We start from the raw sequence: 56148 nt of genomic DNA on the forward strand, positions 1-56148 counted from the left end.
GCAGGAGGCGAGCAAGAAGTTCGACGCCGTCGACCGCCAGCATCCCTATTCAGAATGGGCCCGCAAATCGATGGTGATGGGCGCTTTCGCCGACTATCGCCAGGGCAATTACGATGAGGCGATCGGCTCGGCCAAGCGCTATCTCACGCTTTACCCGTCGACCGATGACGCCGCCTATGCGCAGTACATCATCGGCTTGAGCTACTACCGTCAGATCAAGGACGTGACGCAGGACCAGAAGGAAGCGCGTCAGACCGTCCAGACGATGCAGGATCTGGTCACGCGCTGGCCGACATCGGAATATGTCGACGACGCCAAGGAAAAGATCCGCTTCGCCAACGATCAGCTGGCCGGTAAGGAAATGCAGATCGGCCGCTACTATCTCGAGCGGCGTGAATACATCGCCGCCGTCAAGCGCTTCCGCACCGTGGTCGAGAACTATTCTAACACCCGCCATGTCGAGGAGGCGCTCGCCCGCCTGACCGAAAGCTATTACGCGATGGGTCTGACCTCGGAGGCGCAGACCGCCGCCGCCGTGCTCGGCACCAATTACCCTGACAGTTCATGGTACAAGGATTCATACAAGCTCTTGCAGAGCAATGGGCTTGCACCGCGCGAAAATGCCGGGTCGTGGATATCCAAGGCCGGAAAGATGATCACCGGCGCCTGATCCCAAGCAGACGTTGCAGGCTTCACCAACGCGCCGTCTGCCTGGTTTTGTTGCTTGTCGCGGGTTTTAGCCGCAAAACCGCACGACACTTTTGCGGAACCTGCCTGGAGCACTCGGATCGAAGCGTGCGCTTTTTCGGATTGATCCGGTGCTCAAACAAAAAGATAGTGCGGCGCTGCGACTCCAAACCGTCGCGTGCCGTTCTAGATTTGGGTTCTGATGCTTTCCAGACTGTCGATCCGCGATATCGTCCTGATCGAGAAGCTGGATATCGACTTCCAGCCGGGTCTTTCGGTGCTGACCGGCGAAACCGGTGCCGGAAAATCCATCCTGCTCGATGCCTTGTCGCTGGCGCTCGGAGCGCGCGGCGATGCTTCGCTGGTGCGCCATGGCGCGGCGCAGGGGCAGGTCATCGCCGTCTTCGACGTGCCGCGTAACCATCCGGCGCGTACGCTGCTTGCCGACAATGCGATCGAGGATGACGGCGACATCATCCTGCGCCGCCTGCAGACGGCGGACGGCCGCACCCGCGTCTTCGTCAACGATCAGCCTTCAAGCGTCACCCTGATGCGCGATGTCGGGCGCGCGCTGGTCGAGATCCACGGCCAGCATGACGAGCGCGCGCTGGTCGATCCCGGAGCGCACCGCGAGGTGCTCGATGCTTTCGGTGGCCATCTCGGCGCCGTCCGCTCGACCGGCGAGGCATGGCGGCACTGGCGCGCCTGCGAGCAGGAGCTGTCGCGACACCGCGCCAAGGTGGCGGCGGCGGCGCGCGAGGCTGATTATTTGCGCGCGGCGGTGGCGGAACTGACGAAGCTCGATCCGCAGCCGGGCGAGGAGACCGATCTCGCCGAACTGCGGGCGTCGATGATGCGAGCGGAGAAGATCGCTTCCGAAATCCATGATGCGCAGGATGTGCTATCCGGCCCGTCCTCGCCCTTGCCGCAACTGGCCAGCCTGCTGCGGCGGCTGCAGCGCAAGGTGACGGAGGCGCCCGGCCTGCTCGACGATGTCGTCAAATCGCTCGATGAGGCGATGCTGTCGCTCGACGCGGCGCAATCGGGCGTCGAGGCAGCATTGCGCGCCACCGAATATGATCCGCAACGGCTGGAGAAAGCGGAGGAGCGGCTGTTTTCGCTGCGTGCGGCCTCGCGCAAGCACAGCGTCGCCGTCGACGATTTGGCGCAGCTGCGCGACACGATGTCGGCCGATCTCGCCGATCTCGATGCCGGCGAGGAGCGCCTGCACGGGTTGGAAAAGCAGGCCACTGCCGCGCGCGAGACCTATGACATTGCCGCCGCGCAGCTGTCCTCGCTTCGTCATGCGGCGGCGGTCGGCCTGACCAAGGCGGTGATGGCGGAATTGCCGGCTCTGAAGCTCGAACGCGCCGCCTTTATCGTGGAAATGAAGAGCGAGGTCGAAAGCCGCATGGAAGAGGGGATCGATCAGATCGAATTCTGGGTGCGGACCAATCCAGGCACGCGGCCCGGGCCGATGATGAAAGTGGCCTCCGGCGGGGAGCTTTCGCGCTTCCTTCTGGCGCTGAAGGTGGCGCTGGCTGACCGCGGCTCGGCACCGACGCTGGTGTTCGACGAAATCGACACCGGTGTGGGCGGCGCTGTCGCCGACGCTATCGGCCAGCGGCTGGCGCGGCTGTCGAAGCGCGTGCAGGTGCTGTCGGTGACGCACGCACCACAGGTGGCGGCGCGCGCGGCGACGCATTTCCTGATCTCCAAATCCGGCACCACCGACCGTGTCGCCACAGGCATTGCCGAAATGGATCGGCCGGCGCGGCAGGAAGAGATCGCACGCATGCTGGCCGGCGCCACCATCACCGACGAGGCGCGCGCCGCCGCGGAGCGGCTGCTGCGTGAGAATACCGCCGTTTCCTGATGGCGCTGCTTCCCGATCGGGGGTGCCTCTAACTGGTGAAATTCGACACACGAACAGAGTCAGCATATGGCTCCATCCTGCTGTTTCGGCGTGGTTTTGTCAGAATTCAGCTCCCTTCCATCCGAATCCTGATCTATTGTCCCGGGCCAACAGCAGCCAGGTGCAAAACCATGTCCGAAAAACCAGTCGATGCCCTGACCGAAAGCGAGGCCGAAGCTGAGCTGAAGCGCCTCGCGGAAGAGATCGCCGAGCACGATCGGCGCTACCATACCGAAGACGCGCCAGTTATCACCGATGCAGAATATGATGCGCTGGCACGGCGCAACCTTGCCATCGAGGAGCGCTTTCCAGCGCTGGTTCGCGAGGACTCGCCATCGCTGAGGGTTGGTGCAGCACCCGCGGAAGGCTTTACCAAGGTGCGCCACGCCGTGCCGATGCTCAGCCTTGCCAAGGCCTATACCGACGATGACGTCACGGATTTCATCGAACGCGGGCGGCGGTTCTTCGATCGCGACAAGGAGCTCGACATCGCCTTCACCGCCGAACCGAAGATCGACGGGCTGTCGGCTTCGCTGCGCTACGAGAACGGTGTGTTCGTGCAGGGCGCGACGCGTGGCAACGGCGCCGTCGGCGAAGACATCACCGCCAATTTGAAGACTATCGCCGACATCCCTGCGAAGTTGAAAGGCTCGGGCTGGCCCGAAACCATCGAGATCCGCGGCGAGGTTTATATGACCTATGCGGAATTCGAGGCGCTGAAGCAACGCTCGGCAGCGGCCGGCGGCCAGGACTATGTCAATCCGCGCAATACGGCGGCCGGGTCGCTGCGCCAGAAGGATCCGTCCGTCACCGCCAGCCGCAACCTCAAATTCTTCGCCTATGCCTGGGGCTACACCTCGGCGGATCCCGCTCCGACCCAATATGATTCGGTACAGAAATTCGCCGAGTGGGGGTTCAAGATCAGTCCGCTGATGGTGCGGGCGAAATCGGCCGAGGAGTTGATCGCGCATTATCATCGGATCGAGGAGCAGCGCTCGGCGCTCGGCTACGATATCGACGGTGTCGTCTACAAGGTCGACCAGCTGGAATTGCAACGCCGATGGGGCTTCGTCACCGGCGAACCGCGCTGGGCGGTCGCGCATAAATTTCCGGCCGAACAGGCGATGACGACCGTGCAGAAGATCGACATCCAGGTCGGCCGTACCGGTACGCTGGCGCCGGTTGCGCGGCTGGCGCCGGTCACTGTCGGCGGCGTCGTGGTCGAGAACGTCACGCTGCACAATGAGGACTACATCAAGGGCCTGGACAGCACCGGCGAGCCGATCCGAGATGGCATCGATGTGCGCATCGGCGATACGGTCGTGATCCAGCGGGCAGGCGATGTCATTCCGCAGATCGTCAGCGTCGTCATCGACAAGCGGCCTGCTGATGCGGTGCCTTACGAGTTCCCTCACACTTGCCCGATCTGCGGCTCGCCGGCGACGCGCGAGATCAACGAAAAGACCGGCAAGGAAGATTCCCGCCGGCGCTGCACCGGCGAACTGATCTGCCCGGCGCAGGCGGTGGAGGGATTGCGCCACTTCGTGTCACGCGGCGCCCTGGACATCGAAGGGCTCGGCGCGGAAAACATAGACACGTTCTTCAATGCGGGATTGATCAAGACCGCCGCCGATATCTTCACGCTCAGGGACCGCCGTCCGGCTGTCACCAGGGCGCTGGCCGAGCGCCGTGAGGAGCAGGCAAGGCAGCGCGAGGCCGCATCGGGCAAGACACGCAAGAATGTGCGCAGCGTCGAGGATCGCAACTATGAGGGCCTCGACAAGCTGTTCGCCGCCATCGATTCGCGCCGCGAGCCGGAGCTGGACCGCTTCATCTTCGCGCTCGGCATCCGCCATATCGGTGAAACGACGGCCGCCGTGCTTGCCCGCACCTTCTCGACCATCGAGGAGCTGATCCGCGTCGGCAAGGAGACAGCGGCAGCGGAGAATCCACATACAGTTTTCCCCTCGGTCAACGGCATCGGCGATACCGTGATCGATGCTTTGCGCGACTTCTTCGGCAATGAGCGCAATGACGACGTGCTTGACGCGTTGCTCCGCCAAGTCAAGCCGAAGCCGTATATCGTCAACGTCTCGGCCGACAGCGAGGTCGCCGGCAAGACGGTCGTGTTCACGGGCTCGCTGGAGAAGATGACACGCTCCGAAGCCAAGGCGATGGCGGAGCGCCTCGGCGCCAAGGTCGCGGGCTCGGTTTCGGCGAAGACCGATCTTGTCGTGGCCGGGCCAGGTGCCGGCTCCAAGCTGAAGCTCGCCAGCGAACTCGGCATCGAGGTGATCGACGAGGATGCCTGGCTGGTGCGGATCGGCAAGGCATGACCGGACCGTTCAGCGGCTTCGGCCCCAAAGCCATTCCGTTCCTCAAGGCGCTGGATTTCCACCAGAGCCGCGAGTGGTTCCTGGAGAATCGCGACCTCTTCGAAAAGGATTTGCGCGATCCATTCGGTGATCTCGTCGAGACGCTGACCGCGCGCTTCGCGGAGGCAGGTCTCGGCCTGCGCGGCGACCGCAAGAAGTCGCTGTTCCGGATCAATCGCGACGTGCGTTTCGCTAGGGATAAGCGGCCCTACAACAGGCATTTGTCGGCCATCCTGTCGCCCGACGGCACCAAGATGGAGCAGGGCGTGTTCTACGTGCATATCGGGCTTGAGCGCTGCTTTGCCGACATTGCCTGGTGGCAGCCGGAGCCTGCGCTGCTGCTGGCGATGCGCAAAGCCGTCGCGACGAAGCCGGACAAGTTTCGCGCCCTGGTGGCGGCGCTGAAGAAGAACCGGCTTGAACTCGAGACCGAAGGCCGTATGAAGCGTACGCCACGCGGCTTCGAGGAAATCAGCGATCCCGATCTGGTCGCCGCCATCCGCCACCGGCATTTCTATGTCCAGCATGTCATCGATCCGGCCGGAATCCATACGGCTGATCTGGTCGATGAACTCGTCGATTTCACCTTGCGCGCCAAGCCGCTGCTCGACTGGGGCAGGGCGATTGAGGGCAAGATCCCGAAGGAATAAGCGTCTAACTCAGCCGATCCAGCGATCATTTCCGCTGATCGTTTGGCTCAAGCGAATTCGTGTGACACGGCGAGGCGCGCCACCTACATACCGCGCTTCCCTTGTTGTTGTGCATGTCGTTATCCCTGCTACGCACTTTTGGGCGACATGTATCAGGAGTGGTTGATGGCGACGGACGCAATTTCGGAGAGCAGCGAAAGAAGCGATTTCTGGCAGGGCGTGCGGCTGTCGATGCCTGTCGTGGTGGCGTCGGCGCCGTTTGCGGTGCTGTTCGGTGCGCTCGCCGTCGACAATGGTTTCTCGGTCCTGGAAGCCTTCCTGATGAGCGCGCTGGTCTATGGCGGCGCCAGCCAGATGGTCGGCATCCAGCTGTTCGGCCAGCATGTGGCGCCGTGGCTGATCGTGCTGTCGATCTTCGCCGTCAATTTCCGCCACGTGCTCTATTCCGCAGGCATCGGCCGGCGCATCGCGCACTGGCCTGTCACCCAGCAGGCACTTGGTTATTTCATCCTCACCGATCCGCAATTCGCGGTAGCCGAAGCGCGGGCGCAATCGGGCCAGACAGTCGGCTTTGCCTGGTATCTGGGGCTTGGCTTGCCGGTCTATCTGTTCTGGATCGTCGAAAGCGCGCTTGGCGCGCTGTTCGGCAAGCTGATCCCCGACACGCATGCGCTCGGCATCGATTTCCTGCTGCCGATCTATTTCCTCGGTCTCGTGCTGGGCTTTCGCAAGCGGCCGCTGTGGCTGCCGGTGGTCGTCGCCAGCGCCGCCGCCTCGATCATCGCCTACAAGACGGTGGGCTCGCCTTGGCATGTCTCGATTGGCGCTGTTGCCGGTGTGCTGCTGGCGGTCATCCTGCCTCCCCATCACAGCGGCGTAAAGGCACGGCCATGAGCACGACCTTCTGGATCATCATCGCCGGCGCAATCGCGACCTATCTGACGCGCATCGGCGGGCATCTGGTCATCTCCCGCTTCGAAACCATCCATCCGCGCGTCGAGGCCGGTCTCAACGCCGTGCCGGCGGCGGTGCTGACGACGCTGGTGGCGCCGGAACTGTTGAATGCCGGGCCGGCGGAATGGGCGGCTCTGGTGGTCACCGCGGTCGTCTCGCTGCGCGGTGGGTTGATGGCGATGTTTCTGGCGGGTGCGGCAGTGCTGATTTTGGCGCGGCAGTTCGTGGGGTAAAATTCTAAGCGCGAATCGGTTTGGACGTTAGCGCCGCCTTTATTGCCCTGCCGGGCACTTCTCCCCGTAAACGGCCGGGCTGTCACGTATGGATTCTTGCGAAGAAGAACCCCCACCCTAACCCTCCCCACAAGGGGGAGGGAACGCTGCCGCGTGCCTTTAATTCTTCTTGGCGCCGAAAAGACAGGCGATTCTCCTGGGTCAGCGCCAACGGAAGTCTCCCTCCCCCTTGTGGGGAGGGGTTAGGGGTGGGGGTCCGTGCCGGGCAGCCATCTCAAGAATTCCATACGCGATAGTCCTGCCGTAAACGGGAGAAAGAAGCTCACCTCAAATCTTCGCGTCGTGCGGCAGCGGCGCTGTCGCCTTCTCCAGCCAGGCCAGCGTTTCGCCGTCGAGCATCGGGCCGATCTCGGTCAGCACGCGCGCATGGTACGTGTCCAGCCAGTGCAACTCGTCGCGCGTCAGGAGGTCCGACTGCACCAGTCTTGTGTCGATCGGCGCCAGCGTCAGCGTCTCGAAGCCGTGCATGGCGATATCGCCGCCCTCGATCTCTTGCGCCGACGTCACCAGGATCAGGTTCTCGATGCGGATGCCGTAGGCGCCTTCCTTGTAGTAGCCCGGCTCGTTGGACAGCATCATGCCTTCGAGCAGCTTTTCGGTGCCGGTGCGGGCGATACGCTGCGGCCCTTCATGCACGGCCAGATACGAGCCGACGCCATGGCCGGTGCCGTGGGCGAAGTCGCAACCGTGCTTCCACAGCGCCATGCGCGCGACGGCATCGATCTCGGAGCCGCGCGTGCCGGCGGGAAAGCGCAAGGTGGAAATGCCGATCATGCCTTTCAGCACCAGGGTGAAGCGTTCGCGCATCTCCTGCGTCGGCTGGCCGATCGGCACGGTGCGCGTGATGTCGGTGGTGCCGTCCTGATACTGCGCACCGGAATCGAGCAGGAACAGCTCGCCGGCCTGCAGCTTACGGCTGGTGGCGCGCGACACGCGGTAATGCATGATGGCACCGTTCGGGCCGGCGCCCGAAATGGTGTCGAAGGAGACATCGCGCAACGGCATCTGGGTCTCTTCGCCGGTCTGCCGGCGCTGTTCCTCCAGCCGGGTGACCACCGATATCTCGTCGAGCGATCCGGGTTTTTGCCGCTCCAGCCAGCACAGAAGCTTCGCCACGGCGGCACCGTCACGCCGATGCGCGGCGCGCGAGCCGTTGATTTCGGCCTGGTTCTTGGTGGCGCGCGGGATGCGGGCGGGGTCGGCTGCGGCGATCACGGTGCCGCCATTGGCCTCGACCAGCATGCGCAGCCTGTCGGCCGCCAGCACCGGATCGAGCGCGATTTTCGCGCCACTCTTGGCAAGTGCCGCAATCGCCGCTTCGAATTCGCCGGGCTCATGCGGCTCGGCGAGCTGGGTGAGGTAGGCCGCGACCTGGCGCGAGAACTTGCGCTTATCCATGAAAAGCTGGTGCGACCCATCGGCGGCGAGGATGGCGAAGCCGAGCGCCAGCGGCGTGTGCGGCACGTCGCCGCCACGGATGTTGAAGGCCCAGGCGATGGAGGAGGGGTCGGTCAGCACCGCATGGGTGGCACCATCCTTGGCGATCGCCGCCGCCAGCCGCGCCAGCTTGTCCTTGGCAAGCTCGCCGGCAAAGCCGATCGGGTGAAGCTCGACGGGAGCCACCGGCGCCTCGGGCTGATCCTTCCAGATAATGTCGATCGGGTTCTTGTCGAGCGGCACCAGCACAGCGCCCGATCTGTCGGCCGAAGCCTGCAGCGCCTTGACCTCGCTGATCGTGTGCAGCCATGGATCAAAGCCGAGCCGTGCGCCCTTGCCAAGATTGTCTTTCAGCCAGACGGCCGGGGGATTGTCGACCAGGCTTTCGATCGAAAAGACGTCGAGATCGACCTCGCTGCGCACCTGCAGCGTGTAGCGCCCGTCGACAAAGACGAAGGCGCGGTCGCGCAGGACGATGGCGACACCGGCCGAGCCGCTGAAGCCAGTCAGCCATTTCAGCCGCGCCGAGCGGTCGGCGACATATTCGCCCTGATGCTCGTCGGCACGCGGCACGATGAAGCCGTCCAGCCCGTTGGCTTCAAGCCATTGGCGCAGCAACGCCACACGCGGTTTACCGACGGCCGGGTCGCCGGCGGAATCGAAGGTCTGGAACATTGTGGGCCTCCTGCGGTCAGCGCAACCGTAGCGTACGGTCGCGGAAATCGGAATCGATTTCCGGCTGGGCGCAACCTGCTACAGCATCGCTTGGCTGACAATCGGCGGAACTTGGTCCAAGCTCGGTCGTTGCCGGCCTGCATGCCTCAATGCTTCAGATGGATCGTCACCCAGCCTTCGCGGTGCAAGGTGCGCACGTGGCGAAAATTCTGGCCGACATAGGCCGATATGACGGCGTCGCGCTGACGCTCGAGGATGCCTGACAGCACGACCGAGCCGCCAAGTGCGATGTGACCAGCCATTTGCGGCGCCAGCCGCATCAGCGGCCGCGCCAATATGTTGGCGACGATCAGATCGAAGGGCGCGCGCTTGCCGAAGATCGGATGGTGAAAGCCAGGCGCGGTTGCTGTTTCCACCAGTGCCTTGACGTGGTTGAGCCGCGCATTGGCGGCAGCCACCCGCACCGCCACCGGATCGATGTCGGTGGCCAGCACAGGAATATGCGCCAGCTTGGCGACGGCGATCGCCAGCACCGCGCTGCCGGTGCCGAGGTCGAGCGCATTGCGCGGATGCTCGCGCCGAACCACTCTTTCCAGCATTTCCAGGCAGCCGGCGGTGGTGCCGTGGTGGCCGGTGCCGAAGGCGAGGCCGGCCTCGATCTCGATGGCGAGCTCGCCGCTGTGGCGTTTCCTGCGGTCATGCGCGCCGTGGACGAAGAAACGGCCGGCACGCACCGGCTTCAGCTCTTCCAGCGAATGCGCCACCCAGTCGATGTCGGGCAGGGCCTCGCGCTTGATCGGCTTCGACAAAGCAAGCCCGGCAAGGATGTCCTTCAAACGGGTCTCGACCGCATCGACGTCGCCATCGGCATAGAGCGACACTTCGTGGATGTCCTTGTCCTCGTCGACCTCCAGGACGGCGATCGGCAGCCCTTCTTCCTCGAAGGCTGCCTCAAGCGCCGCAAAAATGCTGACGGACTCGGTCTTTCCGGTGGTGAAGTAAAGGCGCGTCTGGGTCATGAAATGGTAATCAGCCTTTCGCCGCCAGCCGCTTCAGCTTGGCGATGGCCGTATCGGCGCTTTCGCCGTAGGCGATGGTGCCGGCAAAGTCGCCATTGGCGTTGAGCAGCAGCACCGAGGCGGTGTGGTCCATCGTGTAGTCGCCGTCGCCGGTGTCGACCTTCTTCCAGTAGATGCCGAACGACTTGGCCATGGCATGGACCTTGTCCGGAGCGCCCGTGATGCCGACGATACGGTCGGAGAAATTGCTGACATAGGCGTTCATCACTTCCGGCGTGTCGCGCTCGGGATCGACCGAGACGAAATAGGCGTGCAGGTTCTTGCCGTCGTCGCCGAGCGTCTTCAGCCAGCCGGCCAGTTCGAACAGCGTGGTCGGGCAGACCTCGGGGCAATGGGTGAAGCCGAAGAAGACGACGCTGGGCTGCCCCCTGAAGGCGGCTTCGGTGATCGGCGTGCCTTTCTGGTCGACCAGGGTGAAGGCGGCCCCGAACGGTTCGCCGCCATAGTGGCCGCGGTACCAGTCGAAGGTCAGCCAGCCGATGCCGGCCGCCATCAGGACGAGAATGCCGACCAGGATAGAACGCATCATCATCAAAAGTCCGTCTGCAGAAATCGCCGCGCCGGCTCAATGCCGCGCCTGTGCGACAGTCTTAGCGGTTCGGCCTCGCACAGGCAAAGTGCCGCGTTGCCGCAACCGCGGCGGTGTCGACCTATCTGCTTGCAAAGCCGGGCTGCTCGCCCCACCTGTGACCGGCAACTCGAACCGCAGGAGGCTAGTTTGCGACGACTGGTTGGGCGACGACTGATTGGGCACGGACTGATTGGGCGGAAACTGATCGGCGGCGCCTTGGCCGCCTGCGTTGTCCTTGGCGCCGGTGCCGCGGTCGCCGAGGAAGTCGGCAAGGTCGGCGTCGACTGGCTCGGCAACGACATCATCGTCGAGGCGATCAAGGATCCGAAAGTGGAGGGCGTGACCTGCCATGTCTCCTATTTCGATCGCGGCATCATCGATCGCCTGCACAAGGGCAACTGGTTCGAGGATCCGTCCGATTCCTCGATCTCCTGCCGCCAGACCGGTCCGATCACCATCGGTGACATCGACATGAGCGAGGGCGGCGAGGAAGTGTTCAAGCAAGGCATCAGCCTGATCTGGAAGAAACAGGTGGTGAACCGCATCTACGACAAGGCCAACGAGACGCTGATCTATCTCTCGCATTCGCGCCAGGTGCAGAACGGCTCGGCCAAAATGTCGGTCACCACCGTGCCGCTCTACGGTCAGAACGTGGTGTGGAGCAAAGGCAAGCCGTAACAGGCTGCCGACCTTCGGACGATTGGTCCCGCTTGCGGGACCAATCGCTCGGGGGTAAAGCCGCCGGCATGGACCGTACTGAAAGTCTTGTGCCGAAGGATTCCGAGCCGCGCATTCATCCGACCGCGGAACTGAAGGCGTGCAAGCTCGGCCGCTATGCCTCGATCGGCGAGCGGGTGGTGCTGCGCGAGGTGAATGTCGGCGACTTCTCCTATTTTGAACGCCACTGCGAAGCGATCTACACGACGATCGGCAAATTCTGCTCTATCGCCGCCAACAGCCGCATCAATGCGCTGGAGCATCCCATAGAGCGGCTGACCCAGCACAAGCTCAGCTACCGGCCGAACGAGTATTTTCGTTGGCTGGGCGTCGATGCCGCCTTCCGCGAGCGGCGGCAGGCGAAAGTGGTGACCATCGGCCATGATGTCTGGATCGGCCACGGCGCGGTGATCATGCCTGGGGTCGCCGTCGGCAACGGTGCCGTCATCGGCGCCAACGCCGTGGTGACGCGTGACGTGCCGTCCTATGCGATCGTCGCCGGCGTGCCGACGAAGGCTCTCCGGCCACGCTTCGCTCCGGATATCGCGGCGCGGATCGAAGCTCTCGCCTGGTGGGACTGGCCGGTCGAAAAGCTGGCCAGAGCGGTTCCCGACATGCAGGCAATGCCGATCGAAGCGTTCCTCGATCGCTGGGAAAACGACGCCGTCTGACCAGCTCAAGACTTCGACGGTAACCAATTTTCTTAACGTAAAATATTAAAGTTAAGAAATGGAAAACGGATTGTATCCGTGAAATGAAACACTCCAAAGTTGCAAGAGTTTCGGCAAAATGCACTACTCGGTTCGGGGGTAAGTCGTAAGAAGTCGAAGAAAACACTACTAGCATCAATGGAGAGAAGTCATGAAGAAGTTCGCACTTGTACTCACCGCTGCTATGGTTTCGTTCTCGACTGTCGGCGCCTATGCCGGCGGCTGGGGAGGTAGCTCGGGTAGCCTGATCAATGTGTCGCCGTCCATCGGCGTCGGCCAGGTGACCGCGCTCAATGGCATCCTGAGTGGCAACAACATCCTGAGCGGCAATGTCGTCCAAGGCATTCTGAACGGCAACAAGACCAACGTCCTTACCGGCGTTCTCAGCGGTATCGGCGTCAATATCCTTGGCGGCAACAGCTACAAGCTCGGCAGCCGCCGCTGAGCAGGAGAATCACGGGCAATCATCTGTCACGTGTCGTGGGCAGGAGGGTCTTCAACACCCTCCTGCCTCCGCTTGTGGGTCTGCCCAGTCAAGCGCGGGAATGAGCTAGATCTTCGCCCGCAGGCCCACAAATGCATCGACCGTGTGCTCGCGCTCGTCGATCACGGTCTTGAAGGTCTCGGAAACGTCGACGCGAACGACAATGGCCATCGATTTGGTCGTGTTGTACGTCGCTTCGGCATAGACGCCTTTGCGGCGCTCCTGGTTCTCGTAGAGCAGGTTGTCCTTGAGCTCATAGAAGATGCCGGACGCGATGCCGAGGTTCTCGCGCACCTTCATGCCGAGTTCCAGCTCCGCGCGCTGCAGCCATGACGCTAGCGGATCGTCGGTTTCGGACGTTTCGTAGCGGCCGAAATAGGTGCCGCGCAGCTCGAAGCCGTGCGGCAGCGGCTTGCCGAAGGTGACCTGCCAGGTTGGGCGCCAGCGCCGGTAGATGTCGTCGGCGCCACGCAGGAACTGCGCGCCCAACGCCACGCCGAGCGTCGAGCCATCAGTGGCCTTGTAGGCCGCCTCGGCGCGCAGCGTGTAGGCGTTGAACGACAGGAACAGCGGCGGGTAACCGATTTCCTGAACGCTGGCGAACAGCGCGGACGCGGACGCGCCGAAGGCAAGCTGGCCAACTGTCTGGGTGACCCGAGCCGCCAACTGGAAGAGATTGCGGTCGGCATGCAGCTTCGCCGGCAGGATGAGATCTTCCTGGAAATGCGTCGCGCCGAGCTTTTCGTAGCTGTCGGCGGCCTCGAGGATCAGCGAGGTGGCGTTGCCGAGGTCGATGCCGAGTTGTGTCTGGGCGCCGAAGACCTGCTTGAACTCGCGCGTACCCAGCGTCAGCGGGCCGATGTCCAGATTGTCGCCGGTGCTGGAGACGCGATAGCTCAGCGATCCCCTCAGTTCGAGACCCGGGCCGAGCCGGCGGAAGGCCTCGGCCGACAGCGACAATCCGCGGTCGTCCTCGATCGACGTCTTGTCGAAATGCGTTACCTGAAAGTCCGCGCTGAGTTTCGCGTTGGCGTCGTTGTCGCCCCATTGCTGCTGCAGCGTACCGCGCAACAGTGTGTACCAGTCCTTGACCGCATGGTCGCTGTCCAGCGCGTTGTTGGTCCAATGCCGTTCGAGACTGCCGGTGATAGTCGGATCGGTCGCCATTTCGGCAGCCGGTGCTGTTGGTGGTTCTGCCCTGGCGCTCACGGTCGCACAGGCCATCAGCAGGCCTAGGCCGGCGCTGCCAAGCAATCTGCGGGAAAGTGGAGCGACCGTCCGTCTTTCTGCCGGTCGGCGCTTTCGGGAAACCATGCTCCGCGCTCTCCGGACTGAAACCCCTTCCGCCATGCGGGGGTGGCGCAGCGGAAGGGGCTGGAGGTAAACCGCTGTGAAGCGGAAGGAACAGGCACTCTTGCCTGCAGGGTTACTGTGACATTGAACCCATAAGCTGTGTTTTCTGCCTTATTCTCCTTATGCGTGCATTCGATTGCACTTACGTATTTGTTTGCGTCGGGAACCTGAAACGGTCGCTGATTGTTTCTCATCGCGCCGCAGCGTCGAGGATACGATAGATGGAAAAGCATTTCACCAAGGTCGCCAACTGGGTCGCCCGCATAGCCGGCCTGCCGCCTACATTCGCCGTCTGTTGCCTGATCGTCATCGTCTGGGCGGTGAGCGGTCCGTTCTTCGGCTTTTCGGACACCTGGCAACTCGTCATCAACACGGGCACGACCATCATCACCTTCCTGATGGTCTTCCTGATCCAGAACACTCAGAACCGCGACGGCGCGGCGATCCAGGCCAAGCTCGACGAACTGATCCGGGTCGGCAAGGGCCACAACCACTTCATAGGCATCGAGCATCTGACCGAATCCGAAGTCGAGGAAATCCGCGCCAAATGCGAGCGTGCGGCAAAGCGGCATGACGAACAGATCGCCGACATGGCAGCGAAGAAGGTTGTGACGAGGAAGCGCGGGTCGAAAAAGCAGGCGGCCTAAGATCAGTCCTTCATGAACGCCGCGAAACTGTCCTTGTGGTCCGGATGCCAGCGGGACAGGGCTGGGCGGTTCTCGATGATGTCGCCGATCGCCCAGGCCATGCGCTTTTCATCCAGCGGGCGGGCCGCCTCATTGTCCGGGCACAGGATGTAGAAATCGCCTCTGGTCAGGGATTCCAGCATGAAATCCACAACCTGTTCGCCGGTCCAGGCGCCGGCCGGTTTTTCCGTCGCGCCCTCGGTCAGGCCGGTAAAGGTGAAGCCGGGGATCAGCAGATGGGCAGCGACATGGGCGCCGGGTTCGTTGCGTAACGCATGCGCCAGGCCCTCGGTGAAGGTTTTCACCCCTGCCTTGGAGACATTGTAGGCAAGATTGCCGGGCGGCGTGGTGATGCCTTGCTTGGAGCCGGTGTTGACGATCAAACCCGGCCCGGCCGAGGCCAGCATTCGCGGCGCGAAGGCCTCCACGCCATGCACGACGCCCCAGAAATTGATGTCCAGCAGCCGTTTCCAGGCATCGCGGTTTTCCCATGGCTTTCCGGGATTGTCGCCGACGCCGGCATTGTTCATCAGCAGCGACACGCCGTCGAAGGCGCCGAACGCCCTCTCGGCGAGGCGGTCCACCTCATCCGCCTTCGAAACGTCGGCGGCGACGGCAAGCACGGCATCGTCGCCGGCAATCGCAGAAACGGCGCGCGAGGCGTCGTCAAGCCGCGCGCCGCCAATGTCGGCCAGCACGATCTTCATGCCCATCAGTGCAAGCCGCTTGGCGGCCGCCAGACCGATGCCGCTGGCGGCGCCGGTGATCACGGCGGCATTGCCTGGGGCAAGCGCGGGCAGGGCGGTCTGGATCTCGGCGTCGGTGATCATGGGCGATGGGTTCCTTGTTCGATGGCGCCGAACTTAGCGCCGGAGCCGGCCGGTGCAAGCCTCTGCTCGCCTTGTCGGGTTGACCAGTGCGGTCGAGGCTGCGCATGTTGCCCTTTGCCTCCGCAAAAGAGATTTTGCCCTGGGGACAAAACAAACTTTAGCCCTGGGGGCAAACGGAGATTTCCTGATTGACGGACTGGGTTGCAATCCTGAAGGAACAGACCGCCATTGGCGACCAGATGGGCCGCGAGGTGCCGCAGATGCTGGCCAATCCCGACATCAGCGAAACGCAGGTGAAGACGCTCTTTTCCGCCTTGGAGAAACAAGCCGAGTTCGTCGAGAAGCTGCGTATGGCGCTGGAAAAGTTCGGCCATGATTTCTCGATCATCAAGGCCGCGGAACGGCTGGAGGAGCGCTATGCCGACCTTGCCGCATCGGTAGCGGAAAAACTGAAAGCGATGCGCAAGTAACGCAACTCTGGGCAGCGCTTTGCCTTGAAATACGTGAAGACAGCTACTTTTCAATCACCCGCGCAAAGCGCGTATCCGGTACGAGCCATATCATCGCGACCAGCACATAGAGCGCGACGCCGATCCACTGGCTGACGAGGGTCAGCACGACGGCTGCGATGTAGACAGCCAGCGAGAGCTTCCCCTTGCGGTCAGTACCCAGCGCCTTGGCAAAGGCGGTATCATTGCCGTGCAGCCGATGCAGCGCGGCGGCGAGTATGGTGTAGGCGATGGCGCATAGCGCGAGGTCGGTGCCATAGACCGCGACCGGCACCGGCGCAAAGTGGTTCTCGCCCATGAAGGCTGTCGTCACCGGCATCAGCGACAGCCAGAACAGCAGATTGAGGTTGGCCCACAGCACGCGCCCGTCGACCCGCTGCACGGCGTGGAACATGTTGTGCAAATTGTTCCAGTAGATGCCGACATTGATGAAGGACAGCACGTAGCAGAAGAAGATCGGCCACAACGGCACCAGGGCGGAGAAATCCTCGCCATGCGGCACTTTCAACTCAAGCACCATGATGGTGATGATGATGGCCACGACGCCGTCGGTAAATGCCTCGACCCTGCCTTTGCCCATGGGTCCCACCTTTGCCCGCGATGAATTGTCGAAAGAGAGTAAACGCTAGCGGATGTTGGGGAGCCAATAAATGGCAACCGGGGAATTCCTCAACCATGTCCAAGGAAAATCCGGCATCAGTCCCGCTGGTCAGGACGATTACGGCCGCCCACCGTTGACTTTTCTTGGCTTGGCCGCTCCTCTTGCAGGGCAGTCTTGGCCGAAGCAGATGTACGGCCGGGATTCGAATGGAGGGGACTGATGAGATTTCGTTTTCTGCTTGTGGTCGCGACCATCCTGGCCGCGGTCTGCGGGACGTCGGCCGCGGCCTTCGCCTACAGCGCCCACACCTCGACCAACCTCAACGTCCGTAGCGGGCCGGGAGCGGGATACGCCAGAGTGGGAACGCTGCCCGCTGGCTTCAGGGTCAATGTCACCGGCTGCCAGCCGGGCTGGTGTAGAATCCACGGCGGCGGCGTGAGCGGCTGGGCCAGCGCCGGTTATCTCGAACGCTCCCAAATCGTTCGCCCGCCGATCATCATCGTGCGCCCGCCGCATCGGCCGCACTGGCAGCACAGGCCGCACCGTCCTCCACACCATCGCCCGCCGCACAAGCCGCGCCCCGGCAAGTGCAAGATCGCGCCCGGCTTCCCCTGCAGGTGAGGCCGACCGGTTGAGCGATAGAGGACGGATCGGAGCCGCTGGCCCCGATCCGAGCCTGTTCAGCCGGCGGATATCCCGCTCAAGCAATGTCCACGGTGCTGTCAGGAGCCTCCCTGTCGGCTGGAACGTCGTGGATGAAACCGCGTTAAATCCTCGATCCCCGAAATTGGTGACGAGGTTGGCCATGGCCATTCGCAATTTTGCGCATACGCACGAAGGAGCAGGTGGCGACGCTCTTGCAATCCCCACCGTCGCCGCGATGATTGCGGTGCTGTTTGCCGGCAGCACGGTGCTGACGCCGCTCTATATCGTGTACAAGCAGCAATTCGGCTTTTCACAAATCACCCTGACGCTGATCTACGCCGTGTATGTCGTCGGCAATCTGGCGGCATTGGTGATGTTCGGCGGGGTGTCCGATGTCGTCGGGCGCCGGCCCGCGAGCCTGGCGGCGATGCTTGTCGCCATCGTCAGTGCGCTTGTCTTCCTGTTTGCCGGAAACGTCGTCTCGCTCGACGTCGCCCGCATCCTGAGCGGGCTTGGCATCGGCGTCGGCGCGGGGACCGGAACCGCGTGGATTGCCGAGCTTCTTCCCGGCGCGGACAAGTCGCGCGCCAGTGTGATTGCCACCAGCACCAATTTCCTCGGCCTCGGCTTCGGCGCACTGATTTCGGGACTTCTGGGGGAATATGAACCATGGCCGTTGCGGCTGATCTTCATCGTCTATCTGGCAGCACTTGTGGTGGTAACGATCCTGGTCTGGCGCACTCGCGAAACGGTGGCGAAGCCGGGCGGCCTCGGGCGGATTTCCTTGCGGCCGCAACTTTCCGTCCCGGAGGAGATCCGTGCGCGCTTCGTGGCGCCGGCGGTGACCGGCTTCGGCGCGATGGCGCTGGTCGGGTTCTACGCCGCCTTGGCGCCGAGCATCCTGGCGCAGCAGCTGCATGTGACCAACCACGCCATCGCCGGCGCGCTGTTCTTCGAACTGGCGATCGTCACCGCGATCAGCATCGTCGTTCTGATGCACATGAAGAGCAACAAGGCGATGCTGGCTGCGCTGGCATTGATGATCCCAAGCGTGGTGTTGGTGGTGGCGGCGCAGATACTGGCCTCGATGACACTGATGGTTGCTGCGACGGCCTGTTGCGGCGTTGCGGCGGCGCTTGGTTACCGTGGCGGGCTGCAAGTGGTGAACGAGATCGCGCCGAAGGATCGTCGCGCCGAAGTGGTGTCCAGCTTCTTCATCTGCTGCTTTGTCGGCAATGCCTTGCCTGTCATCGGCATCGGTATCGTTTCGACCTATGCCAGTCCCATCACTGCCAGCCTGGCGTTCGCCGGCATGATCGTGGCGTTTGCGCTGGTGGCACTGGGTTTTGGATTGAAACAGAGGCGTTGAAGTTTGGGGGCGATCCAGCGCAACCTGGCTTCAGCCGTTCGGTGTTTCAGGCGAAAGATGCGCGCGTCCGCGCGGCACGCCAAGACCGGTGTCCGGCGGCTCGCCGGCCGCCGGCCTGTTCTCGATCATGTGCGTGGTGCGCCAGCGGCCGAAACGGTAGTAGGCCGCCGCCAGTACAAGCGAGCTGATCGAGCCGGCCGGGAAACTCCACCACAGCGCTTCCTCGCCGATCACGCCACGCATGAAATAGGCAAAGCCGGTGCGCACGACCAGCACCGAGATCATCAGGATGATCAGCGGCGGCATCACGGCACCCGTGGCTCGTACGGTGGCAAACAGCACGATGGTTATGCCGAACAGGATGAACGACCACGAGGCGACATTGTTGATGTGGACGGCGATGTCGATCGCCGCGCTGTCGCTGCTCAGGAACAGGCTCAGCACCGAACGGTCGAAAACCGACAGCACGGCAACCAGCGCGCCGGTCAGGACCAGGTTGAAGCCGACGCCGGAGGCGGCGATGCGGCCGATCCGGTCCCAGCGCCCGGCGCCGACATTCTGCGCCGCCATCGAGGACACCGCGGCGCCGATGGCGAGCGCTGGCATCTGGATGTAGGTCCACAGCTGGGCGGCGATGCCATAGGCGGCGGCGACCTGTGAGCCGTAGGAATTGACGATACCCATCACCGTCAATGCCGCCGCGGAGATGACAATCATCTGCAGACCCATCGGCACGCCCTTGAAGACGACGATGCGCAGCAAGGCGGGATCGGGCCGCAGCAGAGCGAGGTTGGCGCCGGCCAGCCGCAGCGGATGCTTGCGCACATAGAGCACGATCAGGATGGCGATCACGCTTACCGTCTGGCCGATCAGCGTGGACGTGGCGGAGCCCGCAATGCCGAGTTCGGGAAACGGTCCGATGCCGGCGATGAGCAATGGGTTGAGCACGATGTCGAGGACGACGGCCAGCGCCATGAAGAAGAAGGGGGTGCGTGAATCGCCGGCGCCGCGCAGCACGGTCATGACGAAGGACAGAAGGTTCATCATCGGCACGGCGACGAAGATGATCCGCAGATAGGACCGCGCCAGCGGCAAGGCATCGGCCGGTGTGCCGAGCGTGTTGAGAATGGCGTCGACCCAGATCCAGCCGCAGACCGCGAAGATAACCGAGACGAGGAAGAAGAACGTCGCGCTGGTGCCGACGATGCGGCGCGCCTCGGGCAGGTCGCGGGCACCGACCGACTGGGCCACCAGGATGGTGGCCGCCATGCCGATGCCGAACACAGTGCCGAGGATCAGGAACAGGACGAGGTTGGCATGGAGGTGGCGGTCAGCGCCGATTCGCCGAGGAAACGGCCGACCCAGACGGCGTTGATCGAACCGTTGAGCGACTGCAGCACGTTGGAGCCGAGCACCGGCAGGGCGAACAGCAGAAGCGTGCGCGGGATCGGGCCGCTGGTCAGGTCGCCGGTGCGCCGGCGCGGGGGATTTTTTTCGTCCATGGCGGGCAGCTCGGCAGATGGTGATTTGAATCCAGTCCACGATGATATCGCAGGCGGGACCGAGATGCACCCTTGCGAACGCGCCGCACAGTTGAAAGCCGCTGCCCCGTTCATGCCCAGCCGCGAGCCCCAGCGGACGCGCCAAGCGCGCCCGCCCGTGCAGTGGTCGTTACTTCTTGGCCAGACCCGGCAGCGTGACCTGATAGACCAGGAACATGGTGTCGACGTTGGCGCCGTCTTCGGCCTTGTAGGGCGCGCCGACCTGAAAACCGTCCTGGGCGAGGAAGTCGTTGTCGTTGGCGACGAACAGGAAGTAGTCGTCGGGCAGCTTCGCATCGAGCACGCTGACCACTGACATCGCCTCCCACTTCTCGGACAGGTTATCCTGGTCGTTGGGCGCGCCATTGTGCAGGCCGAAGCGGCCGAGCTCGGCACTGTCGTTGATGTCGATGAATGGCGTCAGCTTGGCCGGTGTCACCGATGGGTCGACGACGCCCTTGGGGGCGACCGGCTTGTCAGCGGCGTCGAAGGCGCCGCCGGCGATGTCGGTCGCGGCCGAGACGTCGACGACGAAGATCTGGCGCACAAGCGAGGTGTCGCCCTTCAGCCCCTGGCCGTTGCCGCTGTCGCGCGCCAGCATCAGGAAGGTCTGATCCGACAGTGCCACGATCTCGCTCTGCGCGGCGACCTTGGTCTTGCCCTTGGCATCCTTGAACACCGGCAGCGGCACGACATACTCATGCGCCAGCTTGAGGTGGGCGGGGTCGGACGCGTCATAGACCAGCGCACGCGTGTTCTGGCGCGTCGCGGGAGAATCGCCGCCGTCCTGCCTTGTCGCCGACTGCAGCACGGCGATCACGAACTTGCCGTCCGGCGTCAGTGCCATGCCTTCAAGGCCCTGGTTGTTCTGGCGGCCGGTTTCGGGATCCTTCGGATCGGGCTCGGCGGCACCGGGTCCCGGATTGTCCGAGGCGAAGTTCGGCGTGCCGTGGCGCATCGGCACGAGGGCGGCCGGTGGCTGGGTTGCCGACAGCAGATGTCCGTCGGCGGAAAACCGATAGATGTTCGGGCCGTATTCGTCGGAGATGAACATCGATCCGTCGGGCAGCCGCACGATCGCCTCGTTGTCGAGCGCCAGCTTGCCGTTGTCGGCCTGCGGCAGGATCGGCATGTCGGCGCTTGCCGCGCGCACGCCGTTGAGCGGATCGAGGCCGGTGGCATCGGCGCCCTTGTCGTCGGTGAGAAGCATGGTGTCGGCAAGCGTCGCCTTGACGCCGGTCTGCCGCTGGCCGGCAGCAGGTGCCGCACCTGGTGCCACCGGGGTAAACTCGATGCCGATCGTGTTGAGGCGCGGCCGGTAGTCGGTGGTACCGACGACATTGTAGCCGCGGTCCGGCAGCAGCCAGAGCGAACCTTTGTAGCCGGCGGCCTCATGCGTCCAGCCTGATGTGTCGATCGACATGCCGGAGCCCGAACCAAACGTCTCGCCGAACTTGTCGCGCTGAGCGGCCGCGATGCGACCGACGCCGACCAGCCCCTTATTGACCGGGCCGCCGACGGTCGTGGTGCTGTCGGCAAGGGCCGGCGTCAAGGCGGTGAACAAGGCCAGCGCGACGCCGAGCGACGCGGTTCGGTACAGGTGTTTCATGGATAATCCTCTTTGTGACGGATGTGCCGGAGCGGCCGCGGGATGAAAAACTGAAAGAGGTGCGACACCGATGGTGCCGCGCGAGCCTCCCCGAAACGCGGTCTACGGCGCGAACATGATGCTTGCGTGACAGCACGCAGTACATGCCGGCGGTCGACGAAAAACGATGCGCGCGCGCGGCACTAGACACTTATGTCCAGTGAATATATGCTCCAGCCTTCGGACTAACCGTGGAGGGGAAGCCTTGAAGTCGCACTACCGCGCAGTCGTCATCGGAGGTGGCGTGGTTGGAGCCTCGGTGCTCTATCACCTGACGCGGTTCGGCTGGAGGGATGTGGCGCTGATCGAGCGCGCCGAACTGACGGCCGGTTCGACCTGGCACGCGGCGGCAGGCTTCCATGCGCTTAACGCCGACCCCAACGTGGCGGCGCTGCAGGACTACACCATCAATCTCTATCGCGAGATCGAGGCCGAATCCGGCTGGGATATCGGCCTGCACATGACGGGCGGCGTCAACATCGCCAGCGATCCCGCGCGCTGGGAGTGGCTGAAATCGGCCTGGGCGGTGTTCCAGTCGGTTGGCATCGAGACCGCGCGCCTCGTCACGCCCGACGAGATCAAGGCGATCTGCCCGATCGTCGACGTCTCCGGCGTGCTTGGCGGTCTGCATGATTCCAACGAAGGCCATCTCGACCCGTACGGTACGACGCACGCCTATGCCGGCGCTGCAAAAAAGCGCGGCGCCGACATCATACTGCGCAACCGGGTCGTCGAGTTGAAGGCGCGCGCCGACGGGAGCTGGGACGTCGTTACGGAGCAGGGCACCATCATCGCCGAGCATGTCGTCAATGCCGGCGGGCTGTGGGCGAAGCAGCTCGGCCGCATGGCCGGCATCGACCTGCCGGTGACGCCGATGGAGCATCATTATTTCATCACCGAGGACATTCCGGAGATCGCGGCACTTGACCGGGAAATCGGCATCGCCGTCGATCTCGACGGCTTCTCGTATCTCAGGCAAGAGCGCAAGGGCGTGCTGCTTGGCGTCTATGAGCAGAACCCCAAGCACTGGAACATGGATGGTGCGCCGTGGGACTACGGCATCGAGCTGATCCCCGAAGACATCGACCGCATCAGCCCGGAACTCGCCAAGGCGCATGAGCGCTTCCCTTGCCTGGCGACGGCCGGCATCCGCAAATGGGTCAACGGCGCCTTCACCTTCACGCCGGACGGCAATCCGATTGTCGGGCCGGTGCGGGGGCTGAAGAATTACTGGGTCGCCTGCGGCGTCATGGCCGGTTTCAGCCAGGGCGGCGGCGTCGGCAAGTCGCTGGCCGAATGGATGATTTTCGGCGAACCGCAGGCCGACATCTTTGGCATGGACATCGCCCGCTACGGCGCCTTCGCCGCCAACCGGGAATATCTCAAGCAGACCACGCGCCAGTTCTATTCGCGCCGCTTCGTCATGACCTTTCCCAATGAACGGCTGCCCGCCGGCCGGCCGCTGAAACGCCCCGGCGCCTATGACGGCATGACGGCCGCGGGATGCGAATGGACGGCTTCCTGGGGGCTGGAAATCCCGGCCTATTTCGCGCCGATGGGATTTGCCGAGAACACGACGCTGCGGCGCTCCAACGCCTTCGACATCGTCGGCGACGAGGCGCTGCAGGTGCGGCGCGCCGCCGGTCTCGTCGATATCTCGGCCTATTCGCGCTATGCGGTGGCGGGGCCAGGTGCGGAAGCGTGGCTCGACCGGCTGCTCGCCTGCAAGCTGCCGAAAGCAGGGCAGGCGCGCTTGGCGCCGATGCTTGGCCATGACGGACGGCTGAAGGGCGACCTCACCGTCTTCAACTGGGGCGGCGGCAGCTATTGGCTGATGGGCTCATACTATCTCCGGGAATTCCACATGCGCTGGTTCGAGAGCCATGCGGCTGAAGGCGTCACCGTCGCCGACCTTTCGGATACGATGAGCGGCTTCCTGCTGACGGGGCCGAATGCGCGCAAGATCCTGGAGCGCACGACGCATCAGGACGTGTCCGGCGCAGCACTGCCGTTCATGGCTTGCGGCGCATTCGACATCGGCATGGTGCAGGCGCGTGTGGCGCGGCTGTCGATCGCGGGCGAACTCGGCTTCGAAATCAGTTGCCCTGTGACCATGCATGCCACTCTGCGCGAAACGCTGCTGGCCGCCGGCGAGGATCTCGGCTTGGCCGAAATCGGCTATTACGCGCTCAACGCATTGCGACTGGAAAAAAGCTTCGGCATCTGGTCGCGGGAATTCACGCAGGGCTATACCCCAGGCCAGACCGGTCTCGACCGCTTCATCGCTTTTGGCAAGGGTGACTTCACCGGTCGCGAAGCGGCGTTGAAGGAGCGCGACGCCGGTGCCTCGCAACGGATCGTGACGCTGGAGATCGACGCTATTGATGCCGATGCCAGCGGTTTCGAGCCAGTCTGGCATGACAGTCGGCGCGTCGGTTTCGTCACCTCGGGCGGATTTGGTTACACGATCGGCAAGAGCGTCGCACTGGCGTTGGTGGACGACGATTTTGCCGAGGAGGGTACGGCGCTTTCGGTGCACATTGTAGGCGTCGAGCGGCCGGCACGCGTCATCGCGGCCTCGCCCTACGATCCCGAGGGCAAGGCGATGCGGCAATGAGGAGAATACACCATGGTCGATGACGCGGCACGGGACAGCAGGCGCGAGCGCCGGCGTGGACGCACGGGCGAGGCAGGCAGCGAAAGCAGCCGCCGGCCCAATTACCATTCGCTGAAGAATCCGTTCCTGCCGCAGCCGATCTTCTCGGATGATCAGGTCGCCGCCATCCATGACACGGCGTTGCGCGTGCTGGAAGAGCTCGGCATCAAGGTGCTGCTGCCGCAGGCGCGTGAGCTTTTCGCCAATACCGGCGCCCTGGTCGATCCGGACACCGACATGGTGCGCATCGGTCGCGACATGGTGACGGCGGCACTGGCCTCGGCGCCGAAGTCGATCCACGCCCATGCCGGTTCCCGCGCGCGCGATTTGACGCTCGAACTTGGCTCGATGGCGTTCCTGGCCGGGAGCGGAGCACCGAACGTCACCGATCTCGAGCGCGGCCGGCGGCCGGGAACACTGGCGGATTTCGAGGATCTCATGCGGCTGGTGCAGCATTTCGACGTGCTGCATATGCTGGGGCCCTGCATCGAACCGCAGGATGTCGACAACCGCTTTCGGCACTATGCCGTCAACCGCGCGCAGCTGACGCTGTCGGACAAGTTTCCATTCGTCTTCGCGCGCGGTACGCCGCAGGTCGAGGACGGGTTCGAGATGCTGCGGCTGGCGCGCGGCTTGTCGGAGGACGAGTTTCTGGCAAATGCATATTGCTACACCGTCATCAACACCAACTCGCCGCGCCAGCTCGACATCCCGATGGCGCAAGGCATCATCGATTTCGCCCGCGCGGGCCAAATCTCCGTCATCACGCCGTTCTGCCTGGCGGGCGCCATGGCGCCGATCACGGTCGCCGGCGCGCTGACGCTGCAGCACGCCGAAGCGCTGGCCGGGCTGACGCTGGCGCAGATCGTTCGGCCGGGTGCGCCAGTCGTCTATGGCTCGTTTTCCTCCAATGTCGACATGAAATCCGGTGCGCCGGCCTTCGGCACGCCCGAGCATGTCAAGGCGACGCTGGGCGCCGGTCAGCTGGCGCGCTTCACCGGGCTGCCGTGGCGGTCCGGCGGCGGCAGCGCGGCCAACATCTCCGATGCGCAGGCCGCGCACGAAACGCAGTTCGCACTGTGGGGCTCGGTGCTGGCCGGGGCGACGATGTGCATTCATGCCGCCGGCTGGCTGGAGGGGGGCTTAAGCGTTTCCTTCGAAAAGCTGGTCACCGACATCGAGGCTTTGCAGACAGTGGCCGAGCTCTGTGCCCCGACGCCTGGCGACAGCGATTCCATCGGTTTCGAAGCGATCGCCGAGGTGCAGCCGGGCGGCCATTTCTTCTCGGCCGGCCACACCATGGTGCGCTACCGCACCGCCTTCTATGAACCGCTGGTGGCCGACTGGTCGAATTTCGGCAACTGGACGCAAAGCGGCTCGAAGACGGCAAGCGAGCGCGCCACCGGCGTCTGGAGGCGGGTGCTTGCCGATTTCGCGCCGCCGGCAACGGCTGCCGCCACCGCCGGCGTGCTGGATGAGTTTATCGCGCGGCGCACGGCAGAGGGCGGAGCGGCGCCGGTATGTTAAGACTTGCTCTCGCTGATCGCCCTCATTGTGGCGCGATCCGGAACCTGCAGCGCCTCCCGCGCATTCAAGGTTGCGGCCGGTGCACTGCGCACCGGTGTGCTGTTTGAGGGGACGACGACATCGGCGGTCCTGCTGCCACCATCAATCACTGTCGCGCGCCACCAGTTCCAGCGGCCAGACCTCGCGCATGATCCGTGGACCTTCCGGGCCGGCGAAGGCGGGAAGCGACGCCAGCAGCATTTCGGCGAGGCGTTGTCCCATTGGCTCCAGCGCCGGGCGGAAGGCGGTCAGGGCTGGGGAAAAATAGCGGCAGAGCGGCGTGTCGACGATGACGGTCACCGCCATGTCTTGACCCGGCCTGATGCCCATCTCGGCCAGCGCCTTGCAGCCGCCCAGCGCCATTGCATCATTGTTGAAGATGATGGCGGTCGGCGGGGCCTTGGAGCGCATCACCTGAGGCGTCACCTCGTAGCCGCCGGCCTCGTTGATGAAGCCGGAGGCGATCAGCTCGGGGTCGATCTCGATGCCGTGCCGCTTCAGGGCCTTGCGGTAGCCGGCCAGGAACAAATAGCCGAAGTTGAGGTCGAGCGACGGACGGACGGCGGCGATGCGGCGGTGGCCGCGCGCCACCAGGCGGTCGACGGCGTCGGCGCCGGCCTTCTCGAAATCGAGGTCGAGGGAAGGATAGGACTTGGCCCCGGAGCGACTGCGGCCGAGCGTGGCGAAGGGAAAGCCGGCCTGGGTGAGATAGTCGATGCGCTCGTCCTCGCGCCGCGTCCAGGCCAGCAGCACCGCGTCGGCGCGGCGCGTTTCGACGACACGGCGCAGGCGCTCCTGCTGGTAGTCGCCCGGCGCCCCCATGACCACGGTCAGGTCGAGCCCGCTTTCGGCAAGCCTGGCCTGCAGCCCGATCAGGAATGGAATGAAGAACGGCTCACCATATTGCTGGTCACCGGGATGCGGCTGCAGCATGAAGGCGATCGAATGGGTGGCGCCTTGCCTCAGGCTGCGGCCGGACTGGTTCGGCGAATAGTTGAGCGTCCTGGCCGCCTCGAGCACGCGCTGGCGCGTGTCGGCATTTACATCGGCGCGACCGTTCAGCGCTCGCGACACCGTGCCGATCGATATGTTCAAGTGATGGGCAAGGTCGTGAATGCTGGATGCCAAGTGACTGTACTCCCCTTGCTTGGCTAGCACCGGTAGCCGCTCAGGCCAAGGCGACAGGACGATTTTCGCCAACGGCCAATTGACATTCTACACCTTCGGGTGTGTTCTCGTAAACGTTTACGGAAAAACGTTTACGGTCCTGCCGTGGATGCCGTGACGATCGGTCTGGAAGGACCGAGCGGAGGAGGAGCGCTGGATGATCGATGTCGTCCTGGTCGGCTGCGGAGCGATGAGCAAGGCCTGGCTCGATGCCATCAGGCAGATCCGCGGGCTCACCCTTGTCGGCCTCGTGGATATCGATGCCGAGAGGGCACGGGCGAGGGCGCGCGAATACGATCTCACCAATGCCTTCATCGGCAGCAATCTCGACGCCGTGCTCGACCAGACCAAACCGCAAGCGGTATTCGATGTTGTGGTCCCCGCCGCACGGCGCGAAGTTGCGCTGTCCGCCTTTGCTCACAATTGCCATCTGCTGACGGAAAAGCCGCTCGCCGACAGTCGGGAAAATGCGCGCGCCATCGTCGAGGCCGCTCGCCGCGCCGGGCGCATCCATGCGGTCGTGCAGAACCGCCGCTATGTCGCCAATGTCAGGCGCATCCGCAGGTTCCTGGATTCCGGCGCCATTGGTACGCCGACCAGCATCCACGCCGACTTCTTCGTCGCGCCGCATTTCGGCGGCTTTCGCGAGGAGATGGCGCATGTCCTGCTGCTCGACATGGCGATCCACACATTCGACGCCGCCCGCTACATGGTCGCCGGCGAGCCGGCCAATGTCTATTGCCAGGAATGGGAGCCGGCCAATTCCTGGTACCGGCAGGGATCGTCGGCCAGCGCCGTCTTCGATCTCGGCCGCGGCAAGGTCTTCACCTATGCCGGCAGCTGGTGCGCCGCCGGCTTCCGCACCAGTTGGGAAAGTACATGGCGCATCGTCGCCGAGCGCGGCAGCCTCATCTGGGACGGGCATGACGACCTGAGGGCAGAAGCAGTGATGCCGGGCCGCGATGGGATGTTCGACAAAACCCAGCCGATCACGGTGCCGCCGCTTGATGCGTCCGATCGCGTCGGCGGCCATCTCGGCATTCTCCAGGATTTCGTGCACGCCATCGAGACCGGCACCGAGCCGGAAACGCGCGGCGCCGACAACATCAAGAGCCTGGCCATGGTTTTCGGCGCCATCGAAAGCGCCGAGACCGGCCGTCGCGTGACAATCGCAGAGGACGCACAATGACGCCGAACTTGCTTCTCGACATCCGGATCGGCACCATGGTGCGGGCCAATCTCGACGACCCGGCGGCTTACATCAAACAGATCCTGCCGCTCGGCTTCGAGAGCATCCAGCCCTTCTTCTGGCAAACGCTTGGCGGCAAGGACCTGCCGCTTCTCGCCGGCCAGATCCGCGAGGCGATCGGCGATGCCGACGTCACCGTGTCCTCGCTCGGCGTGTTCGGCAATCCGCTGGAAGACGGCGAGGTCGATCGCGGCGTGCTCGCAGCGTGGGAAACCGTGATCGACAATGCGCATCTGTTCGGCACCTCGATGGTCAGCGGCTTCACCGGCCGCCTGCGCGGCAAACCTCTGACGGACAGCCTGCCGCGCTTCAAGGAGGTCTGGGGACCGTTGGCCAGGCGTGCCGCCGACAAGGGCGTGCGCATCGCGTTCGAGAACTGCGCCATGGATGGCAACTGGGCCGCCGGCGACTGGAACATTGCCCACAATCCGGACGCCTGGGAGCTGATGTTCAACGAAGTGCCCGACGACAATCTCGGACTGGAATGGGAGCCCTGCCACCAGCTCGTCTATCTGATCGACCCGATGCCGCAGATCCGCAAATGGGCGCCGCGCATCTTCCACGTCCACGGCAAGGACGCGACGGTGCGTTGGGACGTGATCCGCGAGCATGGCGTGTTCGGCCGACTGCCCTTCGTGCAGATGCGCACGCCCGGTTTCGGCGACAGCGACTGGACGCGGGTGATCAGCGAATTGCGACTGGCCGGCTACAAGGGCGCCATCGACATCGAAGGCTGGCACGACCCGGTCTATCGCGGCGACCTCGAGATCACCGGCCAGGTGCGGGCGCTGGAATATCTCAAGCAATGCCGGGGAGGGGCCAGCTACCTGCCGAACCCGATGTGAGGATCGGCCGGCGGGAGGAGCCGGCCGGGATGTCTGCAACGCACATTGACGAAGCGAATGTCGAAACCCCTCGCTTGCGAGGACAAAAAGGGAGGATAAGTGCATGAGCATGACGATGAGAAGGACAGTTCTGCGCTCGACCGTCGTGGCCGCCGCCACGGTGCTTGCCGCCGCGATCTCCACCTTGCCTGCGCAGGCGCTCGACGCCAAATGGTGCAAGGACGTCCACATCCGCTTCTTCGTCGGCGGCGCCGAGGGCGACGCTTTCGGCACCATCGTCTACAATGGCGCCAAGCAGGCAGAGGCCGATCTCGGGCCGAAGGTCGACTACATCTTCTCCCAGTGGGACATCGAAAAGATGGTGCAGCAACTGCGCGAGGCCGTCGCGGTCAAGCCCAACGGCATCGCCATGATGGGCCATCCGGGCGACGCGTCGATCATGCCGCTCGCCGAACAGGCGCACAAGGACGGCATCAAGATGATGTATCAGAACGTGCCGGTGCCGAAGGTGATGGCGGCATTCGGCGGCGGCTATATCGGCGCCCAGCAGGAACAGCAGGGCCGCGCGCTCGGCGCCGAGGCGTTCAAGCTGGGCAAGCTGAAGGCCGGTGACAAGGCGATCATGATCGGCCCGTTCGAAAACGAAAGTCGCGGCGCGCGTGAGCGCGGCACGGTGGCGGCGCTCAAGGAGGCCGGCGTCGAGGTCATCCAGCTGTCCTCGCCGCCGAGCGGCGAATGGGCGTCCGATCCCAATCTGGCCATTCCGGTGATCACCGCGGCGCTGCTCAACAATCCCGACGTCAAGGCGGTCGGCTATCCCGGCGGGCAGATGCTCGGCAATGTCTCGACCTACATGCAGGCGGCCGGACGCAAGGCGGGCGAGATATTCAATTTCGGCTTCGACACCAGCCCGCAGATCGTCGAGGGTTTCAAGGGCGGCTGGGTGCAATTGACCGCCGACCAGCAACCGTTCCTGCAGGGCTATCTGCCGATCCTCAGCCTCTGCCAGCAGGTGGTGCTGGGGCTGGCGCCGATGAGTGTCGACACCGGCGCCGGCTTCGTCACGCCCGAAAATTACGAGATCGTCGCCGAGCTCGCCAAGCTGGCGTTGCGCTGACCTCCCAAGCCGCCGGCCGGTATCTATGGCCCCGGCCGGCGGGACCGCTGGCGACGAAGCCGGCACGAGACAATCAAAGCGAGGATCCGATGGCAGAACGCCTCATCGAACTGCGCGACATCAGCAAGTCCTATGGCCAGGTCTATGCACTGGGCGGGGTCAATCTCAGCGTCGACCGCGGTGAGGTCGTCGGCCTGCTCGGCGACAATGGCGCCGGCAAGTCGACGCTGATCAAGATCCTGTCCGGCGTGGTCAAGCCGACCAGCGGCGAAATCCTCGTGCGCGGCAAGCCGGTGACCGGGTGGAGTACGGCGCGTTCGCGCGAGGCCGGCATCGAGACGGTGTTCCAGGACCGGGCGCTGGCCGTGCAGCAGACCATCGTTCGCAACATCTTCATGGGCCGCGAGCTGACCGGCTTCATGGGCTTTCTCAGGGTCAACAAGGAGATCGAGGAGGCAAGCCGGCTGATGCGCGAGATCGGCTTCACCTCGAAAGTGTTCACGCCGCAGTCGATCGTCGGCCAGCTGTCGGGCGGCGAACGCCAGGGCGTGGCGATCGCCCGCGCCATCTACAAGCAGGCCGAGCTGATCGTCCTCGACGAGCCGACGACGGCGCTGTCGCTGACCGAAACCGCCAAGGTGTTCCATTTCGTGCGCCAGGTGCGGGCGAGCGGCCGCTCGATCCTGTTCATCGGCCACAACATCCATCATGTCTTCGACATCGCCGACCGCTTCGTCGTGCTCGACCGCGGCAAGGTCGCACTGACGACCGACCGCAGCGAGGTCAAGTCGGCCGAAGATCTCATCAACTTCATGGAAGAGGTCGCGCATCCCGGCGGATTGGCCGGGCTGCACGATGCCGGCGACGCGGAGCAGAGAGCACGATGAGCAAGACCATGGAGCCCGATCTGCACGAGCCGTCCGCCGGCATTCCCCGCCCCAGTGCCCAGAAAGAGTGGAAACACCCATCCGATCACTGGATGCGCGGCTTCATCCTCGACAACCGTGCCGCGCTCGGCACGCTCGCCGTGTTCATCGTCATGATGGCGGTGTTCATGATCGCGAACCCGACCGTCTTCACCACCTGGTATCTCTACCGCTCGGTGCTGACGACGCTGCCGGTGGCGCTGTTCGTGGTGGTGCCGCTGGTGTTCGTCGTCACCTGCGGCGAGATCGACCTGTCGTTTCCGGCGACGATGGGTTTTGCCTCATGGGTCTTCGCGCTGGTCGTGCAGGCCGGCTACGATCCGTTTCTCGGCATCGCCGCGGCGCTCGTCACCGGCATGCTGCTCGGCTTCCTGGTAGGCTCGCTGGTGGTCTATGGCGGGCTGTCTTCACTGATCGCCACGCTCGGCATGAATTTCCTGCTGCGCGGCCTGATCCAGATCATCAACGAAGGCAAGTCGATGGCGCTGACCAGCCTCAGCGACAGCTGGGCCTACACGATCTTCTCAAGCCAGCTGCTGGGCATTCCGGTGCAGATCTTCTGGGCCATCGGTTTCGTCGTGCTGTCGGCGATGCTCTATAACCGCCATCGCTTCGGCGCGCAGGTGAGGGTGGTCGGCGACAACCCCGACAGCGCCCAGCAGATGGGCATCGACGTCAAGCGCGTGCGGGTGAAAGTGTTCGTCTTCGTCGGCATTGGTGCTGCGATCGCCGGCACCTTCTCGGTGATGATCAATTTCACCTGGTGGCCGACCGCCGGCGACGGCTATCTCCTGCCGGTGCTGGCCTCGGTGTTCGTCGGCGGCACGCCGACCTGGGGCGGCATCGGCACCGTGGTCGGCGGCGCCATCGGCGCCGTCACCGTGTCGTTCATCCAGACCGGTGTCGTGGCGGCAGGCCTGAGCGGCTTTTACGTCCAGTTCTTCAACGGCCTGATCATCATCCTGTCACTGCTGGGGCATAAGTGGAACCAGGCGCGGTATCGGTGAGGGGCTGTTTCGTTGGCGGACCGCATGCCTTGCGCGGACGCCCATCATTTCGTCATCCACGGGCGAAGCAAGGAGCGTAGCGACGCGGCGCAGACCCGAGGATCCATGCCGCGACTTAAAAGTACCGCTCCGGTTGTGGAATTCTGCTCCGCTGCATTTCTGGGCGAAGGTCTCGGCATGGATCCTCGGGTCTCCGCGACGTCGCTTCGCTCCTGCTCCGCCCGTGGATGACGAAGGTGGGGCTTCCGCCAGAGAATGGTCGCTTGTAGGGCAAGCGGGCGCTCACACCGCCGCGACGAACCCGTCCAGCACGCGCTTCTGGCCGGCCTTGTCGAAGTCGATGGTCAGCTTGTTGCCTTCGATCGCGGAAATGTTGCCGTTGCCGAATTTCTGGTGGAAGACGCGGTCGCCGATGTTGAAGGCGGATGGCGTGTCGGAGACGGATTTGGCGACCAGTTCGCCGTCGATGGTGCGGCCTTTGACCGAGGTGCGGCCGGCGCCGTAGCCGGAGTCGGTTTCGCCATAGCCGATGCGCTCGACCTGGTGGCCGGAGCGCGAGCCCCAGTTGCGGTCGGTCGCCTCGGTGCGGTTGGCCTGGGCGCGCTGCCAGCCCGGCGTCGCATAGGTGTTGGAGAAGGCGCCGGATTTTTCGGTGTCGGCGCCGACATTGTCGAAGCGCGAGGCGCCATAGGGGTTCTGCCGTCCTGCCCCCTGGCCGCCACGGCCGGAGGCAAAAGAACCGCCGCCGTAGGAATTGCCGTAGCCGCCGTAGCTGTTGCCGCTTTCGGCGACCTCGACATGGGCTTCCGGCAGTTCGTCGAGAAAGCGCGACGGGATGGTCGACTGCCACAGGCCGTGGATGCGGCGGTTGGAGACGAACCACAGATGCAGGTTCTTCTTGGCGCGGGTCAGGCCGACATAGGCGAGCCGGCGCTCTTCCTCCAGTCCGGAGCGGCCGCCTTCGTCCAGCGCGCGCTGATGCGGGAACAGGCCTTCTTCCCAGCCGGGCAGGAAGACGGTCTCGAATTCGAGGCCCTTGGCCGAATGCAGCGTCATGATCGAGACGGCGTCGAGCCCGGCGTTCTGCTCAGCGTCCATGACCAATGCGACATGCTCGAGGAAGGAGCGCAGCGATTCATACTCCTCCATCGAGCGGATCAGCTCTTTCAGGTTCTCCAGCCGGCCGGGCGCTTCGACCGAGCGGTCGTTCTTCCACATGTCGGTGTAGCCGCTCTCTTCGAGAATGGTCTCGGCGAGTTCGGTGTGCGGCGTGGTTTCCAGCGCCTTCTGCCAGCGTTCGAAATTGGCCGCGACTTCGCGCAAGGCGGCGCGGGGCTTCGGCTTCAACTCGTCGCTTTCGGCCAGCTTGGCGGCGGCTTCCAGCATTGGGATGCGCAGCGCGCGGGCCGTGTCGTGGATCTGGCGGATGGTGGCTTCACCAAGGCCGCGCTTGGGCACATTGACGATGCGCTCGAAGGCGAGGTCGTCGGCGCCTTGCGCCACCACGCGGAAGAAGGCCAGCGCATCGCGGATCTCCATGCGTTCATAGAAGCGCGGACCGCCGATGACGCGGTAGTTGAGGCCGAGCGTGACGAAGCGGTCCTCAAACTCGCGCATCTGGAAGGAGGCGCGTACCAGGATCGCCATGTCGTTGAGATTGTGCTTTTGCCGCTGGTAGGTCTCGATCGTCTCGCCGACGGCGCGGGCTTCCTCCTCGGAATCCCAGGCGGCGTGGACATGCACCTTGCCGTCCTCGGGATCGTTGCGGTCGGTGAACAGCGTCTTGCCGAAGCGGCCCTCATTGTGGGCTATGAGGTGGGAGGCGGCCCCCAGTATGTGCGCGGTCGAGCGGTAGTTGCGCTCCAGCCGGATGATGGTGGCGCCGGGAAAATCCTTGTCGAAGCGCAGGATGTTGTCGACCTCGGCGCCGCGCCAGCCATAGATGGATTGGTCGTCGTCGCCGACGCAGCATATATTCACGCTCACGGGCTGTTCCGCGCCTGCCGGCGCGGGCCCTCCGCGGGGGCCTCGCAACGGCTCGGACGGACGGTCGTCCTTGCGGCCTTCGGCCGATTGGAGATTAGTCGCCGAAGGCTTGCGCCCGGCATCCGGCCTCTGCGCCAAAAGCCGCAGCCACATGTACTGGGCGGTGTTGGTGTCCTGGTACTCGTCGACGAGGATGTATTTGAAGCGCTTGTGGTATTCCTTCAGCACGTCCGGATTGGCGCGGAAGATGCGGATCGGGTGGCACAGGAGGTCGCCGAAATCGCAGGCGTTCAGCGTCTTCAGCCGCTCCTGATAGGCCTTGTAGAGTTCGCGGCCCTTGCCGTTGGCGAAGGCGCGCGCGTCGCCCTCGGCGATGTCGGCCGGACCTTGCCCCTTGTTCTTCCAGCCATCGATCATCTGGGCGAACTGCTTGGCCGGCCAGCGCTTGTCGTCGAGCCCTTCGGCCTGGATCAGCTGCTTGATCAGCCGCACGACGTCGTCGGTGTCGAGGATGGTGAAGTCGGAGCGCAAACCGGCGAGTTCGGCATGGCGGCGAAGCAGCTTGACGCCAATCGAGTGGAAGGTGCCGAGCCATGGCATGCCCTCGACATTGCCTTCGCCGATCAGCACGCCGATGCGGATCTTCATCTCGCGCGCGGCTTTGTTGGTGAAGGTTACCGCGAGGATCTGCGACGGGAACGCCTTGCCGGTGGCGAGGATGTGAGCGATGCGGGTGGTGAGCACGCGGGTCTTGCCGGTGCCGGCTCCGGCCAGCACCAGAACCGGACCTTCGGTGGTTTCCACCGCCAGCCTCTGCTCGGGGTTCAGCCCCTTGAGATAGTCGGGCGCGTTGTTGTGTCCGCTGCGGGCAGCCATGGCGCGCGCGGCGATGCCCGACGGGGCCGTGGGCCGCGCATTGGGTTCGTCGAAAAAGGGCATGTCTTCGGAAAAGCCGGACATCGCCCCGAATGTAGTGATTCGGTGGGGAAAGACCAGAACTGTCTACGTTTTGTTCCGCTAAAGTGCCCGATTGCTGCCCCGCGCTCCCACCGCGGTCGATGTTATTCCAATTGCGATGGACCATTACCGCCTGCGCTTGAGGCCCGTGCTTGACAGGCGGGACCGTCAGGAGAAAGTTGTGCTTCGGGCAGCGACGCAATGCCGGGTTGCCATGGCCGCGCCGCGAAGCGCAACAGTCGAAGGAGTATCATCTTGGCTGTCACCATCACCTCCCTCATTCTTTTCCTCATCGGCCTGGCACTCGGCGGCGGCGGCATCCGCCTGGCGATGCTGGGCGGCAGCTGGTACTATGTCGTTGCCGGCCTTGCCTTCCTGATCGCCGCCTGGCTGCTCTACCGGCGCCGGTCCACCGCACTGTGGCTCTACGCGGTGATCGTGCTCGGCACGTTGGCCTGGGCGGTCTGGGAAACCGGCTTCGACTGGTGGGAACTTGGACCGCGCGGCGGCATCATCGTGCTTCTCGCTTTGTGGCTGCTGACGCCGTGGGCGAGGCGGGGTCTTGTCGGCCCTGACGCACGCGCGCCGCTGATCCTGGCCGTGCTGGCCTCGCTGGCCGTCGCCGGTTCTTCGATGACTTCAGATCCGAAGGACATTGCCGGCGAACTCGGCACCGACAAGGTGGTCGCCAACGCCAATCTTGGCAATGATGTGCCGGCCGGCGAGTGGCACTATTACGGACGTACGCAGTTCGGCCAGCGCTATTCGCCGCTCGACCAGATCACACCGGACAATGTGGCCAAGCTGCAGCCGGCGTGGACCTACCAGACCGGCGACGTGAAGGGTCCGGACGACGTCGGCGAGACCACCTATCAGGTGACGCCGCTGAAGATTGGCGACACGCTCTACATCTGCACACCGCATAATTTCGCCATCGCCATCGATGCCGCGAGCGGCAAGGAGAAATGGCGCTTCGATCCCAAGGTCAAGCTCGACAAGGACCGCCAGCACCAGACCTGCCGCGGCGTGGCCTATTACGCCGATGCCGCCGGCGCCGCCGGGCAGCCCTGTGCGACCCGCGTCTACCTGCCGACCTCGGACGCGCGGCTGATCGCGCTCGACGCCGCCAACGGGCAGGTCTGCCCGGCTTTTGCCGAGGGCGGCACGCTGAACCTTCTGACCAACATGCCCTATCCGAAGTCGGGCTATTATTACTCGACCTCGGCGCCGCTGATATCAGGCGGCAAGATCATCGTCGGCGGCGCGGTCAACGACAATTACTCGACGCAGGAGCCGTCCGGCGTCATCCGCGCCTACGACGCTGCCACCGGCGCGCTGGTGTGGAACTGGGATTCCGGCAATCCGGACCAGACGACGCCGCTGCCGGCGGGCCAAACTTATACCGCCAACTCGCCCAACATGTGGTCGACGCCGAGCGCCGACGAGAAGCTCGGCCTGCTCTACGTGCCGCTCGGCAACCAGACGCCGGATCAGCTCGGCGCCGGGCGCAGCGCCAATGTCGAGAAGTTCTCGTCGTCGATCACCGCGCTCGACCTCAACACCGGGCAGGTGCGCTGGGTGCGGCAGACCGTGCACCACGATCTCTGGGACATGGACGTACCGGCACAGCCGAGCCTGATCGACATCACCAAACCCGACGGCACGGTGGTGCCGGCGCTGGTCGGACCGACCAAGCAGGGCGACCTCTATGTGCTCGACCGCCGCACCGGCGAGCCGGTCATTGCGGTCAACGAAGTGCCGGCGCCGGGCGGCGCGGTCGAAGGCGACCACACATCGCCGACGCAGCCGGTCTCCGATCTCACCTTCATGCCGAAGCCGCTCACCGGCGCCGACATGTGGGGCCTAACCATGTTCGACCAGTTGGCCTGCCGGATCGAATTCCAGGGCCTGCGCTATGAGGGACGCTATACGCCGCCTTCCGTCCAGGGCTCGCTGATCTACCCCGGCAATTTCGGCACCTTCAACTGGGGCGGCGTCGCCGTCGATCCGGTCCGGCAGGTGCTGTTCGGCATGCCGACCTATCTGGCGTTCAAGTCGCAGTTGATCCCGCGCGATCAGGTGCCGCCGCCGGACGAAGGGCGCGGCAGCGAGCAGGGGCTGAACCGCAACGAGGGCGCGCCCTATGCGGTGGTGATGGGGCCGTTCCTGTCGCCGCTCGGCATTCCTTGCCAGGCGCCGCCCTGGGGCTATGTCGCCGGCGCCGATCTCAGGACCGGCAAGATCGCCTACAAGCACCGCAACGGCACCGTCTACGATATGACGCCGCTGCCGCTGCCGCTGAAAGTCGGGGTGCCGGGCATTGGCGGGCCGATGATCACCGCTGGCGGCGTCGCCTTCCTGGGGGCCGCGGTCGACGACTATCTGCGCGCCTATGACCTGACATCGGGCAAGCAGCTGTGGGAGGCGCGGCTGCCGGCCGGCGGGCAATCGACGCCGATGACCTATACGGTCGCCGACGGCCGCCAGTTCGTGGTCATCGTCGCCGGCGGCCACGGTTCGGTCGGCACCAAGCCCGGGGATTATGTTATGGCCTACGCGCTGCCGAAGTAGGCGACAGGGGGACGCGATCTTTCAGAGGTCACGCAGCCCCCTCATCTGTGCCGGTATCTTTTCCCCGTATAGTGACGGGGAGAAGTGCCCGACTGGGCGATGAGGCGGCAAATCTTCCGATCGGCCCGTTGTCGATCAGCCAATCCCCAGATGGCCCTTCAGGCTGGGCACCGAGCCGAGCACCTTGTTGGTCAGGTCGGGGCCGGCGGCGGCTTCGGCCTGCTGGATCAGCGTCGCGCCGGCCTTCTGGATCTGCGCCATGTCGAGCCCGGATGCCTTGAGCGCGGCGATGCCGTTGATCAGCGCGCCGGCCTTCTCGCCGAGAACGCCGCCAAGCGCGCCCTGCAACGACGACAGAAAACCGCCACCGCCGGCCGGAGCGGCGGCCATCACGTCATATTGATGGGCAAGGTCGTCGGCGCCGGGAATCCTGGCGAAGAACGCCGAGGCGCTTGTGCCTTCCGCCTCGTGTTCGAGCACCGAGAAAATGGTGCCGACGACTTTCTCCGTCGTCGCCTGGTCGAGGCCCGCCTTCTGCGAAACGGTGTTGACGATGTCCTGGACGTTCATAGCGTCACCTCAACCCTGGTTTTTCGTGTTGCGGTTCCGCTCAGCGCGGACCCTGATCAACGATCGTCTGCCTGCGTTCAGAACCATCGAGCACAGGGCCAAAGCGGCGGCCGCCGCAAGGACGAGCGCGCTGGCGAGGATCGGGGAAGGCAGGGTCATGGTCATCGCTTCCTTCTGGGTCTGACGTGTAGGCACGCGGTCAAGATACCGTCGATAGCCACCTTCCCTCACGATTGTGGCAGCGCCAGCAGGATTTGTCGCCAATGACCAAAAAGTGATGACACGGCCGCGCATGGCGCCGGCTTTACTACCGGGGCGCGGCCGGCGGCATACGCCCTGAGGCAATCGGCGGCCGCGATGAGTGCTCGACTGGACCATGCCGGCCTGGTCCCTATGTAGCTGGCAATTAAAGCCCGAAGCAGAGGACCCGATCCATGAGGAAACCCGACGCCAAGCCGGCCATCACCCAGGCGATGATCGACGCCTATGACCAATATACGCATCTGACGCTCGATCGCCGCCGCTTCATGGAGCAGTTGACCCGGCTTGCCGGATCGGGTGCGGCGGCGGCCGCGATCGCGCCGCTTCTGGCGGCAAATTCGGCGCAAGCGGCTGTTGTCGCCGACAACGATCCGCGGGTGAAGGGCGAGGACATCAGCTATCCCGCCGGCAGCGGCGAGATGAAGGGCTATCTGGTCAAGCCGGCGGACAAGGCGGGCAAGCTCGGTACTGTCATCGTCGTGCACGAGAACAGGGGGCTCAACCCGCATATCCGCGACGTGGCGCGACGCGTGGCGCTGGAGGGGTTCGTGGCGCTGGCGCCGGATTTCCTGTCGCCGCTCGGCGGCACGCCAACCGACGAAGACAAGGCGCGCGACATGTTCGCCAAGCTCGATCCGGCGCAGACCATCGCCGACGGTGTTGCGACCGTCGCTTTCCTCAAGAGCGACAAGGACGGCAACGGCAAGGTCGGCGCCATCGGCTTCTGCTGGGGTGGCGGCACGGTCAACATGCTGGCCATCAACGCCCCCGATCTCAGTGCCGGCGTTGCCTATTACGGCATGCAGCCGAAGGCCGCCGATATGTCCAAGATCAAGGCGGCCTTGCTGCTGCACTATGGCGGACTGGACGAGCGCATCAATGCCGGCATCGACGCCTTCAAGAAGGAACTCGACGCGGCGCATGTCGAATACACGGTCTATGTCTATGAAGGCGCCAACCATGCCTTCAACAACGACACGTCGGCAGCGCGCTACGACAAGAAGGCGGCCGACCTGGCCTGGGGCAGAACGATCGCCTTCCTCAAGCAGAAATTGGCGTAGGGGCACCCGTCTAATCCGTGTTCGCCGGCTTGTGGAAGGCGACGCCGGCGACCACCAGCGCAATGCCGAGGCAGTCGGCAAAACTTGGAATCTGGCGCAGCACGACAACGCCGATCAGCGTCGCGGTGACGGGCAGCAGCGACAGCATCAGCGCGAAGCTCGCGCGTGGCAGCCGCGACATGGCGAGCTGGTCGCAGATGTAGGGGATAACCGACGAGCAGATGCCGACGCCGATGGCGGCGAGCAGCAGCAATGGTGAGAAAAAGGCGGGCAGCGCATCGGTGAAGCCAATCGGCAGCACGACCACGAAAGCGATCGCCATGGCGGCACCCAGGCCGGCAATGCCGCTGCCTGCGCCCGAAGCGGCGACGCGGTGGCCGAGCACGATGTAGCCGACAAACAGCGCGCCGTTGAGGAAGGCCCAGAACAGCCCGATGGGATCATCGGACCATCTGACGTCGATGAGCAGCAAGGTGCCGGCGACGGCGACGGCAAGGGCGGCAAGATTGCGCGGGCTCCTGAGGCCGACCACCGCGACGCCGATGGTGCCGACGAATTCGATCGCCGCCACCAGCGAGATCGGCAGGCGGTCGAGCGCCAGGTAGAACGAACAGTTCATCACCGCCAGACAGGCGCCGAAGGCCAGCAACAGCAGCCTTGTCGAGCGATCGGCGCGGGCGAAGGTTCGCCATGGGCGGGTCAGTGGTGCGAAGATGAGTGCTGCCGTGGCGATGCGCAGCCACGCCATGCCGAGCACGCCGACATGCGGGAAAAGCAGCACGGCGAAAGCCGGCCCGAGATAGTGGAAGACGGCGCTGACGCCGAACCAGACATGCGGCGGCAATTTTTCCGTCAGCCTGCCGAGGGTGGGATTGCCGGGGGCAGGGTCTGCTGTAAGAGCTTGCGTTTGATCATCCATCGGATCAGTATCGCAGGCATATTTGCCGGTTTATATGAGTGATGATGGGCTCGTCTGGGGAGAGTTCTCTCGGAAGCAAGGAATTTCCTATGAAACGCCTTCGAACTGAAAGTGCCGATCTCGATGCCGCCGACATGAAGATCCTGCGTCTGCTGGAAAAGGACGCGCGCACCAGCACGGCGGAGCTGGCACGCTCGGTCGGCCTGTCGGCGCCGAGCGTGGCAGAGCGCATCAAGCGGCTGCAGGAAAGTGGCGTCATCGAGGCCTATTCGGTCAGGATCAACCCGGCGGCACTCGGCCTGCCGCTGTCGGCATGGCTGCGCATCCGGCCGGTGCCGGGGCAACTGGCCGTCGTGGCCGAGATCATCCGCGAACTGCCGGAGATCGTGCAATGCGATCGCGTGACCGGAGAGGATTGTTTCGTCGCGCTGGCGCATGTCGGCTCGGTGGCCGACCTCGAGCGGGTGATCGACCGCATTATTCCCTACGCGATGACCAATACGGCGATCATCCAGTCGTCGCCGGTGGTGGCGCGCTCGGCCCTGGCGGCATTGAGGCGCCAGGCTTGACGTACAGGGAGAGGACCTATGCGTGGCCGCGCTTCATGCGCGCCTGCTTCAGGATGGCACGCCAGCGGATCATGTCGAACGGGATCGGCTCGTTGTTGTTGGCGATGTGGAAGATCTCGTTGTTGACGTTCTTGAGCGAGCGCCAGAAATCATAGTCGGTGATGCGCGGATCGGCAGCCAGCCTGTCCACCTCGACCTTGATGTCGGTTTTCATGCACTTTCCTCGAACCGGCGCCGCGCCGCCCGTGTCGCTACCTCGATGCGGATCGTTTTCGACCGACCCGCTGAGTCGCGCAACGGCTCAAATGGCTTGTTCCCGTTAAAACCTTGGTAAGGTTAACGTGGCCGCCAAGCCGCTTCAAGCACTGGTGTCGGTGGATTTGAAGGTCCCGCGATTTTGGGTTGCCGGTGTGGCTTTGAGGTCCGGTCGTCGCCCTATTTGCGTTTGATGCCGATCGAGCGGCCGGCCCGTTCCGGCATCGGCAGTGCCGAATGGGCGGCGCGCATGGCTTCGACCCTGGCCAGCACATCGGTGGGGAAGGGCGCCACCTTCGGCCCGGACATGTCGACATGCAGCGACAGCGATTCGGACGTCGCGGCCAGCCAGCCGTCGACATGGCGGATTTCCTGATAGGCCCGCAGCCGCTTGTCGTCGTGGTCGATGAGCTGGAATGAGACCGTGACCTTATGCTCGAGGTGCAGCTCCTGCACGTAGCAGACATGGACTTCGGCCGTGTAGATGGTGAGGCGACGATCCCTGGCATAGTTCGGTCCCATGCCCATTGCCTCGAAGGCATCGTCCGAGCAGCGGTCGAACAGCACGTTGTAATAGGCCATGTTGAGATGGCCGTTGTAGTCGATCCAGTCCTTCTCGATGTCCATGGGTTTTGAGACGAAGGGAGTGGGGATGGGCATCGAAACTTCCTTGTTGGACCGAGCGTGGCGGGTAAGACTACGCATCCATAATCGCATAACAAGCGTGGACACTGGTCCATTCGCCGAGGAATTCATGGCTCTGAGCGACCTCAACCCGGTCGAACGCTCGGACCGGCTTGTTAATTTTCTGGCAGAGTGCGACGAGCAACCAACATCGCAAGACCGCCCAGCGGGAAGAAAAACATCATCACTATTTTTCCAACCGCAGCCCAGAAGAGTGTCAAATCATCACCTGCGGTATAGCAAGCAGCATTTAGCCAGCAGTGTTCAGTTTTTGTTTGAAATTCGTCGATACCAAAATAGGCGCTCAGACTCGTAAGAATGCCGAAAATAACACCAGCGAAAGCGGTCAAAGTATTTGGTCTTTTGCGCCCGCCAGCGTTGAGTCTTTCGGTTATCTCATTTTTTGGCATAGCGACATAGTATATAAAAATCGAAATAGAAGATATGAAACCTGCAAAAAGAAAGCAAGTTATTATGGATTGAGCTCTGAAGATCGATTTATCGGAAAGAGGCGGTTGAATGGAATTCGCGTATTTGGCAACAACGGGGAAAAGATATGATCCCAGGGCAGATAATATCGAACCTATCTCGCCTATGAAGCCTTGATCGGGCTCGCCGTAGGTAAGCGCGATGGCAAGCGACTCGCCGGACAAGAAAGTGGCAAAGATAAAGACACAAAGATATCCGCCATAACGCTGAGCGAAAGGACCGGGCTTTCGATCAGTGCCCGGGTATGCTCGAGTGCTTAACACAGCGAATAGCCCTATGAAGCCAAAGAAGATGACCGCACCAAACCAGCCGACGCGACTTTGGGTGGCCGCTGTATGCACCGCCCATCCAGGCAAGAGCGCCAGGAAAAAAAGTATGTATCCTGCCAGTACCGAATTTTTCATTTCCGACCCGAGGTCACGGCAACCATTTGACTAGCCGAATGGACATCTATGCGGCAAGTGGCTTAGACCTCCTGCAGAAAAGTTGGGATAGAAAAATATGGCTCTGAGCGACCTCAACCCGGTCGAACGCAACGAGGAAGGCATCGCAGCGGTGCTCGGCATCCTCAAGCAGCAGCTTGGCGAGCGATTCCAGACCGGCCAGGCCATCCGCTCCCAGCACGCCCACACCACCACCTACATCCCGACGCAGGCGCCTGACGGCGTCGCGTTTCCGGAGACGACCGCGGAGGTGCAGGACATCGTGCGCGCCTGTGCCGCGCATCGTGTGCCGGTGATCGCCTTTGGCGTCGGCTCCTCGCTGGAGGGTCACACCAACGCACCGGGCGGCGGCATATCGGTCGACACCTCGCGCATGAACCGCATCCTGGCGGTCAATCCGCAGGATCTCGACTGCACGGTCGAACCTGGTGTGACGCGCGAGGATCTGAACCGGCACCTGCGCGACACCGGCCTGTTCTTCCCAATTGATCCGGGCGCCAACGCCTCGCTCGGCGGCATGGCGGCGACGCGGGCGTCCGGCACCAATGCCGTGCGCTACGGCACGATGCGCGAGAACGTGCTGTCACTGACCGCCGTCATGGCCGACGGCGAAACGGTGACCACCGGCAAGCGGGCGAAAAAGAGTTCGGCCGGCTATGATCTGACGCGGCTGCTGGTCGGCTCGGAAGGCACGCTCGGCATCATCACCTCGCTGACCTTGAAGCTGCAAGGCATCCCGCAGGCGATTTCGGGCGGCGTCTGCCCGTTTCCGAGCGTCGAGGCGGCCTGCAACGCTGTCATCGCGACGATCCAGATGGGCATCCCGGTGGCGCGCATCGAACTGGTCAACGCGCTGCAGATGCGGGCGATGAAGAACTATTCGAAGCTCGATTATCCCGAGAGCCCGTGCCTGTTCGTCGAATTCCATGGCAGCGATGCCGGCGTGGCCGAACAGGCTGAAACCTTCGGCATGATCGCCGAGGAGAATGGCGGCGGGCCGTTCCTGTGGACCAGCGTCGCCGAGGAGCGGACGAAACTGTGGAAGGCCAGGCACGACGCCTACTGGTCGTCGCTGACGTTGCGGCCGGGCGCCAAGGGGCTGTCGACCGATGTTTGCGTGCCGATCTCGCGCTTTGCCGAATGCGTCATGGAAACCGAAGCCGACATAGCCGAGATGGGCCTGATCGCGCCGATCGTCGGCCACGCCGGCGACGGCAATTTTCACGTGCTGGTGCTGATGGATGTCAACGATCCCAGGGAGATCGCGCAGTCGGAAAAGTTCGTCGCGCGGCTCAACATGCGGGCGATCGCCATGGACGGCACCTGCACCGGCGAGCACGGCATAGGCCAGGGCAAGATCGGCTTCCTGCGCCATGAACTCGGCCACGGCGTCGACATAATGCGCACGATCAAGCAGGCGCTGGATCCGCTCGATATCATGAACCCGGGCAAGATATTGCCGGGGGACTAGGCGAGTCCTCCAGCGCAAGGCCGCAGGCGGCTCCTCTTGACCATGCCACCATTCGGGCCGAGACTTCGCCGAGCAGCGAGGCCTGAACCAGACAGGCGTGCCAGCGGAGGAGAAGCGTCATGGCGATTTCACGCAAGGAAGAGGCGCGGGCGCTGAGCGCCGACGAACAGGAACTGGTGGGGAAATCGCACCATCCGGCGGTGCAGGAGCTTTCCGACGCCGATCTTGCCGGTCTGGTCAAGCTGTTGCGGGAGCGGCGCGACAAGGCGCTGCACCCTCAAAGTCCGATGGCGGTTCGCAGACAAAGCTTGCGGTGCTGGCCATGGCCACGCGGCGGCTGAATGGTGAGGCCGAGCGGCGCCGGCAGCTGGCGGCTGGCGTTTCGCTGATCGAAAACGCGCGCAAGGCATTTGTCATGAAGCAAGGGGCGACGCCGGAAGGCCCTGCTTTCAATTCGCGCACTGCGCGCAAGGGGATGCGGTCGGTGGCAAACCAGAGGGCGCAAGACCTCGTTCGACCGATGGAGCTTGGCCGGCAGCGCAAGGCGGCCAAGGTGGCGCAAGCAAAGCGCGACGCACGCTGAGGGTTCTGACAATCGCCGGGTGAAATCGTTGGGGCGCCGGCCTGCCGTGCGGTCGCAGGCGTCTTCTATGCACCCTCGACAAGTGTCTGCAGCATGGGGCGGGTTGGCGCGAAGAACGTCGTGCCGGTGTGCGGCGTGGAGAAATCGAGCAGCCGGTCGTAAGCACCCGGCGGCTCGCCGATGTACATTCGCTGCAGCATCTTCTCGATCACCCAGAGATACCTGCTATAGCCGATGAAATAGGTGCCGAACTCGTTCTGTCCGGGCCTGCCGAACGGCATGTTGTCGCGCAAAATGTCGTGCTCGTTGCCATCGGCATCCTCGATGGTGGCCAGCGACTTGTGTGATTTGCGCGGCGCGTCGTCATCGTCGATTTCGATGTTGTCGATCTTGGTGCGGCCGATGATCGCTTCCTGCTCGGGCGTCGGAATGCGCGCCCAGGCCTGCATGTCGTGCAGATATTTCTGGACGACGACATAGCTGCCGCCAGCGAAGTCGGCGTCTTCATCGCCGACGAGCGCAGAGGCGGGCAAATCGAGGCCGGTCGGGTTGGCGGTGCCGTCGATGAAGCCGAGCAGGTCGCGCGCATCGAAATAGCGAAAGCCGGAAACCTCGTCGACGACGCTCACGCCGTCGCCGAGATTGTCGAGCAGAATGCGCTCGAACTCGAAGCACATGTCGGGGCGTTCGGAGCGGATGTGGAAGAGAAGATCGCCAGCGGTCGAGGGCGCCGAATGAACGGATCCCTTGATCGGCGCAAACGGTTTCAGTTCCAGCGGCCGCCGATCTGGAGAAAGACGATCCCAGAGATCGCGGCCGATGCCGGCAATGCACGAAAGCCGCCCGGAAAGATCGCGGAACCCGACGGTTTTGACGAGATCGTCGAGCCCACCAAGCACGGAGGCCACCTTGGCGAGCGCGGTCTGCTCGCCGGCGACGGTGACGACAAGAAAGACCGCCGAAAGCGACAGCGGAGCGTCGACGCTTTGCGCGTCGATCGGCACGCGATCCCAGTTCTTCCCAGACATCCGAATTCTCCGCTTTGCGAGGATTTGTTTCAGATCATCCGGGATCGCGCAACACTGGATGAATTGCCTCTTTATCGACACGCGGATGCGGGTAGAGTGCGGCAGAATTTCAATCAACCCATTCGGAGCTGATGCTCGCACGCCTGTTCGTGATCTTTGGTGGCCTGTTCGTGCTGGTGCTATGTGCGGCGCTGGTGGTGCCGTATTTTGTCGACTGGACAGGCTACCGCGCCCAATTCGAGCGCGAGGCGAGCGCCATTCTCGGCCGCAAGGTGACTGTGCAGGGCGACGCCACGGCAAGGTTGTTGCCGTTCCCCTCGGTGACCTTCTCGAATGTCGCTGTCGCCGGCGGCCCCAATGGCCAGCCGGCCATGACCGTCGAGACGTTTTCGATGGATGCGGAACTGGCGCCCTTCCTGCGTGGCGAAGTGCTGATCTTCGACATGCGGCTGGTGCGGCCGAAAGCGACCATCGACATCGCCAACAATGGCACGGTCGACTGGGCGATGCGGCCGTCCTCGCCCTTCGACCTCAACCAGATCTCGATCGAGAAGCTGACGGTGACGGAAGGGCAGATCGAACTGCGCCATGCCGCCGGCGGGCGCAGCCATCTGTTTTCCGAGATCAATTCAACTATCTCGGCCAAATCGCTGGCCGGGCCATGGCGCATGGACGGCACGCTGCGGCTGGACGGGTTGCGCACCGCGGTCACCGCGTCCACCGGCAAGGCTGAAGGCAACGGGCAGATGCGGCTGCGGCTGAAGGCCGATCCGGACGCCTATCCGCTGGTCATCGAAGCCGACGGCAATGCTGGCATTGTCAATGGCGCTGCCGTCTATTCCGGCCAATTCAAAATCTCCGGTGCGGACAAGAACAGCGCCGAGCTGCGCAGCACCGACGGTGAGACGGTGAAGGTTTCCGCCGGCAAGCCCGATCCGGGCTTTCGGCTGAACGGCAAGTTTTCGCTCGACCACCAGAAGTTGGGCGTCGACGAATTCCGCTTCGAGACCGGGCCGCTCGACAACCCCTACACCGCCGATGGCAAGGCTTCTGTCGATCTCGGGCTGAAACCGAGTTTCGCCATCGAGGCCAATGGCGCGCAGGTGCAGTTCGACGAGGCGGTGGGCGCCGAGGCCGGCGCCGGCCTGACGCTGGACCAGCGCATCGCGGCGTTTGAGCAGGCGCTGCTCGACATGCCGAAGCCGACTATCCCCGGCACCGTCGAGGTCAAGCTGCCGGCGGTGGTGGCCGGCGACACCACGGTGCGCGACGTGCATCTTTCCGCCGAGCCGGTCGATGGCGGCTGGTCGGTGAAATCGCTTGCCGCGACCTTGCCCGGCCGCACCACGCTGGAAGCCGATGGCATGCTCGTGCTCAATTTGGAGGGTCATTTCGGCTTCAACGGCTCGCTGCTGCTGGCCGTGGCGCAACCCTCCGGCTTTGCCGCCTGGCTGTCGAAGGATGTCGACGAGGCGATCCGCCGTCTGCCTGCCGCCGGCTTCAAGGCCAAGGTCGACCTCTCGCAGAAGCGCCAGGCCTTCAGCGATCTCGAATTGATCCTGGGTAAGGCGAGGTTTTCCGGCCGCATCGATTCCAGCCAGCCCGACGATGCCAAGCCCTCAGTGCTGATGCGTCTCGAAGGGGGCGACCTCGATGTCGACGGGCTGGCGGCCTTCGCCTCGATCTTCGTCAGCGACAAGGGCGCCAATCGCTTTGCCGACCGCGACCTCGATTTCCAGATCAAGGCAGGGCCGGTCAACGCTGGCGGGTTGACCGCGGATACCGTCGACACGGCGCTCAGGCTGCGCGACGGGCTGCTCGAAATCGACCGGCTGTCGGTGGGCGGGCTGGCCGGCGCCTCGATCAGCGCCACCGGCAGGATCAAGGATTTCCCGGCGAGCCCGACCGGCAAGCTCGATGCGTCGGTGGTTGCCGTCGACCTGAAGCCGCTGGTCGACGTCGCCGCCCAGCACTATCCCGACAGTGCCGTGCTGAAAGGGCTGGCGAGCCGCGCCGCTGCCTATCCCGAGCTGTTCCAGGATGCGCGTGTCGACCTGGTGGCGAGTGCGGCCGACAATGGCGACGGCACCACCGGCCTGGCGGTGAGCGGACAAGGCAAGGCCGGCGGCTCGGCCTTTTCCGCATCGCTGTCGGGGAAGGGGGTGGTGGACAAGCTTCTCGAAGCGCCGGTGGCGCTTACCTTCAACGCCAAGAACCCTGACGCCACCGCGCTGCTGGCCCTTTACGGCCTGCCGGCGCTGCCGCTCGGCATGCTGGGCGAGGCAAGCACCGACATTCAGGCCAAGGGAACGCTGGGTGGCGGCCTGGCGACGAATTTCAGCCTTGCCGGCAACGACTTCAAGGCTGGTTTCGAAGGCACGATCGCCGATACGCCGCAGGGCTTCGCCGCCAAGGGCAAGCTCAGCCTCGATGCCGCCGACATCGAGCCATGGCTGATGACGTCAGGCATCGGTCTGCCCGGCATGGGGGCGGGCATGTCGACGTCGCTCGCCGCGCAGGGCGACTATGGCAACGGTCTGCTGGTGCTGGACGAACTCAGCGGCGCCATCAACGAAGCGGCGGTGTCCGGCGACGTCAATATCGATGTAAAGAACGGCGTGCCGCATCTGGCTGGGGCGCTGGCGCTCGACGAACTCGACCTCGATCCCATGGCGGTGGCGCTGTTCGGCGATTCCGCCTTTCTTGCCGACAAAGACGGGACCGACAAGGATGGGGCAGGCAAGGGTGGCGTGTGGCCGGCGACACCGTTCAGCCAGAAATCCAGCCTGCCTTTCACCGCCGACCTCGACCTGACCACGGCAGCACTTGCCGCCGGGCGGTTCGCCACGGCCTATGACGCCGCTTTTTCGCTCAAGCTCGACCAGGAAGGCATCCGCGTTTCGGATCTCAAGGCGAAATTGCTTGGCGGGGCGCTCAGCGGCCTGTTCGAGCTGAAGAACAATGACGGCACCGGGCTGTTCACTGGCCAGATGAAACTGGCGGGCGCCGATCTGGCGACCGTGCTGCCCGATGCCGGCATCAGCGGCATCGGCGACTTCTCGACAGCGCTGTCAAGCAGCGGCAAATCGGTCGAAGGGATGGTGGCCGCCTTATCAGGCTCCGGCACTGCGGCGTTGAAGGGCGTGAAAGTTGCTGGCGTCAATCCAGATGCGTTCAGTGCGTTCCTCGTCAAGGCGGATGCGATCGGGCGTGACATCGATGCGGCCAAGACTGCCGGCTTCGCGCCTGACATCGCCGCTGATGGCAGTCTAGCCGCCAAAGACACCGACATAGCCTTCACGGTTGCCGGCGGCACGCTGCGGGCGCCGCCGGTCAGCCTGGAAAATCCGGCGGCGACCTTGTCCGCCGACGTCACGGCGGATCTCAACGCGGCCACGGTGTCGGCCAAGGGTGCGATCACCTATCGGCCTGGCGACGAGGCGCTGGTCGGCTCCGAGCCGGTCGTGAATTTCACCGCCGAGGGGCCGTTCGGCGCGGTGAAACGAGAGTTCGACAGTGAGCCGCTGGCGCAGTTCCTGACCCAACGCGCGCTGGAAAAGGAACAGCAGCGCGTCGAGGCGATGCAGGCCGCGCTGCTCGAAAAGCAGCGGCTTCGGCGCGAGGTCCGCTACTACGCGGCGCTGCAGATCGAACGTGAGAACGCCGCCGAGGAATTGCGCAAGCAGGAGGAAGCAGCACGGCTGAAAGCCGAGGCCGACGCCAAGGCAAAGGCCGAAGCGGACGCGCAGGCGAAAGCCGAAGCCGACGCCAAAGCTCAGGCCGACGCGGAGGCGAAAGCCAAGGCCGACGCCGATGCCAAAGCCAAGGCGGATGCGGACGCCAAAGCCGCTGCCGAACAGCAGGCCGCCGACGAGGCGGCCAAGGCACAAGCCGAGCAGGCGCGGCAGAAGGCGGAAGAGGCGATGCGTATCGCTTCGCAGGAAAAGGCAAGGCTCGAGGCTGAACGCAAGGCCGCGCAGCAGGCTCCGAAGGTGGAGCGTGCGCCGCCACCGGAAGCCAATGACAATCCGCCGCCGGCCAAGCCGAAGTCCAATCCGTTCACGATCGACAATCTGCTGAAGTCGCTGCGGTAGGCAGTAGGGGAGGCCTTTCCGCCCCGAGACCGTTTCAAAGAACGAACAGTTCGGCACCGTCGGTGGTGTAGCGGGCGTGGCGAAAATCGCGGATGGCGGCAAGCCTGCCGTCCTGCCAGGCCAGCAGGATGAAATAGGTGGGGCGCCCTGTTGGGTCATTGGGATCGCGGACGAGGACTGCTGGCCTGTCTTCGACGAAGCCGAGCATAAGATGCCAATCCTGCACGCGGGAATAGTTGCTGAAGTAGGTGGCGACCTCCTTGCGGCCATTCAGCCGCGCCCTGGCCACCAGTTCCAGCCGCACCTCATCGGCCAGCATGTCGCGCACCGCATCGAAGTCGCGGGCGTTGAAGCGGTCGATGTAAGCGTCGAGCAGCAGACGTTGCGCGGCGCTCAGTCTCGGAACAGGACGGTCGTCCGGTTCGTCCGCAAGATTGCGCAGTCGGTGGCGGCCACGATGCAGCGCCGCCTTGATGGCGGGGATGCTGGTATCGAGCGTGGCGCTGATTTCCTGCAGCGAATAGCCCAGAACGTCCATCATGATGACGCTGCTTCGCTGCGTGACGGGAAGGCGCATGAAAGTGTGCAGGCTGGCCGCGGCGGCCTGACGATCGGCGGTGGGATTGGCCGGGTCGACGATCATATCCGGGTCCTCATCGGAAAAGGCCTTTTCGCGGGCTCGCCGGCGCAGAAAGTCGAGCGCAGCATTGTGGGCAATGCGAAACAGCCAGCCCTCCGGGTTGGCGATCGGGCCGGCATCCGGCAGCGCCTCGAACGCCTTGGCCAGGGCTTCCTGCAGCACGTCCTCGCCGTCGATGACCGAGCCGGCCATGCGGGCGCAGTAGCGGTGCAGTTTGGGACGCATTTCGCCGAACAGGCGGTCAAAAGGCTCGCGGATCTCGCCAGGAATGTTCATGCACCTCTGTTTGCCGTTACTGGTCCAGCAGCCGGTAGTGGCCCACCACGGTCATTTCCTCGCGCTGCGGACGCTCGATCAAGCGATCCCTGATGCCGCTCTGGAAGGCCTCGAATGCCGCCAGCCCGGTGATGATGTCGGCATGGGCCTCGGTTTCCGTCTCGACCAGATGGACAAAGGTCCCGTCGTCGGACCGCCATGTCATGTAGCGAACACCTTCCGGCGACTTTTCCCGCAGCTCCTGGAACACGGCCTTGACCAGCCGTTCATTCTCATCGGTCCGTTCCGGTTTCGTCTTGTAGCGTATCAGGTGGCGTTTCATCGCGTTTTTTCCTCTTCGTGCCCTGCGCTTTGCGGGCCGCTTACGTCCGAGACGTTGTGGCGAAGCCAAAGGATTCGGGAGGCCGGGAAAATAGTTCGGTGCCGTTTTCGTGCAAGGTCTGGAGCCTTACGCATGGTCCCGATCGAGCAGCCGGCGCAGCATCGGTTCGATGCGTGAAAGCTCGTCGAGATGTGCCGCCGACAGCTCGGCCAGGCAATCGTCGGCGCGCTCGGTCAGTTGCAGCAGCACGCGGCGGTGGTCGTCCTTGTCCTGATTTCTGGCGACCAGCCCTGCTTCGCAAAGGCGGTTGACCAGTTCGACGGCGCTGTGGTGGCGGATGCGCAGGCGTTCCGCGAGATCGCCAACCGTCACCGGGCCGCCGCCGGGGAATCCCTTGATCGCCAGCAGCGCCTGATGCTGGCGCGGGGTCAGGCCGGCGTCTTCCGCCTGGACCTGGCTGAATTCGAGGAAGCGGCGGATCAGGTAGCGAAACTCCGATAGCCGCTGGTAATCGGCTTGGCTGATGGCGGGGCGTGATTTTTGTGGCTGCGACATATCAGACATGTGTTCGTTTTCCGGCGAAAGCTCAAACGGATTTCGGGCGAAACCGGCTTGAATATTTATATCGTGTTACGATACATATCCACCAACAAGCCCGGCTGGCCGCTTCGACCGTGCCGCATCTCAGACATACGGCGCGCCGCCAGGAAGCAAACTGCCATGAAGACCCCTCACTCGAACCCGGAGCATCTGCGCGATTTCACCACGGATGCCAGGGTGCTGTTCGTCGCCGCCATTGCCGTGGTGGTGGCGACAGCTGGACTGGTTGCCGGCATCGCGCTTTTGAAGCTGATCCGGCTGGCCACCAACATCGCCTATTTTGGCCAGTTCACGCTCGCCGATCTGAAGCTCGAGGACACGCCGCTGGGCTATGCCTCCGTCATCGTCCCTGTGATCGGTGCGCTGATCATCGGCCTGATGGCGCGCTTCGGCAGCGAGAAGATCCGCGGTCACGGCATTCCCGAAGCCATAGAGGCCATCCTGCTCGGGCGTTCCAGACTCGACGCCAAGGTGGCGATCCTGAAGCCGCTGTCGTCGGCGATCTCGATCGGCTCCGGCGGACCGTTCGGCGCCGAGGGCCCGATCATCATGACCGGCGGCGCGATCGGTTCGCTGATCGCGCAGATGCTGCCGGTCAGCGACAACGAACGCAAGACGCTGCTGGTGGCCGGTGCTGCGGCGGGCATGACCACGGTGTTCGGAACCCCGATCGCCGCCATCATGCTTGCGGTCGAACTGCTGCTTTTCGAATGGACTCCGCGCAGCTTCATCCCGGTGGCGGTCGCGGCTGTTATCGCCGAGGTGGAGCGCACCATGCTGCATCTGCCCGGACCGATCTTTCCGTTTCAGGGCGGCATGGAGGTGTCCTTTGTCGGCCTTGCCGGCTGGGTGGCGATCGGCGTTTGTGCAGGACTTTTGTCGGGGCTGCTGACGCAGATGGTCTATGCCTGCGAGGACGGTTTTCAGAAGCTGCCGATCCACTGGATGTGGTGGCCGATGCTTGGCGGACTGGTGGTCGGCATCGGCGGGCTGATCGAGCCGCACGCGCTCGGCGTCGGCTATGACAACATCACTGACATGCTGGACGGCCGCACCGTCGCGACGGCAGCACTCCTCCTGCTGGTGGTGAAGGCGATCATCTGGTCGGTAGCGCTCGGCTCGGGAACGTCGGGAGGTGTGCTGGCGCCGCTGTTGATCATGGGCGGGGCCATGGGCGCTGTGCTCGCCGGCGTTCTGCCTGCCGCGGATCCGGGTTTCTGGGCGCTGCTGGCGATGGCCGCCACCATGGGCGGCACGATGCGTGCGCCGCTGACCGCCACGTTCTTCGCCGTCGAACTGACCGGCAACACGCATATGCTGGTGCCGCTGATTGCTGCCTGCGCTGCGGCGCACGCCGTCACCGTGCTTCTGATGAAGCGATCGATCCTGACCGAAAAGATCGCCAGAAGGGGACATCATCTGGTTCGCGAATACCGCGTCGACCCTTTCGCCCTGACCAGGGTGCGCGAGGTGATGACGTCACAAGTCGAAAGCGTGCCGGCGACGATGACGCTGCATGGCGCGGCAGCGTTCCTGACAGCGCCGGAAACACGGCATCCGAGTTTCCCGGTGGTCGATGAGCGCGGCCATGTGCTGGGCCTCATCGATCCGCCGGCGATATTGCGCTGGAGACGCGCCGGCACGCACCGCACCACCACGCTTGGCGAACTGCTGGCCGGCAGCAAGGTGACGCTGGCCTATCCGGACGAATATCTCGAAGGCCTCTCCGACAAACTGCTGCTGGCCAACGTCTCTCATCTGCCCGTCGTCACTCGCGAAGGCTCGTTGCTGGTCGGCTATGTCGGCTGGAAGGATTTGATGCGCGTGCGGTCCAGGAAACAAGCCGAGGAGCGCGAGCGTTCGACCTTGCTTGGCTTCGGCACCAGACACACGAAAAAGAACGACGCCGTCGAAAGCCTTTAGATTCTCTCTGCGTGCTTCGCCCACTCCAGCACATAGAGCCTCAGCGCCGAGGACAGGTTGGTGTCGCGGGGCCGCGTCTCGTCGACTTCGGCGACAAGCGCAGCGAGCGTCAGCTCCCTGGTCGCCGCGATCGCGACGAGGTCCTCATAGAAGGGCTTTTCAAGCGAGTAGCTGGTGCGGTGACCACGAATGGTCACCGAGCGCTTTTCGACCGCGCTCACTGGTGACAGCTCACTGGTCGTCTTCGGCGCCGGATGGCTCGCGGCGGTGCCCAGCGACGAAATTTTCGGCCTTGTCGGCGACTATGCGGTCGCGTTGCTTCTCTGCCTTGGAGCGACCGTACAGTGCCCGGTTCTGTTCGGCGACGCGCACTTTCTCGTCCCGCGCCTTCTGCTTGCGAGCCTGGCGGAGATTGACGATGTCAGCCATGGCGTGAACCGCAGGCCTATTTCTTGCGGAAGGCGTCGAGCGAGACCACTTCGGCGCCCTTGGTGCTGGCGTCCGCCGCTGCGGGCTTCTTCTCCGCCTCGGCGGCAGCTGCCTTCTTCTCCGCCTTCGGCTTTTTCTCGGAGACGATGGTCAACGGCTCAGGCGAGGCTGGAGCGGCTGGTTCCTCGGCTGCCGCGCCATCCGTCTTGACGTCGAATTCGAGTTCGAAATTGACCGACGGATCATAGAAGCCGCGTACGGCCGAAAACGGGATTTCGAGCTTTTCCGGCACATCGGAGAAGGACAGGCCAACCTCGAAGCCGGTATCGGTCACCTTCAGGTCCCAATACTGGAACTGAATGACGATGGTCATCTGCTCGGGATAGCGCTCGCGCAGCCGCGAAGACACGCGTACGCCCGGCGCGCCGGTCAGGAAGGTGATGAAGAAGTGGTGGTTGCCGGGGAGGCCGGTGCGCGCGACCTCGGCCAGGACCTTGCGCATGACGCCGCGCAACGCCTCCTGGGCCAGAATGTCGTAGCGGATGTGGTCGTCGGCCATGTGGCGGTCGGGTTCCGTTGAATCGTCCGCATAGCTGTAATCAAGCTTGAGGGCGGCGTAAACCGCATATAGATCACCCTCGCGCGGAAGCGAAGACTATTGCCAGCGATTTGATCGCTCAGGCGCTGGCGAGCGCGCTTTGCTTTTCGGACGATGCCGCGGACCGGCGCTTGCCGAAGGCGCGCAGGAATGTGCGCACGCCATTGGTCGCGGATTGCAGCACCTCGTCCTCGCGCGGCGAGCCGCCAAGCATGAAGGTGGTCTGCAGTTCGGCATTGACGAGGCCAAGGAACTGGCGTGCCGCCACATCCGGGTCCTCGATCGTGAGATAGCCGCCATAGGCGAGGCGGGCCAAGCGGGCGGCGATTGCCGGCCATGTTCTGCCCGGTCCCTGTTCGCGCCATTCGGCAAACAGTTCGGGATAGCGCTCGCCTTCGGTCTGGATCAGCTTGCGCAGGAATTTTCCGTCGCGGTTGCAGATGCAATTCTGGTTCAAGCGCACGGCAAAGCCGATCAGATCGGCTTCGAGATCCTTGGGCTGGTCGGGGAAGGTGGCAATGGTGGCGAAGATGCCGGCATTGCAGCGTTCGGTGAGGTCGCGGACCACGGCGACGAACAGTTTCTGCTTGTCGCCATGATGGTTGTAGATCGTCTGGCGCGAAACGCCGGCTTCGGCCGCGATCAGATCGATGTTGGCGCCGGCGAAACCTTCGCGGCAAAACACGGCAGCCGCGGAATCGACGATCGAGAGGCGCTTGGCCTCATGGCCGCGTGGCGGGAAAATGTCAGGAGAAACGTGCAGCTTCATAAAAAACTATATAGAGGTGATTGACGATTTAGACAAGAGTGTCTAAATTTGTGGACACAAGATAAAGAGATTTCGCGTGAGAGAGACGAATAGAATTCGCTCTTGAGGTGTCGGAATCTCACGGGAGGGAACGTCCTAGGTTAGACGTCGCCTGGCGGCGGCAACCAGATTTGAAAGAAGCCTTTATCATGAGTCCCAAATTCCTCCGCATCGCGGTCGTGCTCGGCTTGTTGTCCGCCATCGGCCCGTTCGCCATCGACATGTATCTGCCCGCGCTGCCGTCGATCGGCGCGGATCTGCATGCCAGCACCGCTGCCGTGCAAATGAGCCTGTTGATCTTCTTCCTGTCGATGGGGTTTGGCCAGATCGCCGTCGGGCCGATTTCCGA

At 63.9% G+C, this 56148-nt stretch carries 52 protein-coding genes and 1 pseudogene (2 of these 53 only partly in view); 28 read left to right on the forward strand and 25 right to left on the reverse strand.

All coding sequences use genetic code 11. The annotated features are described in order from the left end of the window. The 6 genes from NKH97_RS23690 to NKH97_RS23715 all read left to right on the forward strand — a co-directional run. Positions 1-670, forward strand: partial view of an outer membrane protein assembly factor BamD gene (locus NKH97_RS23690; RefSeq protein WP_023813133.1) — the 3' portion only. 200 nt of this gene lie to the left of the window's left edge; 670 of the gene's 870 nt are visible here — the last part of the coding sequence; its start codon lies off the left edge, out of view; it ends in the stop codon at positions 668-670. A 219-nt stretch (positions 671-889) separates the two neighbouring features. Next, the gene (recN, locus tag NKH97_RS23695) at positions 890-2563 is read left to right on the forward strand and encodes a DNA repair protein RecN (protein ID WP_352442242.1); all 1674 of its coding nucleotides are present in this window, start codon (positions 890-892) and stop codon (positions 2561-2563) included. Between the two features lie 170 nt (positions 2564-2733). Next, a complete protein-coding gene (gene ligA / locus NKH97_RS23700) occupies positions 2734-4938 on the forward strand; it encodes an NAD-dependent DNA ligase LigA (RefSeq protein WP_127296004.1) in 2205 nt (734 codons plus the stop codon). Beyond that, positions 4935-5627: a DUF2461 domain-containing protein gene (locus NKH97_RS23705; RefSeq protein ID WP_352442243.1), complete on the forward strand. Its 693-nt coding sequence runs from the start codon at positions 4935-4937 to the stop codon at positions 5625-5627. The genes ligA and NKH97_RS23705 overlap by 4 nt, the downstream gene beginning before the upstream one ends. A gap of 165 nt (positions 5628-5792) precedes the next feature. After that, positions 5793-6521 (forward strand): AzlC family ABC transporter permease, encoded by a 729-nt coding sequence (locus NKH97_RS23710; RefSeq protein WP_128303502.1) that lies wholly within the window; start codon positions 5793-5795, stop codon positions 6519-6521. Further along, positions 6518-6814, forward strand: coding sequence for an AzlD family protein (locus NKH97_RS23715; RefSeq protein ID WP_127296001.1), 297 nt, complete (start codon positions 6518-6520; stop codon positions 6812-6814). The genes NKH97_RS23710 and NKH97_RS23715 overlap by 4 nt, the downstream gene beginning before the upstream one ends. A 327-nt stretch (positions 6815-7141) precedes the next feature. Here NKH97_RS23715 and NKH97_RS23720 read toward each other — a convergent pair whose 3' ends face one another. The 3 genes from NKH97_RS23720 to NKH97_RS23730 form a co-directional block, all read right to left on the reverse strand. Further along, positions 7142-8986 carry an aminopeptidase P family protein gene (locus tag NKH97_RS23720; protein WP_352776053.1) on the reverse strand — a complete coding sequence of 615 codons (1845 nt, stop codon included), beginning with the start codon at positions 8984-8986 and terminating at the stop codon, positions 7142-7144. A 146-nt stretch (positions 8987-9132) separates the two neighbouring features. Next, complete coding sequence (locus tag NKH97_RS23725; RefSeq protein ID WP_352776051.1) at positions 9133-10005, reverse strand: 50S ribosomal protein L11 methyltransferase; 873 nt, start codon at positions 10003-10005, stop codon at positions 9133-9135. Positions 10006-10015: 10 nt separating this feature from the next. Then, positions 10016-10594 carry an SCO family protein gene (locus NKH97_RS23730; protein WP_128303538.1) on the reverse strand — a complete coding sequence of 193 codons (579 nt, stop codon included), beginning with the start codon at positions 10592-10594 and terminating at the stop codon, positions 10016-10018. Positions 10595-10822: 228 nt separating this feature from the next. On the opposite strand from NKH97_RS23730, the gene NKH97_RS23735 reads away from it, so the two are divergent. The 3 genes from NKH97_RS23735 to NKH97_RS23745 all read left to right on the forward strand — a co-directional run bounded on the left by NKH97_RS23735 (position 10823) and on the right by NKH97_RS23745 (position 12508). After that, positions 10823-11314: a CreA family protein gene (locus NKH97_RS23735; RefSeq protein WP_352551976.1), complete on the forward strand. Its 492-nt coding sequence runs from the start codon at positions 10823-10825 to the stop codon at positions 11312-11314. Positions 11315-11382: 68 nt separating this feature from the next. Beyond that, a complete protein-coding gene (locus NKH97_RS23740; RefSeq protein ID WP_352551811.1) occupies positions 11383-12024 on the forward strand; it encodes a DapH/DapD/GlmU-related protein in 642 nt (213 codons plus the stop codon). Between the two features lie 190 nt (positions 12025-12214). Next, entirely contained in the window at positions 12215-12508 is a 294-nt protein-coding gene (locus tag NKH97_RS23745) for a hypothetical protein (RefSeq protein WP_352776049.1), read from the forward strand. Between the two features lie 105 nt (positions 12509-12613). Here NKH97_RS23745 and NKH97_RS23750 read toward each other — a convergent pair whose 3' ends face one another. Beyond that, positions 12614-13714 (reverse strand): hypothetical protein, encoded by a 1101-nt coding sequence (locus tag NKH97_RS23750; protein ID WP_352776047.1) that lies wholly within the window; start codon positions 13712-13714, stop codon positions 12614-12616. Between the two features lie 407 nt (positions 13715-14121). Between NKH97_RS23750 and NKH97_RS23755 the strand changes: the two genes are divergently transcribed. Next, complete coding sequence (locus tag NKH97_RS23755; protein WP_352722485.1) at positions 14122-14547, forward strand: low affinity iron permease family protein; 426 nt, start codon at positions 14122-14124, stop codon at positions 14545-14547. Between the two features lie 2 nt (positions 14548-14549). Here the strand turns inward: NKH97_RS23755 and NKH97_RS23760 are convergent, their stop codons facing one another. Continuing rightward, positions 14550-15416, reverse strand: coding sequence for an SDR family NAD(P)-dependent oxidoreductase (locus tag NKH97_RS23760; RefSeq protein ID WP_128303508.1), 867 nt, complete (start codon positions 15414-15416; stop codon positions 14550-14552). A 188-nt stretch (positions 15417-15604) separates the two neighbouring features. On the opposite strand from NKH97_RS23760, the gene NKH97_RS23765 reads away from it, so the two are divergent. Further along, positions 15605-15886, forward strand: coding sequence for a hypothetical protein (locus NKH97_RS23765; protein WP_023813121.1), 282 nt, complete (start codon positions 15605-15607; stop codon positions 15884-15886). A 43-nt stretch (positions 15887-15929) separates the two neighbouring features. On the opposite strand, the gene NKH97_RS23770 is transcribed toward NKH97_RS23765, so the two are convergent. Next, the gene (locus NKH97_RS23770) at positions 15930-16505 is read right to left on the reverse strand and encodes a TMEM175 family protein (RefSeq protein WP_352798880.1); all 576 of its coding nucleotides are present in this window, start codon (positions 16503-16505) and stop codon (positions 15930-15932) included. A 240-nt stretch (positions 16506-16745) separates the two neighbouring features. Here NKH97_RS23770 and NKH97_RS23775 point away from each other — a divergent pair, with 240 nt between their 5' ends. Together NKH97_RS23775 and NKH97_RS23780 are read left to right on the forward strand one after the other, a co-directional pair. Continuing rightward, on the forward strand, positions 16746-17147 hold the full coding sequence (locus NKH97_RS23775) for an SH3 domain-containing protein (RefSeq protein ID WP_352798881.1): 402 nt from the start codon (positions 16746-16748) through the stop codon (positions 17145-17147). Between the two features lie 184 nt (positions 17148-17331). Continuing rightward, positions 17332-18540: an MFS transporter gene (locus NKH97_RS23780; protein ID WP_352798882.1), complete on the forward strand. Its 1209-nt coding sequence runs from the start codon at positions 17332-17334 to the stop codon at positions 18538-18540. Positions 18541-18570: 30 nt separating this feature from the next. Here the strand turns inward: NKH97_RS23780 and NKH97_RS23785 are convergent, their stop codons facing one another. The 3 genes from NKH97_RS23785 to NKH97_RS23795 all read right to left on the reverse strand — a co-directional run bounded on the left by NKH97_RS23785 (position 18571) and on the right by NKH97_RS23795 (position 21690). Continuing rightward, positions 18571-19809 carry an MATE family efflux transporter gene (locus tag NKH97_RS23785; protein ID WP_352798883.1) on the reverse strand — a complete coding sequence of 413 codons (1239 nt, stop codon included), beginning with the start codon at positions 19807-19809 and terminating at the stop codon, positions 18571-18573. 26 nt (positions 19810-19835) lie between these two features. Next, positions 19836-20042 (reverse strand): hypothetical protein, encoded by a 207-nt coding sequence (locus NKH97_RS23790; protein ID WP_352798884.1) that lies wholly within the window; start codon positions 20040-20042, stop codon positions 19836-19838. 169 nt (positions 20043-20211) lie between these two features. Beyond that, positions 20212-21690, reverse strand: coding sequence for an esterase-like activity of phytase family protein (locus NKH97_RS23795; RefSeq protein WP_352798885.1), 1479 nt, complete (start codon positions 21688-21690; stop codon positions 20212-20214). 244 nt (positions 21691-21934) lie between these two features. Between NKH97_RS23795 and NKH97_RS23800 the strand changes: the two genes are divergently transcribed. After that, on the forward strand, positions 21935-24346 hold the full coding sequence (locus tag NKH97_RS23800) for a GcvT family protein (protein ID WP_352798886.1): 2412 nt from the start codon (positions 21935-21937) through the stop codon (positions 24344-24346). A 12-nt stretch (positions 24347-24358) separates the two neighbouring features. Further along, positions 24359-25912, forward strand: coding sequence for a trimethylamine methyltransferase family protein (locus NKH97_RS23805; protein ID WP_352798887.1), 1554 nt, complete (start codon positions 24359-24361; stop codon positions 25910-25912). 141 nt (positions 25913-26053) lie between these two features. Here the strand turns inward: NKH97_RS23805 and NKH97_RS23810 are convergent, their stop codons facing one another. Further along, positions 26054-27079, reverse strand: a complete 1026-nt coding sequence (locus NKH97_RS23810; protein WP_352798888.1) for a LacI family DNA-binding transcriptional regulator — start codon at positions 27077-27079, stop codon at positions 26054-26056. A 196-nt stretch (positions 27080-27275) separates the two neighbouring features. Here NKH97_RS23810 and NKH97_RS23815 point away from each other — a divergent pair, with 196 nt between their 5' ends. The 5 genes from NKH97_RS23815 (at position 27276) to NKH97_RS23835 (ending at position 32262) form a co-directional block, all read left to right on the forward strand. Continuing rightward, a complete protein-coding gene (locus NKH97_RS23815) occupies positions 27276-28307 on the forward strand; it encodes a Gfo/Idh/MocA family protein (protein ID WP_352798889.1) in 1032 nt (343 codons plus the stop codon). Next, a complete protein-coding gene (locus NKH97_RS23820) occupies positions 28304-29212 on the forward strand; it encodes a sugar phosphate isomerase/epimerase family protein (RefSeq protein ID WP_352798890.1) in 909 nt (302 codons plus the stop codon). The genes NKH97_RS23815 and NKH97_RS23820 overlap by 4 nt, the downstream gene beginning before the upstream one ends. A gap of 103 nt (positions 29213-29315) precedes the next feature. Then, positions 29316-30329: a substrate-binding domain-containing protein gene (locus tag NKH97_RS23825; protein ID WP_352798891.1), complete on the forward strand. Its 1014-nt coding sequence runs from the start codon at positions 29316-29318 to the stop codon at positions 30327-30329. An 89-nt stretch (positions 30330-30418) separates the two neighbouring features. After that, a complete protein-coding gene (locus NKH97_RS23830) occupies positions 30419-31216 on the forward strand; it encodes an ATP-binding cassette domain-containing protein (RefSeq protein ID WP_352798892.1) in 798 nt (265 codons plus the stop codon). Beyond that, the gene (locus NKH97_RS23835; protein ID WP_023813109.1) at positions 31213-32262 is read left to right on the forward strand and encodes an ABC transporter permease; all 1050 of its coding nucleotides are present in this window, start codon (positions 31213-31215) and stop codon (positions 32260-32262) included. Before NKH97_RS23830 ends, NKH97_RS23835 begins: the two co-directional genes overlap by 4 nt. 282 nt (positions 32263-32544) lie before the next feature. On the opposite strand, the gene NKH97_RS23840 is transcribed toward NKH97_RS23835, so the two are convergent. Further along, on the reverse strand, positions 32545-35208 hold the full coding sequence (locus tag NKH97_RS23840; RefSeq protein WP_352798893.1) for an ATP-dependent helicase: 2664 nt from the start codon (positions 35206-35208) through the stop codon (positions 32545-32547). A 252-nt stretch (positions 35209-35460) separates the two neighbouring features. Between NKH97_RS23840 and NKH97_RS23845 the strand changes: the two genes are divergently transcribed. After that, entirely contained in the window at positions 35461-37776 is a 2316-nt protein-coding gene (locus NKH97_RS23845) for a glucose/quinate/shikimate family membrane-bound PQQ-dependent dehydrogenase (RefSeq protein ID WP_352798894.1), read from the forward strand. Positions 37777-37911: 135 nt separating this feature from the next. On the opposite strand, the gene NKH97_RS23850 is transcribed toward NKH97_RS23845, so the two are convergent. Both NKH97_RS23850 and NKH97_RS23855 read right to left on the reverse strand, forming a co-directional pair. Beyond that, on the reverse strand, positions 37912-38346 hold the full coding sequence (locus NKH97_RS23850) for a hypothetical protein (protein WP_127368749.1): 435 nt from the start codon (positions 38344-38346) through the stop codon (positions 37912-37914). A 9-nt stretch (positions 38347-38355) separates the two neighbouring features. Next, the gene (locus tag NKH97_RS23855) at positions 38356-38511 is read right to left on the reverse strand and encodes a hypothetical protein (protein WP_352761653.1); all 156 of its coding nucleotides are present in this window, start codon (positions 38509-38511) and stop codon (positions 38356-38358) included. A gap of 269 nt (positions 38512-38780) precedes the next feature. On the opposite strand from NKH97_RS23855, the gene NKH97_RS23860 reads away from it, so the two are divergent. After that, positions 38781-39668, forward strand: a complete 888-nt coding sequence (locus tag NKH97_RS23860; protein ID WP_352798895.1) for a dienelactone hydrolase family protein — start codon at positions 38781-38783, stop codon at positions 39666-39668. A gap of 10 nt (positions 39669-39678) precedes the next feature. On the opposite strand, the gene NKH97_RS23865 is transcribed toward NKH97_RS23860, so the two are convergent. Continuing rightward, positions 39679-40587, reverse strand: coding sequence for an EamA family transporter (locus tag NKH97_RS23865; protein WP_352798896.1), 909 nt, complete (start codon positions 40585-40587; stop codon positions 39679-39681). Between the two features lie 89 nt (positions 40588-40676). Between NKH97_RS23865 and NKH97_RS23870 the strand changes: the two genes are divergently transcribed. After that, positions 40677-41156, forward strand: a complete 480-nt coding sequence (locus NKH97_RS23870; protein WP_352442261.1) for an Lrp/AsnC family transcriptional regulator — start codon at positions 40677-40679, stop codon at positions 41154-41156. Positions 41157-41172: 16 nt separating this feature from the next. On the opposite strand, the gene NKH97_RS23875 is transcribed toward NKH97_RS23870, so the two are convergent. The 3 genes from NKH97_RS23875 to NKH97_RS23885 form a co-directional block, all read right to left on the reverse strand. Beyond that, positions 41173-41370, reverse strand: coding sequence for a hypothetical protein (locus NKH97_RS23875; protein WP_013531006.1), 198 nt, complete (start codon positions 41368-41370; stop codon positions 41173-41175). 221 nt (positions 41371-41591) lie between these two features. Beyond that, positions 41592-42071, reverse strand: a complete 480-nt coding sequence (locus NKH97_RS23880) for a thioesterase family protein (protein WP_352761659.1) — start codon at positions 42069-42071, stop codon at positions 41592-41594. A 140-nt stretch (positions 42072-42211) separates the two neighbouring features. Next, positions 42212-42988 carry a hypothetical protein gene (locus NKH97_RS23885; protein ID WP_352798897.1) on the reverse strand — a complete coding sequence of 259 codons (777 nt, stop codon included), beginning with the start codon at positions 42986-42988 and terminating at the stop codon, positions 42212-42214. Positions 42989-43085: 97 nt separating this feature from the next. Here NKH97_RS23885 and NKH97_RS23890 point away from each other — a divergent pair, with 97 nt between their 5' ends. Together NKH97_RS23890 and NKH97_RS23895 are read left to right on the forward strand one after the other, a co-directional pair. Next, complete coding sequence (locus NKH97_RS23890) at positions 43086-44498, forward strand: FAD-binding oxidoreductase (RefSeq protein WP_352798898.1); 1413 nt, start codon at positions 43086-43088, stop codon at positions 44496-44498. A 119-nt stretch (positions 44499-44617) separates the two neighbouring features. Then, positions 44618-45081, forward strand: a pseudogene (locus NKH97_RS23895) (hypothetical protein). Positions 45082-45146: 65 nt separating this feature from the next. Here the strand turns inward: NKH97_RS23895 and NKH97_RS23900 are convergent. Continuing rightward, on the reverse strand, positions 45147-46109 hold the full coding sequence (locus NKH97_RS23900; RefSeq protein WP_352798899.1) for a Dyp-type peroxidase: 963 nt from the start codon (positions 46107-46109) through the stop codon (positions 45147-45149). Between the two features lie 131 nt (positions 46110-46240). Here NKH97_RS23900 and NKH97_RS23905 point away from each other — a divergent pair, with 131 nt between their 5' ends. Further along, positions 46241-50203 (forward strand): AsmA family protein, encoded by a 3963-nt coding sequence (locus tag NKH97_RS23905; protein WP_352442265.1) that lies wholly within the window; start codon positions 46241-46243, stop codon positions 50201-50203. Between the two features lie 34 nt (positions 50204-50237). On the opposite strand, the gene NKH97_RS23910 is transcribed toward NKH97_RS23905, so the two are convergent. From NKH97_RS23910 to NKH97_RS23920, 3 genes are all read right to left on the reverse strand, one after another. Next, positions 50238-51119: an RNA polymerase sigma factor gene (locus NKH97_RS23910; protein ID WP_128303531.1), complete on the reverse strand. Its 882-nt coding sequence runs from the start codon at positions 51117-51119 to the stop codon at positions 50238-50240. A 16-nt stretch (positions 51120-51135) separates the two neighbouring features. Then, a complete protein-coding gene (locus tag NKH97_RS23915; RefSeq protein WP_352798900.1) occupies positions 51136-51441 on the reverse strand; it encodes a hypothetical protein in 306 nt (101 codons plus the stop codon). A gap of 126 nt (positions 51442-51567) precedes the next feature. Next, on the reverse strand, positions 51568-52005 hold the full coding sequence (locus NKH97_RS23920; protein ID WP_352442266.1) for a MarR family winged helix-turn-helix transcriptional regulator: 438 nt from the start codon (positions 52003-52005) through the stop codon (positions 51568-51570). A gap of 156 nt (positions 52006-52161) precedes the next feature. Between NKH97_RS23920 and NKH97_RS23925 the strand changes: the two genes are divergently transcribed. Beyond that, positions 52162-53964, forward strand: a complete 1803-nt coding sequence (locus NKH97_RS23925) for a chloride channel protein (RefSeq protein ID WP_023813095.1) — start codon at positions 52162-52164, stop codon at positions 53962-53964. Here the strand turns inward: NKH97_RS23925 and NKH97_RS23930 are convergent. The 4 genes from NKH97_RS23930 to NKH97_RS23945 form a co-directional block, all read right to left on the reverse strand. Beyond that, positions 53961-54185, reverse strand: a complete 225-nt coding sequence (locus NKH97_RS23930; RefSeq protein WP_128306086.1) for a ribbon-helix-helix domain-containing protein — start codon at positions 54183-54185, stop codon at positions 53961-53963. The two genes, NKH97_RS23925 and NKH97_RS23930, sit on opposite strands and share 4 nt — an antisense overlap. A gap of 10 nt (positions 54186-54195) precedes the next feature. Further along, complete coding sequence (locus NKH97_RS23935) at positions 54196-54393, reverse strand: DUF4169 family protein (protein WP_127260259.1); 198 nt, start codon at positions 54391-54393, stop codon at positions 54196-54198. Between the two features lie 16 nt (positions 54394-54409). Further along, the gene (locus tag NKH97_RS23940) at positions 54410-54952 is read right to left on the reverse strand and encodes an SspB family protein (protein WP_128306087.1); all 543 of its coding nucleotides are present in this window, start codon (positions 54950-54952) and stop codon (positions 54410-54412) included. A gap of 118 nt (positions 54953-55070) precedes the next feature. Then, positions 55071-55760 (reverse strand): TetR/AcrR family transcriptional regulator, encoded by a 690-nt coding sequence (locus NKH97_RS23945; RefSeq protein ID WP_128306088.1) that lies wholly within the window; start codon positions 55758-55760, stop codon positions 55071-55073. Between the two features lie 188 nt (positions 55761-55948). Between NKH97_RS23945 and NKH97_RS23950 the strand changes: the two genes are divergently transcribed. Further along, positions 55949-56148, forward strand: the 5' portion of a protein-coding gene (locus NKH97_RS23950; RefSeq protein WP_352776014.1) for a multidrug effflux MFS transporter. 1006 nt of this gene lie beyond the right edge of the window; only the first 200 of its 1206 coding nucleotides appear in the window; it begins with the start codon at positions 55949-55951; its stop codon lies off the right edge, out of view.

The organism is Mesorhizobium sp. M0870, assembly GCF_040319775.1.
Classification (GTDB): domain Bacteria; phylum Pseudomonadota; class Alphaproteobacteria; order Rhizobiales; family Rhizobiaceae; genus Mesorhizobium.

Excerpts from the sequence above, each read along its gene's own strand:
- recN (WP_352442242.1), top strand. The coding sequence starts at position 890 with ATGCTTTCCAGACTGTCGATCCGCGATATCGTCCTGATCGAGAAGCTG.
- ligA (WP_127296004.1), top strand. The coding sequence starts at position 2,734 with ATGTCCGAAAAACCAGTCGATGCCCTGACCGAAAGCGAGGCCGAAGCT.
- NKH97_RS23705 (WP_352442243.1), top strand. The coding sequence starts at position 4,935 with ATGACCGGACCGTTCAGCGGCTTCGGCCCCAAAGCCATTCCGTTCCTC.
- NKH97_RS23710 (WP_128303502.1), top strand. The coding sequence starts at position 5,793 with ATGGCGACGGACGCAATTTCGGAGAGCAGCGAAAGAAGCGATTTCTGG.
- NKH97_RS23715 (WP_127296001.1), top strand. The coding sequence starts at position 6,518 with ATGAGCACGACCTTCTGGATCATCATCGCCGGCGCAATCGCGACCTAT.
- NKH97_RS23720 (WP_352776053.1), bottom strand. The coding sequence starts at position 8,986 with ATGTTCCAGACCTTCGATTCCGCCGGCGACCCGGCCGTCGGTAAACCG.
- NKH97_RS23725 (WP_352776051.1), bottom strand. The coding sequence starts at position 10,005 with ATGACCCAGACGCGCCTTTACTTCACCACCGGAAAGACCGAGTCCGTC.
- NKH97_RS23730 (WP_128303538.1), bottom strand. The coding sequence starts at position 10,594 with ATGATGCGTTCTATCCTGGTCGGCATTCTCGTCCTGATGGCGGCCGGC.
- NKH97_RS23740 (WP_352551811.1), top strand. The coding sequence starts at position 11,383 with ATGGACCGTACTGAAAGTCTTGTGCCGAAGGATTCCGAGCCGCGCATT.
- NKH97_RS23745 (WP_352776049.1), top strand. The coding sequence starts at position 12,215 with ATGAAGAAGTTCGCACTTGTACTCACCGCTGCTATGGTTTCGTTCTCG.
- NKH97_RS23750 (WP_352776047.1), bottom strand. The coding sequence starts at position 13,714 with ATGGCGACCGATCCGACTATCACCGGCAGTCTCGAACGGCATTGGACC.
- NKH97_RS23755 (WP_352722485.1), top strand. The coding sequence starts at position 14,122 with ATGGAAAAGCATTTCACCAAGGTCGCCAACTGGGTCGCCCGCATAGCC.
- NKH97_RS23760 (WP_128303508.1), bottom strand. The coding sequence starts at position 15,416 with ATGATCACCGACGCCGAGATCCAGACCGCCCTGCCCGCGCTTGCCCCA.
- NKH97_RS23770 (WP_352798880.1), bottom strand. The coding sequence starts at position 16,505 with ATGGGCAAAGGCAGGGTCGAGGCATTTACCGACGGCGTCGTGGCCATC.
- NKH97_RS23775 (WP_352798881.1), top strand. The coding sequence starts at position 16,746 with ATGAGATTTCGTTTTCTGCTTGTGGTCGCGACCATCCTGGCCGCGGTC.
- NKH97_RS23780 (WP_352798882.1), top strand. The coding sequence starts at position 17,332 with ATGGCCATTCGCAATTTTGCGCATACGCACGAAGGAGCAGGTGGCGAC.
- NKH97_RS23785 (WP_352798883.1), bottom strand. The coding sequence starts at position 19,809 with ATGGCGGCCACCATCCTGGTGGCCCAGTCGGTCGGTGCCCGCGACCTG.
- NKH97_RS23790 (WP_352798884.1), bottom strand. The coding sequence starts at position 20,042 with ATGGACGAAAAAAATCCCCCGCGCCGGCGCACCGGCGACCTGACCAGC.
- NKH97_RS23795 (WP_352798885.1), bottom strand. The coding sequence starts at position 21,690 with ATGAAACACCTGTACCGAACCGCGTCGCTCGGCGTCGCGCTGGCCTTG.
- NKH97_RS23805 (WP_352798887.1), top strand. The coding sequence starts at position 24,359 with ATGGTCGATGACGCGGCACGGGACAGCAGGCGCGAGCGCCGGCGTGGA.
- NKH97_RS23815 (WP_352798889.1), top strand. The coding sequence starts at position 27,276 with ATGATCGATGTCGTCCTGGTCGGCTGCGGAGCGATGAGCAAGGCCTGG.
- NKH97_RS23820 (WP_352798890.1), top strand. The coding sequence starts at position 28,304 with ATGACGCCGAACTTGCTTCTCGACATCCGGATCGGCACCATGGTGCGG.
- NKH97_RS23825 (WP_352798891.1), top strand. The coding sequence starts at position 29,316 with ATGAGCATGACGATGAGAAGGACAGTTCTGCGCTCGACCGTCGTGGCC.
- NKH97_RS23830 (WP_352798892.1), top strand. The coding sequence starts at position 30,419 with ATGGCAGAACGCCTCATCGAACTGCGCGACATCAGCAAGTCCTATGGC.
- NKH97_RS23835 (WP_023813109.1), top strand. The coding sequence starts at position 31,213 with ATGAGCAAGACCATGGAGCCCGATCTGCACGAGCCGTCCGCCGGCATT.
- NKH97_RS23840 (WP_352798893.1), bottom strand. The coding sequence starts at position 35,208 with ATGTCCGGCTTTTCCGAAGACATGCCCTTTTTCGACGAACCCAATGCG.
- NKH97_RS23850 (WP_127368749.1), bottom strand. The coding sequence starts at position 38,346 with ATGAACGTCCAGGACATCGTCAACACCGTTTCGCAGAAGGCGGGCCTC.
- NKH97_RS23855 (WP_352761653.1), bottom strand. The coding sequence starts at position 38,511 with ATGACCATGACCCTGCCTTCCCCGATCCTCGCCAGCGCGCTCGTCCTT.
- NKH97_RS23860 (WP_352798895.1), top strand. The coding sequence starts at position 38,781 with ATGAGGAAACCCGACGCCAAGCCGGCCATCACCCAGGCGATGATCGAC.
- NKH97_RS23865 (WP_352798896.1), bottom strand. The coding sequence starts at position 40,587 with ATGGATGATCAAACGCAAGCTCTTACAGCAGACCCTGCCCCCGGCAAT.
- NKH97_RS23870 (WP_352442261.1), top strand. The coding sequence starts at position 40,677 with ATGAAACGCCTTCGAACTGAAAGTGCCGATCTCGATGCCGCCGACATG.
- NKH97_RS23875 (WP_013531006.1), bottom strand. The coding sequence starts at position 41,370 with ATGAAAACCGACATCAAGGTCGAGGTGGACAGGCTGGCTGCCGATCCG.
- NKH97_RS23880 (WP_352761659.1), bottom strand. The coding sequence starts at position 42,071 with ATGCCCATCCCCACTCCCTTCGTCTCAAAACCCATGGACATCGAGAAG.
- NKH97_RS23885 (WP_352798897.1), bottom strand. The coding sequence starts at position 42,988 with ATGAAAAATTCGGTACTGGCAGGATACATACTTTTTTTCCTGGCGCTC.
- NKH97_RS23890 (WP_352798898.1), top strand. The coding sequence starts at position 43,086 with ATGGCTCTGAGCGACCTCAACCCGGTCGAACGCAACGAGGAAGGCATC.
- NKH97_RS23900 (WP_352798899.1), bottom strand. The coding sequence starts at position 46,109 with ATGTCTGGGAAGAACTGGGATCGCGTGCCGATCGACGCGCAAAGCGTC.
- NKH97_RS23905 (WP_352442265.1), top strand. The coding sequence starts at position 46,241 with ATGCTCGCACGCCTGTTCGTGATCTTTGGTGGCCTGTTCGTGCTGGTG.
- NKH97_RS23910 (WP_128303531.1), bottom strand. The coding sequence starts at position 51,119 with ATGAACATTCCTGGCGAGATCCGCGAGCCTTTTGACCGCCTGTTCGGC.
- NKH97_RS23915 (WP_352798900.1), bottom strand. The coding sequence starts at position 51,441 with ATGAAACGCCACCTGATACGCTACAAGACGAAACCGGAACGGACCGAT.
- NKH97_RS23920 (WP_352442266.1), bottom strand. The coding sequence starts at position 52,005 with ATGTCTGATATGTCGCAGCCACAAAAATCACGCCCCGCCATCAGCCAA.
- NKH97_RS23925 (WP_023813095.1), top strand. The coding sequence starts at position 52,162 with ATGAAGACCCCTCACTCGAACCCGGAGCATCTGCGCGATTTCACCACG.
- NKH97_RS23935 (WP_127260259.1), bottom strand. The coding sequence starts at position 54,393 with ATGGCTGACATCGTCAATCTCCGCCAGGCTCGCAAGCAGAAGGCGCGG.
- NKH97_RS23940 (WP_128306087.1), bottom strand. The coding sequence starts at position 54,952 with ATGGCCGACGACCACATCCGCTACGACATTCTGGCCCAGGAGGCGTTG.
- NKH97_RS23945 (WP_128306088.1), bottom strand. The coding sequence starts at position 55,760 with ATGAAGCTGCACGTTTCTCCTGACATTTTCCCGCCACGCGGCCATGAG.